The organism is Pseudomonas asturiensis (assembly GCF_900143095.1).
In the GTDB taxonomy this organism is placed as follows: domain Bacteria; phylum Pseudomonadota; class Gammaproteobacteria; order Pseudomonadales; family Pseudomonadaceae; genus Aquipseudomonas; species Aquipseudomonas asturiensis.
Genome location: NZ_FRDA01000001.1, coordinates 319,357 through 375,307 on the forward strand (window position 1 = coordinate 319,357; position 55,951 = coordinate 375,307).

The 55,951-nt window shown below is 58.9% G+C and carries 53 protein-coding genes and 2 tRNA genes; 24 read left to right on the forward strand and 31 right to left on the reverse strand.

Annotation, left to right across the window (positions count from 1 at the left end; all coding sequences use genetic code 11):
- Together BUB69_RS28140 and BUB69_RS01620 are read left to right on the forward strand one after the other, a co-directional pair.
- The coding region (locus BUB69_RS28140) for a DUF1330 domain-containing protein (RefSeq protein ID WP_141121814.1) at nucleotides 1-230 on the forward strand (230 nt) is incomplete at its 5' end.
- A gap of 85 nt (nucleotides 231-315) precedes the next feature.
- Nucleotides 316-819 (forward strand): GNAT family N-acetyltransferase, encoded by a 504-nt coding sequence (locus BUB69_RS01620; protein ID WP_073161975.1) that lies wholly within the window; start codon nucleotides 316-318, stop codon nucleotides 817-819.
- Nucleotides 820-1,034: 215 nt separating this feature from the next.
- On the opposite strand, the gene BUB69_RS01625 is transcribed toward BUB69_RS01620, so the two are convergent.
- From BUB69_RS01625 to BUB69_RS01650, 6 genes are all read right to left on the reverse strand, one after another.
- On the reverse strand, nucleotides 1,035-1,598 hold the full coding sequence (locus tag BUB69_RS01625) for an NUDIX hydrolase (protein WP_073161976.1): 564 nt from the start codon (nucleotides 1,596-1,598) through the stop codon (nucleotides 1,035-1,037).
- A 1-nt stretch (nucleotide 1,599) separates the two neighbouring features.
- Nucleotides 1,600-2,352 (reverse strand): GntR family transcriptional regulator, encoded by a 753-nt coding sequence (locus BUB69_RS01630; RefSeq protein WP_073161977.1) that lies wholly within the window; start codon nucleotides 2,350-2,352, stop codon nucleotides 1,600-1,602.
- A gap of 174 nt (nucleotides 2,353-2,526) precedes the next feature.
- The gene (locus BUB69_RS01635) at nucleotides 2,527-3,012 is read right to left on the reverse strand and encodes a flavin reductase family protein (RefSeq protein WP_073161978.1); all 486 of its coding nucleotides are present in this window, start codon (nucleotides 3,010-3,012) and stop codon (nucleotides 2,527-2,529) included.
- A gap of 13 nt (nucleotides 3,013-3,025) precedes the next feature.
- Nucleotides 3,026-4,507 (reverse strand): aldehyde dehydrogenase, encoded by a 1,482-nt coding sequence (locus tag BUB69_RS01640; protein WP_073161979.1) that lies wholly within the window; start codon nucleotides 4,505-4,507, stop codon nucleotides 3,026-3,028.
- Nucleotides 4,504-5,337, reverse strand: coding sequence for an alpha/beta fold hydrolase (locus tag BUB69_RS01645; RefSeq protein WP_073161980.1), 834 nt, complete (start codon nucleotides 5,335-5,337; stop codon nucleotides 4,504-4,506). Before BUB69_RS01645 ends, BUB69_RS01640 begins: the two co-directional genes overlap by 4 nt.
- Before the next feature lie 33 nt (nucleotides 5,338-5,370).
- Nucleotides 5,371-5,961, reverse strand: a complete 591-nt coding sequence (locus BUB69_RS01650; RefSeq protein WP_024689367.1) for an amino acid synthesis family protein — start codon at nucleotides 5,959-5,961, stop codon at nucleotides 5,371-5,373.
- Nucleotides 5,962-6,198: 237 nt separating this feature from the next.
- Between BUB69_RS01650 and BUB69_RS01655 the strand changes: the two genes are divergently transcribed.
- The 3 genes from BUB69_RS01655 (at nucleotide 6,199) to BUB69_RS01665 (ending at nucleotide 9,954) form a co-directional block, all read left to right on the forward strand.
- Nucleotides 6,199-7,338 carry a glutathione-independent formaldehyde dehydrogenase gene (locus BUB69_RS01655; RefSeq protein ID WP_073161981.1) on the forward strand — a complete coding sequence of 380 codons (1,140 nt, stop codon included), beginning with the start codon at nucleotides 6,199-6,201 and terminating at the stop codon, nucleotides 7,336-7,338.
- 73 nt (nucleotides 7,339-7,411) lie between these two features.
- Nucleotides 7,412-8,278, forward strand: coding sequence for an SDR family oxidoreductase (locus BUB69_RS01660; RefSeq protein WP_073161982.1), 867 nt, complete (start codon nucleotides 7,412-7,414; stop codon nucleotides 8,276-8,278).
- 245 nt (nucleotides 8,279-8,523) lie between these two features.
- Nucleotides 8,524-9,954 (forward strand): NAD-dependent succinate-semialdehyde dehydrogenase, encoded by a 1,431-nt coding sequence (locus BUB69_RS01665; protein ID WP_073161983.1) that lies wholly within the window; start codon nucleotides 8,524-8,526, stop codon nucleotides 9,952-9,954.
- 67 nt (nucleotides 9,955-10,021) lie between these two features.
- Here the strand turns inward: BUB69_RS01665 and pbpG are convergent, their stop codons facing one another.
- Nucleotides 10,022-10,963 carry a D-alanyl-D-alanine endopeptidase gene (gene pbpG / locus BUB69_RS01670; protein WP_024689363.1) on the reverse strand — a complete coding sequence of 314 codons (942 nt, stop codon included), beginning with the start codon at nucleotides 10,961-10,963 and terminating at the stop codon, nucleotides 10,022-10,024.
- A gap of 252 nt (nucleotides 10,964-11,215) precedes the next feature.
- Between pbpG and BUB69_RS01675 the strand changes: the two genes are divergently transcribed.
- Complete coding sequence (locus BUB69_RS01675; protein WP_073161984.1) at nucleotides 11,216-11,776, forward strand: DUF5336 domain-containing protein; 561 nt, start codon at nucleotides 11,216-11,218, stop codon at nucleotides 11,774-11,776.
- A gap of 146 nt (nucleotides 11,777-11,922) precedes the next feature.
- On the opposite strand, the gene BUB69_RS01680 is transcribed toward BUB69_RS01675, so the two are convergent.
- Nucleotides 11,923-12,105 carry a hypothetical protein gene (locus BUB69_RS01680; protein WP_073161985.1) on the reverse strand — a complete coding sequence of 61 codons (183 nt, stop codon included), beginning with the start codon at nucleotides 12,103-12,105 and terminating at the stop codon, nucleotides 11,923-11,925.
- Nucleotides 12,106-12,276: 171 nt separating this feature from the next.
- Complete coding sequence (locus BUB69_RS01685) at nucleotides 12,277-12,648, reverse strand: hypothetical protein (RefSeq protein ID WP_024689360.1); 372 nt, start codon at nucleotides 12,646-12,648, stop codon at nucleotides 12,277-12,279.
- A gap of 223 nt (nucleotides 12,649-12,871) precedes the next feature.
- On the opposite strand from BUB69_RS01685, the gene BUB69_RS01690 reads away from it, so the two are divergent.
- The gene (locus BUB69_RS01690; RefSeq protein ID WP_073161986.1) at nucleotides 12,872-13,684 is read left to right on the forward strand and encodes a shikimate 5-dehydrogenase; all 813 of its coding nucleotides are present in this window, start codon (nucleotides 12,872-12,874) and stop codon (nucleotides 13,682-13,684) included.
- 13 nt (nucleotides 13,685-13,697) lie between these two features.
- On the opposite strand, the gene BUB69_RS01695 is transcribed toward BUB69_RS01690, so the two are convergent.
- Nucleotides 13,698-14,366, reverse strand: a complete 669-nt coding sequence (locus tag BUB69_RS01695; protein WP_073161987.1) for a YceH family protein — start codon at nucleotides 14,364-14,366, stop codon at nucleotides 13,698-13,700.
- 144 nt (nucleotides 14,367-14,510) lie between these two features.
- On the opposite strand from BUB69_RS01695, the gene BUB69_RS01700 reads away from it, so the two are divergent.
- Complete coding sequence (locus tag BUB69_RS01700; protein WP_073161988.1) at nucleotides 14,511-15,020, forward strand: DUF1993 domain-containing protein; 510 nt, start codon at nucleotides 14,511-14,513, stop codon at nucleotides 15,018-15,020.
- Between the two features lie 153 nt (nucleotides 15,021-15,173).
- Complete coding sequence (locus BUB69_RS01705) at nucleotides 15,174-16,328, forward strand: MFS transporter (protein ID WP_073161989.1); 1,155 nt, start codon at nucleotides 15,174-15,176, stop codon at nucleotides 16,326-16,328.
- Here the strand turns inward: BUB69_RS01705 and nhaR are convergent.
- Complete coding sequence (gene nhaR / locus BUB69_RS01710; protein ID WP_073161990.1) at nucleotides 16,325-17,227, reverse strand: transcriptional activator NhaR; 903 nt, start codon at nucleotides 17,225-17,227, stop codon at nucleotides 16,325-16,327. The two genes, BUB69_RS01705 and nhaR, sit on opposite strands and share 4 nt — an antisense overlap.
- 132 nt (nucleotides 17,228-17,359) lie before the next feature.
- Here nhaR and BUB69_RS01715 point away from each other — a divergent pair, with 132 nt between their 5' ends.
- Complete coding sequence (locus BUB69_RS01715) at nucleotides 17,360-17,602, forward strand: hypothetical protein (protein ID WP_073161991.1); 243 nt, start codon at nucleotides 17,360-17,362, stop codon at nucleotides 17,600-17,602.
- 38 nt (nucleotides 17,603-17,640) lie between these two features.
- Nucleotides 17,641-18,399, forward strand: coding sequence for a TerC family protein (locus BUB69_RS01720; protein WP_073161992.1), 759 nt, complete (start codon nucleotides 17,641-17,643; stop codon nucleotides 18,397-18,399).
- A 97-nt stretch (nucleotides 18,400-18,496) separates the two neighbouring features.
- On the opposite strand, the gene BUB69_RS01725 is transcribed toward BUB69_RS01720, so the two are convergent.
- Nucleotides 18,497-18,676 (reverse strand): hypothetical protein, encoded by a 180-nt coding sequence (locus BUB69_RS01725; RefSeq protein WP_073161993.1) that lies wholly within the window; start codon nucleotides 18,674-18,676, stop codon nucleotides 18,497-18,499.
- A gap of 289 nt (nucleotides 18,677-18,965) precedes the next feature.
- On the opposite strand from BUB69_RS01725, the gene BUB69_RS01730 reads away from it, so the two are divergent.
- Nucleotides 18,966-19,592, forward strand: coding sequence for a peptidase C39 family protein (locus tag BUB69_RS01730; RefSeq protein WP_240033427.1), 627 nt, complete (start codon nucleotides 18,966-18,968; stop codon nucleotides 19,590-19,592).
- A 55-nt stretch (nucleotides 19,593-19,647) separates the two neighbouring features.
- Here the strand turns inward: BUB69_RS01730 and BUB69_RS01735 are convergent, their stop codons facing one another.
- Nucleotides 19,648-20,931, reverse strand: a complete 1,284-nt coding sequence (locus BUB69_RS01735; RefSeq protein ID WP_073161995.1) for an NAD(P)/FAD-dependent oxidoreductase — start codon at nucleotides 20,929-20,931, stop codon at nucleotides 19,648-19,650.
- A 183-nt stretch (nucleotides 20,932-21,114) separates the two neighbouring features.
- Here BUB69_RS01735 and BUB69_RS01740 point away from each other — a divergent pair.
- A tRNA-Val gene (locus tag BUB69_RS01740) sits at nucleotides 21,115-21,191 on the forward strand.
- Between the two features lie 169 nt (nucleotides 21,192-21,360).
- A tRNA-Val gene (locus BUB69_RS01745) sits at nucleotides 21,361-21,437 on the forward strand.
- Between the two features lie 127 nt (nucleotides 21,438-21,564).
- Here the strand turns inward: BUB69_RS01745 and BUB69_RS01750 are convergent.
- Together BUB69_RS01750 and BUB69_RS01755 are read right to left on the reverse strand one after the other, a co-directional pair.
- Nucleotides 21,565-21,927, reverse strand: coding sequence for an NUDIX hydrolase (locus BUB69_RS01750; protein WP_073161996.1), 363 nt, complete (start codon nucleotides 21,925-21,927; stop codon nucleotides 21,565-21,567).
- Between the two features lie 516 nt (nucleotides 21,928-22,443).
- The gene (locus tag BUB69_RS01755) at nucleotides 22,444-23,508 is read right to left on the reverse strand and encodes an NAD(P)-dependent alcohol dehydrogenase (protein WP_073162240.1); all 1,065 of its coding nucleotides are present in this window, start codon (nucleotides 23,506-23,508) and stop codon (nucleotides 22,444-22,446) included.
- A gap of 268 nt (nucleotides 23,509-23,776) precedes the next feature.
- Here BUB69_RS01755 and BUB69_RS01760 point away from each other — a divergent pair, with 268 nt between their 5' ends.
- On the forward strand, nucleotides 23,777-26,650 hold the full coding sequence (locus BUB69_RS01760) for a sensor domain-containing phosphodiesterase (protein WP_073162241.1): 2,874 nt from the start codon (nucleotides 23,777-23,779) through the stop codon (nucleotides 26,648-26,650).
- A gap of 177 nt (nucleotides 26,651-26,827) precedes the next feature.
- Nucleotides 26,828-27,373: a hypothetical protein gene (locus BUB69_RS01765; RefSeq protein WP_073161997.1), complete on the forward strand. Its 546-nt coding sequence runs from the start codon at nucleotides 26,828-26,830 to the stop codon at nucleotides 27,371-27,373.
- A gap of 150 nt (nucleotides 27,374-27,523) precedes the next feature.
- Here the strand turns inward: BUB69_RS01765 and BUB69_RS01770 are convergent, their stop codons facing one another.
- The 8 genes from BUB69_RS01770 to BUB69_RS01805 all read right to left on the reverse strand — a co-directional run bounded on the left by BUB69_RS01770 (nucleotide 27,524) and on the right by BUB69_RS01805 (nucleotide 36,936).
- Complete coding sequence (locus BUB69_RS01770; RefSeq protein WP_073161998.1) at nucleotides 27,524-28,462, reverse strand: carbohydrate kinase family protein; 939 nt, start codon at nucleotides 28,460-28,462, stop codon at nucleotides 27,524-27,526.
- Between the two features lie 25 nt (nucleotides 28,463-28,487).
- Nucleotides 28,488-29,969, reverse strand: coding sequence for a xylulokinase (gene xylB / locus BUB69_RS01775; RefSeq protein ID WP_073161999.1), 1,482 nt, complete (start codon nucleotides 29,967-29,969; stop codon nucleotides 28,488-28,490).
- A gap of 9 nt (nucleotides 29,970-29,978) precedes the next feature.
- The gene (locus BUB69_RS01780) at nucleotides 29,979-31,460 is read right to left on the reverse strand and encodes a mannitol dehydrogenase family protein (protein ID WP_073162000.1); all 1,482 of its coding nucleotides are present in this window, start codon (nucleotides 31,458-31,460) and stop codon (nucleotides 29,979-29,981) included.
- Nucleotides 31,461-31,478: 18 nt separating this feature from the next.
- A complete protein-coding gene (locus tag BUB69_RS01785) occupies nucleotides 31,479-32,585 on the reverse strand; it encodes an ABC transporter ATP-binding protein (protein ID WP_073162001.1) in 1,107 nt (368 codons plus the stop codon).
- 31 nt (nucleotides 32,586-32,616) lie between these two features.
- On the reverse strand, nucleotides 32,617-33,450 hold the full coding sequence (locus BUB69_RS01790) for a carbohydrate ABC transporter permease (protein ID WP_004884895.1): 834 nt from the start codon (nucleotides 33,448-33,450) through the stop codon (nucleotides 32,617-32,619).
- Nucleotides 33,451-33,460: 10 nt separating this feature from the next.
- Entirely contained in the window at nucleotides 33,461-34,393 is a 933-nt protein-coding gene (locus BUB69_RS01795; protein WP_024684820.1) for a carbohydrate ABC transporter permease, read from the reverse strand.
- A gap of 75 nt (nucleotides 34,394-34,468) precedes the next feature.
- Nucleotides 34,469-35,791 carry an ABC transporter substrate-binding protein gene (locus BUB69_RS01800; protein WP_073162002.1) on the reverse strand — a complete coding sequence of 441 codons (1,323 nt, stop codon included), beginning with the start codon at nucleotides 35,789-35,791 and terminating at the stop codon, nucleotides 34,469-34,471.
- 239 nt (nucleotides 35,792-36,030) lie between these two features.
- Nucleotides 36,031-36,936, reverse strand: coding sequence for an AraC family transcriptional regulator (locus tag BUB69_RS01805; RefSeq protein WP_073162242.1), 906 nt, complete (start codon nucleotides 36,934-36,936; stop codon nucleotides 36,031-36,033).
- 127 nt (nucleotides 36,937-37,063) lie between these two features.
- Here BUB69_RS01805 and cobF point away from each other — a divergent pair, with 127 nt between their 5' ends.
- Nucleotides 37,064-37,822 carry a precorrin-6A synthase (deacetylating) gene (cobF, locus tag BUB69_RS01810; protein WP_073162003.1) on the forward strand — a complete coding sequence of 253 codons (759 nt, stop codon included), beginning with the start codon at nucleotides 37,064-37,066 and terminating at the stop codon, nucleotides 37,820-37,822.
- 6 nt (nucleotides 37,823-37,828) lie between these two features.
- Here cobF and BUB69_RS01815 read toward each other — a convergent pair whose 3' ends face one another.
- Nucleotides 37,829-39,106, reverse strand: coding sequence for a glycosyltransferase (locus BUB69_RS01815; protein ID WP_175561640.1), 1,278 nt, complete (start codon nucleotides 39,104-39,106; stop codon nucleotides 37,829-37,831).
- A gap of 31 nt (nucleotides 39,107-39,137) precedes the next feature.
- On the reverse strand, nucleotides 39,138-39,509 hold the full coding sequence (locus BUB69_RS01820; protein WP_073162004.1) for a response regulator: 372 nt from the start codon (nucleotides 39,507-39,509) through the stop codon (nucleotides 39,138-39,140).
- Nucleotides 39,510-39,840: 331 nt separating this feature from the next.
- Here BUB69_RS01820 and BUB69_RS01825 point away from each other — a divergent pair, with 331 nt between their 5' ends.
- The 5 genes from BUB69_RS01825 to BUB69_RS01845 all read left to right on the forward strand — a co-directional run bounded on the left by BUB69_RS01825 (nucleotide 39,841) and on the right by BUB69_RS01845 (nucleotide 46,496).
- Nucleotides 39,841-43,347, forward strand: a complete 3,507-nt coding sequence (locus tag BUB69_RS01825; RefSeq protein WP_073162005.1) for a response regulator — start codon at nucleotides 39,841-39,843, stop codon at nucleotides 43,345-43,347.
- Between the two features lie 49 nt (nucleotides 43,348-43,396).
- Nucleotides 43,397-44,218, forward strand: a complete 822-nt coding sequence (locus BUB69_RS01830) for a CheR family methyltransferase (RefSeq protein ID WP_073162006.1) — start codon at nucleotides 43,397-43,399, stop codon at nucleotides 44,216-44,218.
- Nucleotides 44,215-44,829 (forward strand): chemotaxis protein CheB, encoded by a 615-nt coding sequence (locus tag BUB69_RS01835; protein WP_073162007.1) that lies wholly within the window; start codon nucleotides 44,215-44,217, stop codon nucleotides 44,827-44,829. Before BUB69_RS01830 ends, BUB69_RS01835 begins: the two co-directional genes overlap by 4 nt.
- Nucleotides 44,823-46,004 (forward strand): hybrid sensor histidine kinase/response regulator, encoded by a 1,182-nt coding sequence (locus BUB69_RS01840; RefSeq protein WP_073162008.1) that lies wholly within the window; start codon nucleotides 44,823-44,825, stop codon nucleotides 46,002-46,004. The genes BUB69_RS01835 and BUB69_RS01840 overlap by 7 nt, the downstream gene beginning before the upstream one ends.
- A 114-nt stretch (nucleotides 46,005-46,118) precedes the next feature.
- A complete protein-coding gene (locus tag BUB69_RS01845; RefSeq protein WP_073162009.1) occupies nucleotides 46,119-46,496 on the forward strand; it encodes a response regulator in 378 nt (125 codons plus the stop codon).
- A 73-nt stretch (nucleotides 46,497-46,569) separates the two neighbouring features.
- Here BUB69_RS01845 and BUB69_RS01850 read toward each other — a convergent pair whose 3' ends face one another.
- On the reverse strand, nucleotides 46,570-48,600 hold the full coding sequence (locus BUB69_RS01850) for a response regulator (protein WP_073162010.1): 2,031 nt from the start codon (nucleotides 48,598-48,600) through the stop codon (nucleotides 46,570-46,572).
- On the reverse strand, nucleotides 48,597-50,081 hold the full coding sequence (locus BUB69_RS01855; RefSeq protein ID WP_073162011.1) for an ATPase domain-containing protein: 1,485 nt from the start codon (nucleotides 50,079-50,081) through the stop codon (nucleotides 48,597-48,599). The genes BUB69_RS01850 and BUB69_RS01855 overlap by 4 nt, the downstream gene beginning before the upstream one ends.
- A gap of 219 nt (nucleotides 50,082-50,300) precedes the next feature.
- Here BUB69_RS01855 and BUB69_RS01860 point away from each other — a divergent pair, with 219 nt between their 5' ends.
- Nucleotides 50,301-51,113, forward strand: a complete 813-nt coding sequence (locus BUB69_RS01860; RefSeq protein ID WP_073162012.1) for a crotonase/enoyl-CoA hydratase family protein — start codon at nucleotides 50,301-50,303, stop codon at nucleotides 51,111-51,113.
- Between the two features lie 39 nt (nucleotides 51,114-51,152).
- On the forward strand, nucleotides 51,153-52,001 hold the full coding sequence (nudC, locus tag BUB69_RS01865; RefSeq protein ID WP_073162013.1) for an NAD(+) diphosphatase: 849 nt from the start codon (nucleotides 51,153-51,155) through the stop codon (nucleotides 51,999-52,001).
- Here nudC and BUB69_RS01870 read toward each other — a convergent pair.
- The 4 genes from BUB69_RS01870 to BUB69_RS01885 form a co-directional block, all read right to left on the reverse strand.
- Entirely contained in the window at nucleotides 51,957-52,736 is a 780-nt protein-coding gene (locus BUB69_RS01870) for a TSUP family transporter (RefSeq protein WP_073162014.1), read from the reverse strand. The two genes, nudC and BUB69_RS01870, sit on opposite strands and share 45 nt — an antisense overlap.
- Nucleotides 52,737-52,809: 73 nt before the next feature.
- Nucleotides 52,810-53,958, reverse strand: coding sequence for a Gfo/Idh/MocA family protein (locus BUB69_RS01875; protein ID WP_073162015.1), 1,149 nt, complete (start codon nucleotides 53,956-53,958; stop codon nucleotides 52,810-52,812).
- A gap of 109 nt (nucleotides 53,959-54,067) precedes the next feature.
- A complete protein-coding gene (locus BUB69_RS01880) occupies nucleotides 54,068-54,835 on the reverse strand; it encodes an SDR family oxidoreductase (protein WP_073162016.1) in 768 nt (255 codons plus the stop codon).
- A 23-nt stretch (nucleotides 54,836-54,858) separates the two neighbouring features.
- The gene (locus BUB69_RS01885) at nucleotides 54,859-55,926 is read right to left on the reverse strand and encodes a phosphotransferase family protein (protein WP_073162017.1); all 1,068 of its coding nucleotides are present in this window, start codon (nucleotides 55,924-55,926) and stop codon (nucleotides 54,859-54,861) included.
- Nucleotides 55,927-55,951: the final 25 nt, after the last annotated feature.

Consider the following 55,951-nt stretch of genomic DNA (forward strand, 5'->3'; position numbering starts at 1 on the left):
TTCCGGGCGACCTGTCAGCGACTGAACTGACGCCATCGCCGGCAAGCCGCCTCCCACGGGATCGTGTTAGCCGGGAACTCCTGCGCGGTCTGCAGCGTACGGAGGTGATCGAGTTCGAGTCTGATGAACAGGCGATTGCTTGCTATCGGTCGCCTGAGTATCAGGACGCCATCCGCCATCGTCAGGGCGCGTCCAGGGCTTATATCGTGATCGTTGAAGGCATGGCGTAGCGGGCCGCTACGGAGGGCAGGACTGGTCACAGGCAGATCATGGCCTTTACACTGCGCAGCCACCTGTATTAACGGACTAAACACAGTGCATGCCCCCATTTCAAATATCCTCATCCAGTGTCTGGCCGAAACGCACCTCGACAGCCTCGCTGCGCTTTATAACGACCCCGCTGTTTGCCGTCAGGTGTTGCAGATGCCGCACCAGTCGGTTGAGGTCTGGCGCAAACGCCTGTCGGCGAGCAACGAGCGCCAGCTCAAGCTGGTTGCGGTGCATGGCAGCGAGGTGATCGGCCATATCGGCCTGGAGCAGTCCTCACGTATTCGCCAGACCCACGTTGGTGGCATCGGCATGGTCGTAACGCCTGCCTGGCATCGCAAGGGGGTAGGGTCGAAGATGCTGGCCGCTGTGCTTGATGTCGCCGACAACTGGATGAATCTGCGTCGAGTCGAGCTGACGGTTTATGCCGACAACGAGGCTGCCATTGGTCTGTATCAAAAGTTCGGTTTCGAAACTGAGGGTCGGCTGCGTCAATACGCGATACGTGACGGCATGATGGTCGATGCACTGACAATGTCGCGGTTGCGATGATGTACGCGAAGGTTAGTGACCGAATACATCTCGTGGGAGGCGGCTTGCCGGCGATTCGATCTTCCGGGCAATCTGTCAGCGACTGAACTGACGCCATCGCCGCCAAGCCGCCTCGCACGGCATAGGGTTAGCCGGGAAATCCTGCGCAGTCTGCGATCAGTTCACGCCTGATGTGTCTGACCTGTTCGGGTAGGCTCACGTCCCAGCCGTCACGCCTACCGAATGAAATGCACCTTCCCGGTGTCGTCGTTACCGATGTAGATGCCATACACCCCGGCCTGACGCTCTTCGATATAGCGTTCCAGGATCTGACGGATGGCGGGGTAATAGATGCGGTCCCAGGGAATGTCTTCAGGGGCGAAGAATTTATATTCCAGGGTCTCCGGGCCGAACTGGCCGGTAATCTCCAGCGCAATGGCGCGGAAGACGATATAGACCTCGCTGATCTGCGGCACGCTGAAGATGGAGTAGGGCGAGAGGATTTCGGCGCGTACGCCACTTTCTTCCCACACTTCGCGCAGCGCCGCCTGTTCGGTGGTCTCGCCGCTTTCCATGAAGCCGGCGGGCAAGGTCCAGGTGCCGGGACGGGGCGGGATGGCGCGCTGGCACAGCAGGTACTTGCCTTCCTGCTCGATGATGCAGCCGGCGATGATTTTTGGATTGACGTAATGGATGTACTGGCAACTGCCACACATCAGCCGCGCGTGGGTGTCGCCGACAGGGATGCGCTGATCGAGATCAGCACTGCCGCATTGGGGACAGAAGCGCGGCAGGGCCATTTCATCGACCTATGCGGGGTTCTTTCAGGGCAACGGGCGCCACGATCTCGCGGACCCCGGCGTCGTCATCCTGTTTGGATTTGAGGTATTCAAGCGCCACGCGGGCGGCATTACGTACGTGATCGACCGATGCCTGATGCGCAGCCAGCGGATCGCCGCTCTTGATGGCTTCGACGATCAGTTCCATTTCCTTGTTGCTGGCGCCGCGACGGTTTTCCTGCGAAACCGAGGTTGCACGCAGGTAGCTGATGCGTGCCTGCAACTGACGAAGCTGAGTGGCAGCGACATGGTTGCCCGAGCCTTCCAGCAGCACGTCGTAGAAACCCTGCACCGAATCGATGACCTGTTGCAGCTCGCCTTCCTTGAGCGATTGACTGTTCACCTGCAGTGCTTTTTCCAGCGCTTTGATGTCTTTGGGTTTGGCGCGCAGGGTGAACAACTGAACGATCAGACCTTCGAGTACGCAGCGCAGCTCGTAGATGTCGCAGGCGTCTTCCAGCGTGATGATGGCCACTCGCGGGCCTTTGGCGTCGGCGAATTCCACCAGGCCTTCGGATTCCAGGTGACGCAATGCTTCACGCACCGACGTTCGGCTCACACCCAGGCGATCACACAGGTCCCGCTCGACCAGACGATCTCCCGGCAGCAGCTGGAAGTTCATGATCGCACTGCGCAGTTTGTCCAGCACGATCTCCCGCAGGGTAACGGGGTTGCGGTTGACCTTGAAGTTATCGTCGAGTGGCAGGCGTTTCATCGGGTGTGCTCAGAGTAAGGCTGTCAGATAAAAACACGACCGGTGCATCATGGCCGCGTTCATGTCGGCAGCCCGCGGTTCGAGCGGGCTGCTGCATGGTCCGGAGGTGTAAACCGGATCGCGGCCGAGTTTATCACGCTGTTGCCCGCATCCACCAAAACCGGCCTGACAGCGTCAGACCAGTGCAGGCAGGGCACCCATCTTGCCTCTGTGATAGAGCATCGGCGTCACAGGCGTTGCCGGCAGGATCAGGTTTTTCACCGCACCTACGATAATGGCGTGGTCGCCGCCGTCGTATTCGCGCCACAGCTCACATTCGATGATCGCCGTGGCGTTGTTGAGCAGCGGGTTGCCCAGCTCGCTCAGGTGCCATTCGATGCCCTTGGTCTTTTCCTTGCCTTTGCTGGCGAACGCATAGGCCTCGGTTTGTTGATCGGCCGAGAGCAGGTGAATGGCGAATTTCTTGCCGTCGCGCAGCACCGGATAGGTATCCGAGGCATAGTTGGGGCAGAACAGCACCAGCGCCGGATCAATGGACAATGCGCTGAATGCGCTGGCGGTAATGCCCACCAGATTGCCCTCCGGGTCCAGCGCGGTGACGATGGTGACGCCTGAAGGGAACGACGCCATGACTTCTTTATAAATACCGGGTTCGATCATCGCAGCGGCCTCGTTAACGCATGACAAATGGATCAGGCATGGGGGCCTGCGAAAGGTTGATCCACACCGTTTTCAGTTCGGTGTAGGCCAGTACGGAGTCTATCCCGCTCTCGCGGCCATAGCCGCTGTTTTTGAAGCCACCGATAGGCGCCATGGCCGATACGGCTCGATACGTGTTGACCCAGATGATACCCGAACGGATATCCCGCGCCAGGCGATGGGCCCGGCCCAGGTCGCGGGTCCAGATGCCAGCGGCCAGACCAAACTGTGAATCGTTGGCAATCGCCAGCGCTTCGGCCTCGTCCTTGAAGCGAATCACTGACGCCACAGGGCCGAACACTTCTTCCTGCATGATTTTCATCGAATTGCGGTCGCATTCGAACAGGGTTGGCTCGAAGAACCAGCCTTCGCCGGCCCGTTCCGGTCGCTTGCCACCCAGGCGCAAACGAGCGCCTTCAGCCAGCGCGTCGGCGACCAGCCCTTCAACCACCGCGAGCTGTTGCGCCGTGGCCATCGGGCCCATTTCAGTGGTTTCGTCCTGGGGATTACCGATGCGAATACGGCTGGCCCGCTCGACCAGTCGCTCGACAAATTCATCGTAGATCTCGTCCTGCACCAGCAGCCGTGAGCCGGACACACAGCTTTGCCCCGACGCTGCATAAATGCCTGCGACGGCGCCATTGATCGCGCTGTCCAGGTCGGCGTCGGCAAAGATGATGTTGGGCGATTTGCCGCCCAGCTCCAGCGAGAGTTTGGCGAAGTTTTCGGCGCTGCTGCGCACGACGTGGCGTGCAGTGGCAGCACCGCCGGTGAAGGCGATCTTGCGCACCAGCGGATGGCGGGTCAGCGCCGCACCCGTGGTGGGGCCGTAGCCGGTAATCACGTTGACCACGCCCGGTGGAATGCCTGCTTCCAGTGCCAGACGTGCCAGCTCAAGCACCGTGGCCGAAGCATGTTCGGACGGCTTGAGTACAATGGTGTTGCCCGCTGCCAGCGCCGGAGCCAGCTTGATGGCGGTCAGGTAGAGCGGACTGTTCCAGGGAATGATCCCCGCGACTACGCCCATCGCCTCGTGCACGGTGTAGGCGAACAGGTCTGGCTTGTCGAGGGGCAGGGTGCCGCCTTCGAGCTTGTCAGCCAGCCCTGCGGTGTAATGGAAAAACTCCGGCAGGTAGCTGACCTGACCGCGTGTTTCGCGAATCAGCTTGCCGTTGTCACGGCTTTCCAGCTGCGCCAGTTGCTCCTTGTTTTCGGCGATCAGATCGCCCAGCCTGCGCAGCAACTTCCCGCGCGCCGTGGCCGTCAATCCTCTCCAGGCCGGGCTTTCGAAGGCTTTTTGAGCGGCTTGCACGGCGCGCTCCACGTCCGCTTCGTCAGCGTCGGGCAGTTGCGCCCAGGGTTGGGCAAGCGCCGGGTTAAGACTGTCGAAGGTCTTGCCTGAAAGTGCATCGACCCAGAGGCCGTCGATGCACATCTGAAAACGGGTGAGGCTCATGCAACGATCCCCTTTATCGAGTTGTGAACACGCGCCGACTTGTCGAGAAAGTCCAGCAACACCTGATTGACCAGGCGCGGCGACTCCACCGGCATCATGTGACGTTGGTCCGGCAGTATCGCGACTTCCGCGCCTTTGATCCGCATCGCCAGTTCCCGTGCCATTTCAGGCGTTGAGCCCGGGTCCAGCTCGCCGGTGGCAATCAGTGTCGGTGCGCGAATATCGCCCAGATCGTCGGCGCGGTACATATCCTGTGTGGCGAAGAGCTTGTAAGTGGTCAGGTAGCCCTGCGGATCGTTGCTTGCCAGGTTCTGGCGAATGGCCGCGATCTGCGCCGGATTGGCCGCTTGATACTCGCGACTGAACCAGCGTGATAACGCTTCACCCGCATTGGCATCCGGGCCATGCTCGGCGGCCTGACTGGTGCGCGCTATGACACCAGCACGCTGTTCAGGACTGCGATTGAACACGCTGTTGAGGATGATCATGCCCGACAGGTGCTCTGGAAAATGCAGTGCGAAGGCACGAGCCACCAGACCGCCCATCGAGAAGCCGATGATCGTGGCCTGCGGCAGGCCCAGATGCTCCAGCAATTCGCGCAGTTGTTCGGCATAACCAGGCAGGCCGGTATCCGGATCCGGGCGCGGACTGGCGCCATGCCCGAGCATGTCGTAAGCAATGACACGGTAATGCGGGGCCAGGCCGACAATCTGGCCGCCCCACATTTCCTTGTTCAGGCCCACCCCGTGAATCAACACCACGGGGTGGCCTTGGCCGGTGGCCAGATAACTGGTACCCGCCGGGGTGCATTCAGCGGTGAGCTGACTCATGGATCGCTCCTGCGCGGACATGGATGAAGGGGATTACTGCGCCTTTTCAGCGGCCAGTTCTTCCAGGTCGATGTAGCGGTTGCCGATGCGCGGGTGCAGGCGTCCACCGTTGGCGGCACCCAGCACCACGACGATTTCGTCGGCACGTGGTGAGTCTTCGATGTGCATTTCAAGGGTGATGTAGTGCGAACGCAGGCCTTCATCGTCCTTGTGCATCATCGGAATCTGAATCGAGGTGCCCGGTCCGCCGCGCTTGTTGGTGAAGCTCAGGTAGCTCTTGGCGTTGACCGCCTCACGGTAGTGATTGCCAAAGCGCAAAGTGTGAATCACCGCCGACGCATGCTCGATCTCGCCGTCTGCACCGACGACAGCAGCTTTGCCGTAAGCCTGGATCTTGTCGGCACCACCTATGGCATCGGTCAGGCGTTTGACCATCAGCTCGCCCAGATCAGAGCAATTGGCGCGGATTTGTGGCTTCAAGTCTTCGACGAAACCATTGCCCAACCAAGGGTTCTTGATCACGACCGCCAGTCCGACCATGGTCACCGGCGTGTCGGTTGCCTTGCCGCCTTCGATGAAGGTTTCTTCGGTGTAATTGACGATCTTGCGGATTTCAAAGCTCATGAAGGACTCCCGGAACGAGCACTATTGTATTTCGTATGATGGTATACCATAAGATTGCTCGTGCAAGCGTTTTTCTTCATGTGAATGCACGTCGCGCCAATGGATGATGGGTAAGTGCCATGTCTGACCACTCGTCAGGTGTCGGGACCATCGCTTTGAACACGTGGGCTCTGGGTGTGACAGATATTCGGTGAGCCATGAAGCGCTCAACGTTTTTTCACTTCAGGAGAGCCATGAATGAAAGCCATCGTCTACAACGGCCCGCGCGACGTCAGCGTCAAGAACGTACCGGACGCCAGGATCGAGAAGCCGACCGATGCTCTTGTCAGAGTGACGACTACCAATATCTGCGGTTCCGATCTGCACATGTATGAGGGCCGCACCTCGTTTGAAACCGGGCGCATATTCGGCCATGAGAATATGGGCGAGGTCGTCGCCGTCGGCTCGGGCGTCGACCGCATCAAGGTCGGCGACCGGGTCTGCCTGCCGTTCAACATCGGCTGCGGGTTTTGCGAGAACTGCGAGAAAGGGCTGACCGGCTATTGCCTGACGGTCAATCCGGGCAGCGCAGGGGGCGCCTACGGGTTTGCCGACATGGGCACTTACGAGGGCGGACAGGCTGAACTGCTGCGCGTGCCTTATGCCGACTTCAACTGCCTGCTGCTGCCGGAAGATGCCGTCGAGAAAGAAGACGATTACGTCATGCTGTCCGACATTTTTCCCACGGGTTGGCACGCCACCGAGCTGGCAGGGCTGCTGCCCGGTGAAAGTGTCGCGATCTACGGCGCAGGTCCTGTGGGATTGATGGCTGCCCACTCGGCCATGATCAAGGGCGCGTCGCAAGTGTTCGTGGTCGACAGTCACCCGGATCGCCTGGCACTGGCCGCGAAAATGGGCGCTACGCCGATCAATTCGGCCGAGCAGGAGGCCGTCGAGCAGATCCTCAATCTGACTCATGGCAAAGGCACAGATCGCGGCTGCGAGTGTGTGGGCTATCAATGCTGCGATCGTCACGGCCGCGAAGCCAATCACCTGACCATGAATAATCTGGTGGCTTCGACGAAGCCTGCGGGTGGAATCGGTGTCGTTGGCGTGTTCGTGCCACAGGATCCAGGCGCACATAACGAGCTGGCGAAGGAGGGCAAGATGGCCTTTGACTTCGGCTCATTCTGGTTCAAGGGTCAGCAGATCCGCACGGGCCAGGCCAACGTCAAGGCGTACAACCGCCGCCTGGCCGAGCTGATCCATCACGGCCGAGCCACGCCGTCGCAGATCATTTCCCATCGCCTGAAACTGAGCGAAGGTCCGGACGCTTACAAGCATTTCGATGATCGCGATAACGGCTGGACCAAAGTCGTGCTCAAGCCCGCTGCCTGATCGTCGCGACCCCGTTATTCGCCTCACGTCGTCCGGCGACGCGAGGCGTCATCTTCTTCCAGGAGATTCATACATGAAAGATTTCGAAAGCTACCCAAAGCCACCCTTTCCCAGGCAGCCTCAGGACGTACCTGGCCTACAGGGCAAGATGGACCCCTATCCGGATTGCGGCGAAAAAAGCTACACCGGATCCGGCCGCCTGAATGACAAGATCGCATTGATCACCGGGGGCGATAGCGGGATCGGCCGGGCCGTCGCCATTGCCTTTGCCCGAGAGGGCGCCCAGGTAGCGATTTCCTATCTGAACGAACACGAAGATGCCAAAGAAACCGCGCGCTGGGTAGAAGAGGCTGGCAGGAAATGCCTGCTGCTGCCCGGTGATCTGGCGCAGAAGCAGCAATGCGAGGATATCGTCAGCAAGACGGTTGCTGAGTTCGGCCGTATCGACGTGCTGGTCAACAATGCGGCCTTCCAGATGAGTCATGAAACGCTGGAAGAAATCAGCGACGAAGAATGGCTGATGACCTTCGATGTCAACATCACGGCGATGTTTCGTATCTGCAAGGCTGCGGTGCCTCATATGGGACGCGGCGGCTCGATCATCAACACCAGTTCGGTGAACTCGGACATGCCCAAGGCGACGCTGTTGCCTTATGCCACGACCAAAGGCGCGATTGCCAACTTCACTGCCGGTCTGGCGCAAATGCTGGGCGAGAAGGGCATCCGGGTAAACAGCGTAGCGCCGGGACCGATCTGGACGCCGTTGATCGTCTCGACCATGCCGGAAGAAGAGGCCGCGAACTTCGGGAGCCAGACGCCCCTCGGCCGTCCCGGCCAGCCCGTGGAAGTCTCGCCGATCTATGTGTTGCTGGCATCGGATGAAGCGAGCTATATCTCGGGAACACGCTATGGGGTGACAGGCGGCAAGCCGATTCTGTAACGCCCACACGACTGCCCGCGAAGGGAGGTGTCGAGACCGACGCCGCCTGAATCGCGGGCTTTTATTATGAAGTTTTTCAATTTTTCACACTTTATTGCCATCAGGTCGGGCAGGCTGGGAACGAATGCAACTGATGGTGGCTTCGCGAAGTCACTTGACCATTAGGGGTATACGCCCCTAAATTTGTTTCGGTTTTTCAGAGCGGGTGTCCCACGCTCCCGCGCAACGACCTATGGAGAGTTGCCATGTACCCTGATGTACAGCTTTATGTAGACGGCCAATGGCGCGCAAGCCGCGATGGCCGCACGATTCCGGTCATCAATCCGGCGACCGGTGATTCAATCGGTACTGTGGCTCACGCAGGCATCGCTGACCTGGATGAGGCGCTGGCCGCCGCCGAGAAGGGCTTTGCCGCCTGGCGCACTACCTCGGCCTACGACCGTTACAAAATCATGCAGAAAGCGGCGAATCTGTTGCGTGAGCGTGCCGATGGCATTGCCCGCATCATGACCCAGGAGCAAGGCAAGCCCTTGGCCGAAGCGCGCATGGAGGCGATGTCCGCGGCTGACATCATTGACTGGCTGGCCGAGGAAGGTCGTCGCAGCTACGGCCGCATCGTGCCGTCGCGTGGTGTGAACATCGAGCAGAAAGTGGTCAAGGAGCCGGTCGGTCCGGTCGCCGCCTTTACACCGTGGAACTTCCCCATCAACCAGGTGGTGCGCAAGCTGTCGTCGGCGCTGGCTGCCGGTTGCTCGATCATCGTCAAGGCGCCGGAAGAAACCCCGGGCTCGCCCGCTGAGCTGATCCGTGCCTTCGCTGACGCGGGTGTTCCAGCCGGTGTGATCGGTCTGGTGTATGGCGATCCTGCAGAAATCTCCGGCTACCTGATTCCTCATCCAGTGATCCGCAAAGTGACGTTCACCGGCTCCACGCCGGTTGGCAAGCAGCTCGCGGCGTTGGCGGGTCAACACATGAAGCGCGCGACCATGGAGTTGGGCGGCCACGCGCCTGCGCTGGTGTTTGATGACGCTGATATCGACCTTGCCGCGCGGGTTCTGGCTACCGCCAAGTTCCGTAACGCCGGTCAGGTCTGTGTCTCGCCAACGCGCATTCTGGTGCAGCGCAAGGTACTGGAAGCGTTCACCGAGAAGTTCGTCGGCCTGACGCGTGAAATCAAGGTCGGTAACGGTCTGGAATCTGGCACGACCATGGGCCCGGTTGCCAACGATCGTCGCATCCCGGCGCTGGTCGACCTGATCGACGATGCCGTGAAGTCGGGCGCAACTGTGTCGGCCGGTGGCAAGGCTGTCGAGGGGGCGGGTTACTTCTTTGAACCGACTGTGCTGAGTGGCTTGAAGCCCACCATGCGCATCATGAACGAAGAACCGTTCGGCCCGGTCGCGTTGCTGGTGCCGTTCGATACAGTGGAAGAGGCGATTGCCGAGTCCAATCGTGTGCCATTCGGTCTGGCGTCCTATGCGTTCACGACATCGATGAAGACCGCTCAGGCGCTCAGCACCTATATAGAAGCCGGGATGCTGTCGATCAACCATCAGGGCATCGGTCTGCCGGAAATTCCGTTCGGCGGGATCAAGGATTCCGGCTATGGCTCGGAAGGCGGCACCGAGGCCATCGAGGCGTACCTGAATACCAAGCTGGTCACTCAGTACAACTGAGCCTTTGCACAGAAATGAAAACGGCCGCGATGTCTGCACATTGCGGCCGTTTTTTATCTCGCGCTGATCAATCCCGAGCCTGAATACCGGTCTGCTTCATGACCAGATTCTTCTCTTTCTTGTACTGCAACGCGACTTCCGGCGCCGGGCCACTCTGACCGGTTTCCATCCACTTGCGCAGGCGGCTGGCGTCGGCAAAATGCGTGTACTTGCCGAAGGCATCAAGGATCACGACCGAAACCGGACGGTTGGCCATGGTGGTCAACAGCACCAGGCAGTGTCCGGCCTGATTGGTGAAGCCTGTCTTGGTCAGCTTGATGTCCCAGTTTTCCTTACGCACCAGATGGTCGGTGTTGTTGAACACCAGGCTGTAGGTCGGTTTGCGGAAGGTGACGGTCTTCGTTTCGGTGGTGCTCAATTCGCTCAGCATCGGGTACTTGCGGGCGGCCATGACCAGCTTGGTCAGGTCGCGGGCTGTCGAGACGTTGTAGACCGACAGCCCGGTCGGCTCGACATACGCTGTGTGTTTCATGCCCAGCGCCTTGGCCTTGGCGTTCATCGCCAGAATGAATGCCGGATAGCCGCCCGGATAACTGTGCGCAAGGCTCGCAGCCGCGCGGTTTTCGGACGACATCAGGGTAATCAGCAACATGTCCCGACGATTCATCTCGCTGCCCAGCTTCACGCGGGAGAACACGCCTTTCATCTCCGGCGTCTGGGAGATGTTGACGGGGATGACTTCATCCATCGACTGCTTGGCGTCCAGGACCACCATCGCTGTCATCAATTTGGTAACCGAGGCAATCGGCACGATCACGTCCGGGTTGCTGGAATACAGGACTTTGTCAGTCTGCAGGTCGATGACCATGGCGCTGCCGGAGGCCAGGTGCAGGTTGGAAGGGTCGCGATTCAGCGCGGCGGTTTCGTTTGCCAGGGTGGAAGTGGAAAATGCCGAACCCGTAAGTACACATAATAGGCTCAGAACAGACAGACGAATTTTCAAGAGCAAGGCTCACTCGATAAAGGTGTGTTAACGAAAGGGACAAGGGAAAACCCGGCATTTTATGAGCAGGCTTTGCAGTATGTCGATGGGCGTTGTAGGGCGTTTCGTCAATAAAATCGGAAAATCGCATGTTGTTAAGTTGCTGTTAAGTAGGAAAACAGCATAAAACCGACGGCACTCTGAATAGTCGTGGTGTACAACGCTCACACCGATTAGCATTCCCTGCCATAGAAAGGTATGGATTTCAGGAGTTACGCAATGCTCAAGGGGTTTATCGGCAAGGATTACGTCGTTCTGGTCATCGCGGCTTCACTGGTCGCCGTGTTGCTGGTGCTGGCCGGTTTTTTCTCGCGGCCTTCGGATTGGGCAGGCTGGATGCAGGCCATCGCGCTGATTGTGGGCATGATGGTCGCCATTGCTGTGCCCGCCATCCAGCGCAGGCAGGAAGCGGTGCTGGCTCGCAAGCAACTGCGTGATCGCGAGACAGGTTATGCCCGCCGCATGCAGTACTTGTGCGGTGAACTGAGCGAATTGCACGGGCGCATCAATCTTAACCTCGCGCACCTGCGCGCCAGTGATCGTCACAGCCTGAAGTTCACGTTGCAGGATTACCTTCATCGCCTGTTCGAATCCCACAAGCAGGACCTGAACGATGACCGCGTGGTACTGGCCTACGAATTGCGGCAGGTGGCCAATGACCTGATCGACGAACTGGACAGCGGTCGCAATGATCGCGTGGTGTTCATGGCGCTGGAAAAGCGTTTGCAGAAGCTGACGCACCGCTGCCAGGTCAATGCGGCCATGGCCGAGCGTACGTGATCGGGGTTGCTCTGTAGATTGACTCCACAGCGCAGCGCGTCACGCACAGCCCCTTGTGTACTGGCCTGCCAAATAAAAAAACCGCATCAAACGATGCGGTCAAGGGAGAGTGCGGAGCAACGCACGAAGTTCTTTCATCAAAGGGCTCAGCTATCCAGGACGCGACTTTTCAGCTCCTCGGAAAAAGCCTGGGCCACGGGCAGTGATGCGAAGGGGCCGCTGACCGGTTCACCGTCCTGAATCAGGTACCAGCACGCCAACAGGCCGCGCTCTCTGAGCGGAGCCGGGACTGCACTGCCTACCACCGACATGATTTGAACGTTGTTCATAGCAACCTCCTTCTTTCCATGGCGCTACTTTACGAGTTGATCGCTGCGGGCAGAAATCGACGCTCTCAATAGTCGTCATTGACGGGAACGAGGGTCCGGCACGTTGCGGCAATACGCCCGGGTGTGAACAAGAAATGAAAAACCCGCCGATAAAGGCGGGTTTTTGTGCTGTTACCAGCGACCATGCGGGCCGTAGCCCTGGTAGTAACCTGGAGGCGGCCCGTCATAACGACGATAGTAACGTGGTGGCGGAGCCGGATAGCGCTCTACGACCTCATACGCGGGCTGCTGATAATAAACCACTGGCGGCGGAGGCGGCGGCGCGTAGTAAACCTGCTGCACCGGTGGCTGATAGTAAACCGGCTGACGCTCGACATAGACCGTTCTGTCACGGCTGGACGATACCGCTGCTCCCACCACAGCCGCGCCTACCAAAGCACCTACCACGGCTGGGCCACCCCAGCCACGATGATCGGCGTTCGCCTGGCCTGCCAAGGCCAACGCACCTATAAACAAGGCAATCTTGGGGATTTGACGAATCATGAGTGTTCCTCGCTTTCAACCCGTTGTCGCGGGCCTGCATTACTCTCAAGCACTGCCACGGGATAACTCTAAGACATCGAATTTGTAAAAAACTGCGAAATCGTTGAGTAAATTTTATGTAAGGTGCTTTCGATCCAGAGTGCCAGGCAACGATATCGTGGCCGGCAAGGCGCAGTGTACGCCTGGCACACCGCTTTAATCCAATACCGTTCGGGAGAAAACGATGGCCATTACTGCCAACAGGGACACGTTACTGTGCATGTCCATGGCGGCACGCCCAGGAAACTTCGGCGTACGCTTCCATAACCATCTTTATGAACAGTTGGGCCTCAATTACTACTACAAGACCTTCGCTCCCAATGACCTCGCGGCTGCGGTGGCGGGTATCCGGGCGCTGGGCATTCGCGGCAGCGCGGTGTCGATGCCTTTCAAGGAAGACTGCATCGCACTGGTCGACGAACTGGATGCTTCAGCGGCGGCCATTCAGTCAATCAATACCATCGTCAACACCGACGGGCATCTCAAGGCGTTCAATACCGATTACATCGCGGTCGCTCAGCTCATGCAAAGCCATGCCGTCCCCCACACCGCGTTTGCCTTGCGTGGCAGCGGTGGCATGGCCAAGGCCGTGGCCTTCGCGCTGCGCGACGCAGGGTTCACCGACGGTCTGATCGTGGCCCGTAATGAGCAGGCCGGAAAGCGTCTGGCTGAAGCCTGTGGTTTTCGCTGGCAAGCCGAGCTGGGCAATGAGCGTCCGGCGTTGCTGGTCAACGTTACGCCGTTGGGCATGACCGGCGCACAGGCTGATGAGCTGGCGTTCGACGAGCAGGCCATCGAAGCGGCCCAAACGATTTTCGATGTGGTGGCCACACCTGCCGAAACACCGCTGATCCAGGCCGCCCGCCGTCTGGGCAAAAAGGTCATCAGCGGTGATGAAGTCGCGGCCATTCAGGCGCTTGAGCAGTTCGTGCTGTACACCGGCGTTCGCCCGACCGATGAGCAATATCAGAAGGCGGCGGCCTTCGCCCGAGGCTGAGCCGCCTGCGCTGTCACTGCTGTTCGAGCTTTGCCAGCCGCTCTTCGAGCGCGGCGACACGTGCCTCAAGCTCGTCAATGCGCTCGTTCGACGCTGTGCCGGCGGCGCTGCGGTCCGGCGCAGTCTGGCGATGGGCGAGTAGCGCTTGCAGGTCGTCAGGGTCGCCCAGCGTGTGCATGTAGCGGTCCTCGCGCTGACCCGCCTGACGCGGCACCAGCATGGCCAGGTTTCTGGCGATCAGCCGTTCCAGTTGGTGGACAACCTGCTCGGCATCTTCGAAGTCGTGCATCCGGTTGCTGCGCGTCATCAGCTCATTCACCGTCTGCGGGCCGCGCAACAGCAGCAGGCCGGTCAGGATGACCTGGGCGGGTACAAGCTCCAGCGCCTTGTCGACCTTGTGTTCCCAGCGGTCGGCGCGGCTGCCCATCACCAGCCGTGTCAACCCGCGGCCCTCCAGCGCTCGCAGGCTCTGGCCCACCTGACCCTGAGTCAGGTTCATGACCGGGTCACGGCTGGTTTTCTGGTTGCAGGCCAGCACCAGCGCGTTGAGGGTCAGCGGGTAGGTCTCGGGGTTGGTCGCCTGCTTTTCGATCAGACAGCCCAGAATGCGCACTTCGGTACTGCTGAGCTGCAAGGTTTCTGCCGTGTCTGGCGCTTCGGTCGAGGAGGGTTCGGTGGACATGGACGCTTCCCTGAGTAATGGCGGTGGATCAGCCTATGAGGTGTTGCAGTTTTTTGCCAGCGCATACGCACGGTCTTTCAAAAGACTCGGGGTCTTTCGTGTTCGGCAGGTCTATAATTGCGCCTTTCTCACTCAGGATATGTCATGTCTATCTCCCTGTACGCCGCTTCGATTCCTGTCTTCCAGCAAATGCTCAACGCGCTGAGCGACGTTCTGACCAAGGCTGAAACCCACGCGACCGAGAAGAAGATCCAGCCTCCGGCATTGCTTCAGGCGCGTCTGTTCCCGGACATGTTGCCATTCACCCGTCAGGTACAGATCGCTGTGGATTTCGCCAAGGGTGCTTCGGCGCGACTGGCCGGTGTCGAGATTCCGGTCTATGAAGACACGGAAACCAGCTTTGCCGAGCTTCAGGCGCTGTTGGCCAAGACGCTTGAATTCATCGGCAGCATCAAGCCTGAGCAGGTCGATGGCAACGAAGGTATCGAAATCGTGCTGCGCCCAGGCACCGAAAAAGAGCGCCGCTTGAACGGCCAGGCTTATCTGCTGAGCTACGCCTTGCCGCAGTTCTTCTTCCACGTGACCACGGCTTACGACCTGCTGCGCCACAATGGCGTCGAGATCGGCAAGCGCGATTTCATGGGCAAGTTCTAAGGTTGTCGCGTTAAGTCGGATACGCCCTCTCGTCAGGTGTCGTTGCCAGCACAGGCAACGACGCCAGACTCGCGTCACAGTCGATACTGATGTTTACTCGTTCATCGCAGGCGCACCCCTTGGGTGAGCCTGTGTCGTTGTTGTGGAGTGTTGATGTTATTGCCCATTCTGCTGTTGTCAGCCGCCGGGTTTACCGTGCTGACCACAGAGTTCGTCATCGTCGGCCTTTTGCCTGCCATGGCTCGTGATCTGCAGGTCACCGTGCCTCAGGCGGGTTTGCTGGTGACCCTGTTCGCGTTCACCGTGGCTGCGTTTGGCCCATTCCTGACGGCGTATTGTTCGCGCTTCAATCGCAAGCGTTTGTTCGTGGGCATTCTGATTCTGTTCGGGCTCTCCAATGCGCTGGCAGCGCTGGCCCCAAACATCGCGGTCATGGGGCTTGCCCGGCTGATCCCGGCATTGGGGCTGCCGGTATTCTGGGCGTTGGCCAGCGAAACGGCGGTGGACATTGTCGGTCCGAAGTTCGCGGGGCGGGCGATTGCTCGAATCGGTTTCGGAATTGTGTGCGCCACCGTGTTCGGCATCCCGGTTGGTACGTTGATTTCCGATGCATTCGGCTGGCGGACGGCATTTGCAGCCCTGTCGGTGCTGGCTTTTGCCAAGGCGCTGCTGCTGACGGTGTACCTGCCCAAAACCATCATCACAAAAGATCCGGTTTCCATGCTCAGTCAGTTCGGCATCCTGCGCAGCCCATTGATGCAGGGTCACGTGCTGCTGTCGGTACTGGTGTTCAGTGGCATGTTCACGGCCTATACCTACCTGGCAGACATGCTGGAGCGTCTGGCCGGTTTCGACGGCACGCTGGTCGGCTGGTGCCTCATGGGTTTTGGTGCCGTCGGGCTGCTCGGCAACTCGCTGGGCGGGCGCATGGTGGACCGACATCCACTGATCGCCAGTCTGGTGTTCTGTGCATTCATGGTGGTGGGCATGGTAGCGGTGGTGCCGAGCATACACTCCTACTTCGCCCTGGCACTTGCACTGGCGGTGTGGGGCGTGACCCAGGCTGCGTTGTTTCTGGTCAGCCATGTACGCCTGATCAAGGCTGCGCCTGAGGCACCGGCGTTCGCCGCATCACTGAATATCGCTGGTGCCAATCTGGGGATCGGCATCGGCGCAGTCATTGGCGGGCGGGTGATCGATCACCTGGGGCTTGGCAAGCTTGGCTTTGCCGCAGCCGGGATCATTTTTCTGGCGATCGTACTGGCCGGGCTGTTGATGAAGAGCAGGCCCGCACCGATACCCGCCTAAACGCCGTCGGTGAACAACTGGTTACGCGCACCCTCGGCGATGGCGACCACGGCGGGGTGCCGGACCTTGCGCTCTACAGTGATTGCGTAGAACGATTCTGTCACCGCATCGGTCCGGCCGATGACGTCTACGCCATACTGACTCTGTACCTCGTCCGCGATCACGCTGGGCGCCACGAACACGCCGCTGCCTGATTTCCCGAAAGCCTTCATCAGCGCGCTGTCATCGAATTCGCCGACGATGCGCGGCTGGAGTTTCAGCTCGGCGAACCACCGCATCAGCCGACCCCGCACGACCGTTTCCTGGCCGGGTATCAACAGCGGTGCGCCATGCATGCAGTGCGGGAAATCATTCCCGATACGCTCAGCCACTTCCCGGGTCGCAAAAAAGCTTACGCCGCATTCTCCCAGCTTCTGGCTATGGCCCTTGATGTCCAGGTGAGGCGGCATCGGGCTGTCGGAAATCACCATGTCCAGACGTTGAATAGCCAGGTCGGCCAGCAGCCGTTCGAGTTTGTCCTCACGGCAGGTGATGCGGATCGATTCATCAAGATCCATCGTCGGCGCAATCAGGTGGTAGACGATGGATTTGGGCACGACATCTGCCACGCCAATCCGAAACAGCAGTTGTTGTTCGTCAGGGTGTGAGCTCAGCAGGGTCTCAAGTTCGTTGCCCAACTGAAACATCTGCTCGGCATAGGGCAGCGCCATACGGCCGGCCTCGGTCATTTCCAGCTGGCGACCCACGCGCTGGAAAAGATCCACGCCCAACGCTGTTTCCAGCAGGCTTATCTGACCGCTGACGGTCTGTGGCGTGAGGTTCAACTGCTCGCATGCCCGCACGATGCTGCCGGTCTTGGCCACGATCCAGAAGTAGTGCAGTTGACGGTAATTGAGCATGTCGATTCCCGATTCGTTAAAACCGAAGTATATCGCTTATAAAATCGAATTTTCCTGATGTTTCCGTTTCCCTAGAATGCTGTTCCAACGCCGGACCGAAAGCACTGTCCGGCCTTGACTGTCGAGGGACACATGAAAAAATCATTTTACGCTGTACTATTGGGCGGTTCGCTGCTGGTAATGGCAGGGTGCGATCAGATCGAGTCTTCGTCAAAGCAAGTGCTGGACAAGGCCGCGGATTCAGCCAGGCAGGCGATCGACGAAACACATCAGGCGGCAACCAAGGCGCTGGACGAGGCCAAGCGGGAACTTTCGGTGCTGGAACCGGCATCAGGCTCCGCTGAATCAGAAAGCAAACCCGGTAAAGAAATCTAACGTTCGTTCAACTATTGGCTCAGGCAGGGCAGTGATCTATGGAATACCTATTGGAACTCGTGACCAGTCCAGCCGCCTGGATTGCACTGGCGACACTGGTCGTGATGGAAGTGGTACTGGGTATCGATAACCTGATCTTTATCTCGATCATCACCAACAAGCTGCCGGAACACCAGCGTGAGAAGGCCAGGAAGCTGGGCATCGGCATGGCGTTGGTCATGCGCCTGGGCCTGCTCAGCACCGTGGCGTACATCGTGCAGTTGACCGAGCCGGTGTTTGAAATGTTTGGTCAGGCCTTCTCGTGGAAGGACATGATCCTGATCGCCGGTGGTTTGTTCCTGGTCTGGAAAGCGACAACGGAAATCCATCACAGCATGGACGTGAAGACCGAGGAAGAGAAAACCTTGAGCGCCACCGTTGCGTTGACCATGGGTAGCGCGATCGTTCAGATCCTGATGCTGGACCTGGTGTTCTCCATCGACAGCATCATCACTGCTGTGGGCATGACCGAGCACTTGCCGATCATGATCATCGCTGTCGTGAGTGCCGTAGTGGTAATGCTGGTTGCCGCCAACCCGCTGGCGAAGTTCATCAACGACAACCCGACAGTGGTCATGTTGGCGCTGGGCTTCCTGATCATGATCGGTATGACGCTGATCGCCGAAGGCTTCGGTGCCCATGTTCCGAAGGGCTACATTTACGCCGCCATGACGTTCTCGGCAGCGATTGAAGGCCTGAACATGCTGGTGCGCAAGGCCAAGCGCAAGAAGGCCGCCCGTCAGGCTTCCACGGTCTGATAGCGCTGTAAAAAACAACGGCCGGCCCGAGCAATCGGGTCGGCCGTTTTACGTTTACAGGCTCAGCCAGCGCGACTTGATCAGGCGTGAAGTTTTCTCAATGAGCCGCAGCCGGGTGAACCTTTACGGGGCTGTTCAAAGGGGGGCGACCCACAGGCGTGGCTGCATCGCTGCGCGGGTGATGGCGGCGGGAAATACGCAGCACTCCCCACAGCATGGCGCACGCCACAGCAAGCCACGAAGCGATCAGCATCACGATTGTCAATTCCAGGCTCATAACTGCCTCCGTCATTCCTGCTTTGTGTTGCATTCCTGATAACTGACAGTCTAGTACTGGGCATGTTTCGATTAATTGACCAATGGCGTTCTGGTATGACCGATTCGATCTATCGGCTTCGCCTGACTGCGCCCAAAGGCTATACCGGACTCGCCGAGGGCTCTATGATCCGCATTCAGGTCGAGTGATGATTGCTCGATGTCAGTTGAAGTGAGTGAACATGTCGCCGGTATCCAGTCTTGTAAACGCAGTTCGTTCAAAGGGTTTGCTACTGCTCGCTGTGCTCGTCATGAGCCTGTCGGGATGCGCTTCGATGGTGACTCCGCAGATAAAAAGCCTGCCGGATCGCGTCGAGCTCAACTCGGTACCTTTCTTTCGCGGCAACATCTATCAGAGCGGTCCTGTGGCGCTGGCGACCATGCTGACCCATCAACAGGTGCAAACCACGCCGGGTTTGCTGGATAAACCGTTACAACTGCCTGGCGCTGAAGATCGTCTTGATCAGAACATGCCCAGAGTCGCCCGCGAGTACGGTTTTGTGGTGTACCCGCTGGACAGCACGCTGGAGTCGCTGCTGACTCAGGTCTCGGCTGGCTACCCTGTGATGCTGCGCTTCTCGCAAGGCTCTGCCTTCTGGAAGGAGCCGCGTTATGGCGTGCTGGTCGGCTACAACAGGGTCAAGGAGACCGTATTGCTGCAGGCGGGCATGGATCGGCGTTATGTCATGAGCTTCAGCAGCTTTGTCGCCGCATGGAAGCATGCAGGAGGCTGGGCGGTATTGATTCAGTCGCCTCGACAGTTGCCGGCCCAGGTCGACTCGCAGCGCTGGCTCAAGGCAGCCGCTGATTTGTCTCAGGCCGGGCAGGAGCAGGCGGCAGGTGAGGCGACCCGAACGCTGAACCGTGGCGTTAAATGAAATAGACACTGATAACGAAAACGGCGCCCTATGAGGCGCCGTTTTCATGAGGGGGTCAAAACCCCAGTTTGTCTCGCAGGCTGTAATACCACGCGCCCAGTGCCGTCATCGGCGTTCGCAACAGCTGTCCACCCGGGAAAGGGTAGTGCGGCAGGTCGGCGAAGGCGTCGAACCGCTCGGCCTGACCTCTCAGCGCTTCGGCCAGCACTTTGCCCGCCAGGTGGGTATAGGTCACGCCGTGTCCGCTGCAGCCCTGCGAGTAATAAATGTTGTCTCCCAGTCGTCCGACCTGAGGCAGGCGAGACAGTGTCAGCAGGAAGTTGCCGGTCCACGCGTAATCGATCTTCACGTCCTTGAGCTGGGGGAACGCCTTGAGCATCTTCGGCCGGATAATGGCTTCGATGTTGGCCGGGTCACGCGCGCCATACACCACGCCACCCCCGAAGATCAGGCGGTTGTCGGCGCTGAGGCGGTAGTAGTCCAGCAGGTAATTGCAGTCTTCGACACAGTAATCCTGCGGCAGCAAGGTTCTGGCGAGTGTTTCACTCAGCGGCTCGGTGGTAATCACCTGAGTGCCGCAAGGCATGGACTTGGCAGCCAGTTCCGGCACCAGATTGCCGAGGTAGGCATTGCCCGCCACGATAATGAATTTTGCGCGAACCTTGCCTTGAGCGGTATGCACCACCGGGCTTGCGCCTCGCTCGATGCGGATTGCAGCTGACTGCTCGTAGATAGTCCCGCCGAGCGTTTCGACGGCAGCCGCTTCACCGAGGGCCAGATTGAGCGGATGAATGTGGCCGCCGCTCATATCCAGCATACCGCCGATATACTGTTCACAGGCCACGACTTCATTGATGCGTCGCTGGTCCATCAGCTCCAGCTGAGTATGCCCGTAGCGTTCCCACAGGCGTTTTTGCGCTTCAAGGTGAGCCATTTGCTTGCCTGTGAGTGCTGCAAACACGCCGCCGTCTTTCAAGTCGCACTGGATGCCGTAGCGCGAGACGCGGTCGCGGATGATCGCTGCGCCTTCGAATGCCATGTGTCCCAGCAACTGAGCCTGTTTCGGGCCAACCGTTCGCTCGATGACATCAATATCGCGGCTGTAGCTGTTGACGATCTGCCCGCCGTTGCGGCCCGAGGCGCCGAATCCAACCTTGGCGGCTTCCAGAACGGTGACCTTGAAGCCATTTTCCAGCAGAAACAGAGCGCTCGACAGTCCTGTGTACCCGGCACCGATGATGCACACATCAGTCTCCACCTCACCTTGCAGCGCAGGACGTTCGGGCACTGAATGGGCTGACGCAGCGTAGTAGGACTGTGGATAGGGCGTGTTGGCCATCCTGAGACTCCGTTTAATATTCTTGACGAGTGCGTCGATCCTACCCGAGATAATGTTGCTCTGCCAGCGCCGGGGAAAAAGACTTTTTGTTCGGGGCTGTGCAAAAAACATGTTAATTCATAGGGTTAGCGATAAAAACAGATTGACATGAATGTCAAAGCCGGTAGGATGCACACCCACAGCAGGCACGTAGCTCAGTTGGTTAGAGCACCACCTTGACATGGTGGGGGTCGTTGGTTCGAGTCCAATCGCGCCTACCAGACAAAATCCGCTCTGCTGGGCGGTAGAAAAAAGGCGACCCGAAAGGGCCGCCTTTTTTCGTTTCAGGGGCCGAATCCTGAGCAGTCAAATAATTCGCATATTCAGAGGGTTACTGCCAAAAAAGCGATTGACACGTATCTGAATATCCGTAGAATGCCGACCCACAGCAGGCACGTAGCTCAGTTGGTTAGAGCACCACCTTGACATGGTGGGGGTCGTTGGTTCGAGTCCAATCGCGCCTACCAAACAAAATCCGCTCTGCTGGGCGGTATGAAAAGGGTGATCCGAAAGGATCATCCTTTTTTCGTTTGCCTTTGAAAAACGCTCAGCCCCGCAGGCGTACGCAAAGCGCACGCTTGCGGTGAGCGGCGTTCAGCTTTTTCTGGCGAAGGACTTGACGATACTGCGGGTCGCAGTGCTGGTCTTGAGGTCTGTCACATTCTTTGGCGCGAGCCATTTGCAGGCCGCTATTTCGTTTTGCGGCGAGGGTTCGCTGGCGTCGGGCACCAGCGTCATGAACACATAGTGCGTCACCCGATCCTTTTCATATTCGGCAAGGTAGCGCAGCTCCAGGTTCTTCAGGCCTGTCTCTTCACACAGCTCACGAATCGCCGCCTGAACGGGCGTTTCCCCGGCTTCGATCTTGCCGCCTGGCAGTGCCCATTTGGATTTTGGTTTGCGCACGTAGAGGATCTGGCCGTCTCGCTCGCAGATGATTGTGGCCCGTTGCTTCATATTCCGTTCACCTGATAAGCGTCCTTCACCCTGAGTATCTGCAAGGACTTCGTGAACTTGAGACCGGTGTGTAGTGGTGAGTAGTCACCAAAATGTAATAAAAAGTTCATAAGTTCGCTAAAGCACATTCAGTGCCAGATAGAAAACATCGAACCTTGCTATCTACGATGGAGGGGGATGTCCCGCACCGCCATGCGCTCCAATGACTTCTGTTAGGTCCTTTCGTCGTTGCCAGCGAGCATTTTCGGCCGTCGCTCAGGGATGTGAGAAAGGTCATTGCTTTCTCCTCTCCTGCGAGCATGACGCCTCCAGCGGCGCCGACGGGTTTAGCCCATTCGCTGTATTTCAACCGGACGACGATTTCGCGCCCCAAAAAAGTGCGTGTCAATGGCGTGGCGACGGCGAGGGAAGGGCTATTTGACGAACGGTTTTCGTACAGTCGCCTGCGCTTCTTTTATGAGCATGCGGATTTCGGGCAGGCTTTATCCGAGTCTGCCCGATGCGGGAGCGCGACGGTCAGGCCGCAGAGCTTTCTTGCTTGAGGGTTGCCATGTCGATCACGAAACGGTACTTCACGTCACCTTTGAGCATGCGCTCGTAGGCTTCATTGATGTCCTGCATGGCGATCATTTCGATGTCCGAGACAATCCCGTGCCTGGCGCAGAAATCGAGCATCTCCTGAGTCTCGGCGATCCCGCCGATCAAGGAGCCCGCCAGGCTGCGACGCTTGAAAATCAGGTTGAATACGGTAGGCGAAGGATGAGGTTCGGCGGGCGCACCCACCAGCGTCATGGTGCCGTCGCGTTTGAGCAGCGCCAGAAACGCATCCAGGTCGTGAGGGGCGGCAACGGTATTGAGGATGAAATCCAGGCTGTTGGCGTACGCGGCCATCTCATCAGGATTCCTGGACACCACGACTTCGTCGGCACCCAGGCGCAGGCCGTCTTCGCGCTTGTTCGGTGAGGTGGTGAACAGCACCACGTGAGCGCCCATCGCATGAGCGATCTTCACACCCATGTGGCCCAGGCCGCCCAGGCCGACAATGCCCACTTTCTTGCCGGGGCCGACTTTCCAGTGGTTCAGGGGGGAATAGGTGGTGATGCCTGCACAAAGGAGCGGTGCAACGGCTGCCAGATTGTCGCTGTGGGAAATGCGCAGCACGAATTTTTCTTTGACGACAATGGTGTCCGAGTAGCCGCCGAAGGTGTTTTCGCCGCCAAAAACCGGCCCGTTGTAGGTGCCCGTGAAACCTTGTTCGCAATACTGCTCTTCGCCTTCAGAGCATGATGCGCACTGTTGGCAACTGTCGACCATGCAGCCGACGCCCGCCAGGTCGCCCACCTTGAACTGCGTGACGCCCGAACCGACGGCGGTCACCCGGCCGACGATCTCGTGGCCTGGAACTGACGGGTAAATCGTGTTGTGCCACTCGTTGCGCGCGGTGTGCAGGTCGGAATGGCAGACCCCACAAAAAAGAATGTCGATCTGTACGTCCTCGGCACCGGGTGTGCGGCGCTCGAAGCTGTAGGGTTTGAGAGCATCTTTGGACGTCTGCGCTGCGTAGCTGAGGGTCTTGATCATTGCAATCACCTGGAGGTCGTCAGTGGCGAATGAAGCGCAGGCCAGCATAGACGTGAACCTGGAGAACTGCCTGCGTTGCGAATAGTGTCTGACAGGTCATCACCCTGGTTAGTGCCTGAGCCACCCGTTGTCGCCTCAATGCCACGTGGCGCAAGGAACGCAGGTACAATCCTTGCATCGCAATCTGCACAGTGATGCCATGGCGCGCTTGCCTCCTGTGATCAGCGGCGTCAACTCTAATTGCCATGTGTTTCCGGATTTCGTTTTCATGACAGTAGCCCCCTCGGTTTCCTGCCTGCGTCAGCCGATCAGCCTCGCCGAATCGGGCGACGTTTCGGTCAACAGACTCGACCGGTTTTCCAATCATGCTGCCATTGAAGCACTGCTGGGCGCGGCGTTTGCCCAAATGCCGCAGACTGCGTGGGCGGTGTACATCGCAGGCGAACAAAAGCGCCTGTTGGCGCAGGGGGCAGGTCAGTTCGAGTGGCCTGACTCTATCGATATCGACCTGTTCGAAGCGTTCTGTACCGCTCGGCAAGTGTTTCGATGGGTAACGGGTCATGGCGAAGAGGTGCTCGGCTGGCTGCTGGCCCCCATGAGCGAGACGAGCAACCCGCATCTTGCAGACCTGTCTGTCAGGCTCGGCATGTTGTTGCAGAGCGCGGCTTTGATCAGGGCGCAGATCACCCAGCGTGCGCTGTACGAGATCAGTTTGCTCGCCAGCTCCACCCGTGACAGGGGCGCGTTCCTGGAAGGGACTCATCAACAGCTCGCCACACTGATCGATGCTGAAAACTTCTACCTGGCGCTTTATGACAGCCAGAGCGGCAAGATCACATACCCGTATTACATTGACCGGTTCGACGACGAGGCCATGCAGCCGGAGACTTTCGAGTATCTGGATCAGTCCGACATTTCCATGACCGGTTATGTGCTGCTGCACGGGCAACCCTTGTGTATCGACGCCGCCGGGATCGAGCAGGCGCGTACGCAGGGACGTTTCACCTGCAAGGGACGTCGCCCGGAGTTCTGGATGGGCGCGCCGTTGAAGAATGCGTCTGACGAAGTGTTTGGCATGGTTGCCATGCAGGTCTACGACATTTCCAGGGTTTACAGCAATCAGGACCGGGCATTGTTTTCAGCCGTTTCACGGCATGTGGCGATGGCCATGGACAGGCTGCTGCATCGCGCCGACCTTGAACAGACCGTGTTGTTGCGCACTCAACAATTGTCGGCCGTCAACCATGCGTTGCGTCAGGAAGTGGTGGAACGTGAGCGCGCCGAGCATCTGCAGAGCGCGCTGTTTCAGATCGCCGAGTTGTCGAGTCGTCAGGGGGACATGAACGAGCTGTTTCAGAGCCTGCATACCATCGTTGACGAGTTGCTGGTGGCGCTCAATTTTTACATTGCGCTTTATGACGACTCCACCGGGGAAGTCACCTTTCCTTATTACGTGGATGAACGCCTGACCAGGCCGCCTGCGTCACGCCGTGGCCAGCGAGGGTTTACCGAGTATGTGATTCGACAGCGCCGCCCTTGCCTGATCGACGAGGAAGATGCCCGCAGGCTTGAGGCAGAACGGGAAATCGAGGTGCAGAACCAGTCCAACCGCTCGACGTCCTGGCTGGGAATACCTTTGTTTGAAGACGAAAAGGTAAGGGGCGTTCTGGTCGTACAGAGCTATTCGAAGAACGTCAGCTACACCTTGCGTGATCAGGAGTTGCTGACGTTTGTATCGCGCCACATCGACACGGCACTGTCACGTAGAAGCGCCGCGGAGGCCATTCACATGGCCAATGTGCAGCTCGAAGCGCGGGTTCGTGATCGCACCCGAGAGCTGGATCTGGTCAATGCGCGGCTCCAGCATGAGAACGCCCACGACTCGTTGACAGGGTTGCCCAATCGCAGCCACTTGCAGCAGCAACTGGATGCCGCGTGGCGAAGTTTCTGCGAGCGGGCACGGCCGCTGATTGTCATGTTCATCGATCTGGACCGGTTCAAGATCGTCAACGACAGCCTGGGGCATCACTGCGGGGATCTGCTGTTGATTCAGGCGGCGCGCCGGTTGCGCGGCTGCCTGCGCGATGGCGACCTGTTGGCTCGCCTGGGGGGAGACGAATTTGCGGTACTGGCCATGGGCGCTCCACTGGAAGTGGGAACGGGTATCGCGCAACGCATCCTGACGGCCTTCGAATCGCCATTTGTGGTCGATGACCAGACTGTCTTCACCTCGTGCAGCATCGGCATCGTGGCCGCCGACCGACGCTTTCATCAGGAGCCCGCCGACTTGCTGCGTGATGCCGATACTGCGATGTACCGGGTCAAAAACGGCGGGCGTGACAGTTTTGTCGTGTTCAACAAGGCGCTGCGTCGTGAAGTGTCCGACCAGATCGAACAGGAAGTAGCGTTGCGCAAGGCACTCAAGCGCAGCGACCAGTTGATCCCTTACTTCCAGCCCATCAAATGCCTGAACACCGGCCGGCTGCTTGCGCTGGAGGCGTTGATTCGCTGGAAACTGCCCGATGGGCAGGTGGTTGTGCCCGCAAGCTTCCTGCCGGCGCTGGAAGGTTTGCGCCTGATCGGCCGTCTGGATCTGTACATGCTCAGGGCGGTCATCGCCGTTCTTGCCGACCCTGACAACGCTCACTTGCCGCCGGTGCATGTCAATTGCTCCAGCTACAGCATCACCCGACCGACTTTCGCCTGCGAAGTGCTGGCGATGCTGGCCGAGCGTGATGTATCGCCGACCAGACTGTGCCTGGAACTCACCGAAGGTGCGCTTGTGGCGGACCCCGACCAGGCGCGTCTGTCCATGAAGCAGCTGGCTGATCAAGGCATGACGGTGGTTCTGGATGATTTCGGCTCCGGGTTCTCTTCCCTCAGCTATGTGCATCAGTACCACTTCAGCGGACTGAAGATCGACAAGTCGTTTATTTTCGAGCTGACGACCAGCGCGCGCAGCCGTGCCATTGTCAGGGCCATCCTGCGCATGGCCGAGTCATTGGGCCTGAGTGTGGTGGCCGAAGGCGTTGAAAATCACGAAACCCTGCTGGCCCTGCGGGAAATGGGTGCGGGGCAGGCCCAAGGGTATTATTTCGCACAGGCCATGCCGCTCGAGGATTTGCGGATCGATGCGGCATGAACCCCTCACGCGTGCGGCAATAGCTTGCCGCGACGGGCAATTGACGGTGTGCTGCGATCAATCTTGCAGGCTTTAAGTTGATACTTGTCTATTAAAATCAAAGGCTTATGAAGTTTATGTCTGGCTGGCATCCGAATTGCTTTGTTCCAGGAGCATCATGTCATCGGGAGGTGAAAGATGATTATTGGCACAGGTGCGCTTGAACAGCTGGTTTCCCGTGCTGTCGGGCGCAAAAGCGTAGACGAGGTGTCTCAGGACACGTTCGGCGCGGTCAGTGCCGCGGGTCTTGTCAATGGGGCCTTGCCGGTCACGTCACAGACCAGCGTCGCGGCTTCGAAAGATGACACACAGAGCAACAATGGCTACAACGAGTCGTTCGCACGAATGATGGTCAATCTCAAGAGTGCCGCTGATACGTCGCTTTCCGAGAAGACCGCCGACCGTGATAACGGGGTTACCGCTTCAGCGGCCAACGCCAGCGCATCGGATACATCGGTGGGCGGGTCGGTCCAGAAGTTCATGGATTCGCTGAAGCAGACCGCTGAAGAAAAGGTGCGTGAAAAGCTCACCGGAATCAATCAGCAGCAGTACACGGCCATGAGCCCTGAGGACCAACTGGCAATCGACCAGAAAGTTCAGGATGCGCTTAAGGACAAGCAGAATGATGTGGCGGATGACATCAATACGCGCATCCGGGGCATCAAGGCAGGATTGCTGGCCTGATACCCCGAAAGTCTGCAGTGACGCCTTCGCCGGCAGGCTTGCTTCCACGCGGTCCTTGGAAGCAGGCCTGCTGGCGATTTTTTTGCCTGCGAAAAGAGGGTTCGGGTTCGCATTGCAGGCCACAGGTGGCGCGAAACCGTTGCCGTCCAGTCAGGCCAGTTGATTGCGGTACGGCAGGTCCGGGCCGACTCGCGTGCAGGTCAGCGCCGCTGCCGCGACGGCAAACGCCAGCATCTCGTTCAACTGCTCCCTGGAAAGACGTGAGAGTGCCTGCGGCGTGTCCAGTTTTCGCTCGCTGAGAAACGTCAGCAGTGCGGCCTGAAACGTATCGCCAGCGCCCACCGTATCGGCGGTCGTCACGCTTTTTGCAGGCACTGACCACGTCCCGTGTTCACGCGTAAAGATGCTTGCGCCTTGCGTGCCGCGAGTGACGATCACCAGGTGCGTATGGCCGTTTAGCCACCCCTCGGCAATCTGCTGCGGGTCGCTGTCGGGATACAGCAGGTGCAAGTCTTCATCACTGACCTTGATCAAGTGCGCGTGCTCGGCGAATGCCGCGATCTGCGTACGCCAGCGCTGGATGTCCGGAGCAGGATTGAGACGCACGTTGGGGTCCAGCGAGATCAGACGCTTGCCGCTTTCCTGCGCAACAAGGGCCAGCAGCGTATCGGCGATCGGCTGCACCACCAGCGAGAATGAGCCCACGTGAATGCCGCGAACCCTGTCATCGAGTGTTGGCAGGTGCTCATGGCGTAACTGGCGGTCGGCGCAGCCATCACCGCGAAAACTGTAGGTAGGGGAGCCGTCGGCGCCGACCGCGACCATGGCCAGCGTGGTCGGCGCGTCGAAATCGATCAGGTGTTCGGTATCGACGGCTTCATGTTCCAGAACGGCCCGTAACCGACAGCCCAGGTAATCGGTCGACACACCCGCGAAAAACGAGGCGTCGGCACCCAGACGACGCAGGCCGATGGCAACGTTGAAGGGCGATCCGCCAGCAATGGCATCAAACCCCAACCGGTTGAGGGCGCCGCCTGTGTCAGCGCGGGTGAAAATATCGAACAGTGCTTCGCCGCAAACCAGAAACATAAGTGCTCCGTAAAAAGGGTCAGGGTCAAACTGCCCGCAGGTGGTCTTGATAGCGTTCATAGACCTGTTGGTAGGCGTCCACGTTCTGCGTGATCGGGCGTGTTTCGCTATCGGGGTCCAGGCTCACGCTGCGCTCGCACAGGTCCTGAAGGCTGTCAGGTTGCCCGTTGCTGCTGGACCAGCACCAGGCAGCCTGAATCGCTGCGCCCAGCGCTGCGGCTTCGGCATGGCGGGTGCAGATAACCGGCGTGTTCATGATGTCGGCCACGATCTGTCGCCAGATGGCGCTTTTTGATCCTCCGCCGATCAGACGAATACGCTCGCTTTTGATGCCGCTGGCGCGCAGCAAGTCCAGCCCGTAGCGCAGGCCGAACGTCGTCCCTTCGACAGCTGCTCGACAAAGGTTGGCCTGGTTCAGATTGGTGCTGTCCAGACCGAGAATGCTGCCGGTGGCCTCGGGCAGGGCGGGTACACGTTCGCCATTCAGGAATGGCAGCATCAATACACCCTCGGCCCCGATCGGGGCGCTGGCGAGCGCCTCGTTGAAGGTGGCGATGTCCAGCGCAAACAGCGCTCGGATGGCTGAGGTGACGTTGGTCAGGTTCATGGTGCAGATCAGCGGCAACCAGCCGCCGGACGACGAGCAAAATGCCGCCACGGAACCATGCTCACTGACCGCCGGCTGATCGGAATAGGCGTAGACAGTGCCGGATGAACCCAGGCTCATGGTGATCAGGCCAGGCTGGATATTGCCCGTACCAATGGCCCCCATCATGTTGTCGCCGCCACCACTGGACACCAGCGCCTGCGGGTTCAGGCCGAGCAGGCGGGCAATTTCGGGGCGCAGCGTGCCGACGGATGTATCCGCTTCCAGCAATTGCGGCAGTGCCTTTTCAAGGCGGCCGCTGGGGTCAATGTGCGCCAGCAGGGGCAGATCCCACGTGCGAGTGCGAATGTTGAAATAACCGGTGCCCGAGGCGTCGCCGAATTCTGTACAGCAACGCCCGGTCAGCCAGTAATTCAGATAGTCATGGGGCAGCAGGACCTTGTCGATGCGCTGGAACAACTGTGGGTGCTGTTCCAGCGTCCACAGCAGTTTCGAGACGGTATAGCCCGGTGCGATGACCACGCCCAGACGCTCCAGCGAGCCTTGTTCACCGCCCAGATACTCCAGCAGACGCTGGTTTTCGGGCGCGGTTTCAGTGTCGCACCACAGCTTGGCAGGACGCAGCACCTGGCCATGCTCATCGAGCAGCACCAGACCGTGTTGCTGGCCGGAAATACCGATGCCCTGGACCTGTTGACCCGAGACCCCGGCCCGCGCCAAGGCCTCACCGACGGCCTGCTGCAGAGCGTCAAGCCATTGCTGGACGTCCTGTTCGCGACGGCCGTTGTGGTCGCTGATCAGGCTATGGGGTGCCGAGCCTTCGCCCAGCACCTGCCCGTTTTGCGCGTCGAGCACCAGCGCCTTGGTGCCTTGTGTGCCGCAATCGATGCCAAGAAACATGACCGTCCCTCAGTGGCGTTGAGCCAAAAGTTTTTCCAGCGTTGCACTGACGCCCCGTTCCCGCAGGTCACTCAGGTTCTGTTCGAACGCGGCAACGAATGCGGCCGATTGCGGGATGATCAGGCCGAAGATTTCTTCGACCTGCAAGAGGCGTTCGGTAATCAACGCATCGTCGGCGACCAGTCCCTTGCAGAACTCGGCGCGCGGGTCCGGAATCCTGTAGACCGTGCCGTTCTCGTCCACTCCCTTCAGGTACAGGGCCCAGGCGGCGACTACCAGTGATGCCCGCTGCAGATTGCCCTGATCGAGAATCAGCCGGTTGATGGTCGGAATCGTGAATTTCGGGAATTTCGAGGAGCCGTCCGAGCAGACCCGCTCCAGCTGATCGGCAATCGCCTGATTGGAGAAACGCTCGATCAGCGTGTCCTTGTAGCTCTCCAGATCGATGCCGGGGACTGATGCGAGTTGCGGCGTGACGTCGAGGTCCATGTAGGCGCGGATATAACGCACGAACAGCGGGTCGTTCATGGTCTCATGTACGAAGCGATAGCCTTTCAGAAAGCCCAGGTAGGTCAGCGCCAGATGGCTGCCGTTGAGCAGCTTTATCTTCATTTCCTCGTAAGGCGTCACGTCATCGGTAAACTGCACGCCGACCTTTTCCCAGGCTGGCCTGCCATTGACGAACTTGTCTTCCAGCACCCACTGCACGAACGGTTCGCAGACCACCGGCCAGGCGTCGTCGATGTGTTTTTCGTCGGCCAGCTTCAAGCGGTGTGCAGCGCTGGTCATCGGTGTGATGCGGTCGACCATGGCGTTGGGGAAACTCACATGCTCGGCAATCCAGTCGTGCAGATCGGCATCGCGCTGGGCGGCAAAGGCTAGCAGCGCCTTGCGGGTCACTGCGCCGTTGTGTGGCAGGTTATCGCAGGACATCAGTGTGAATGCCGGCGTGCCTTCGGCGCGGCGTCGGTCCAGCGCGGCACAGAGAAAACCGAACACGGTTTTCGGGTTGCTCGGGTTTGCAAGGTCATGCTGGATCTGCGGCAGGTGCGTCATGAACTGCCCGTTGCTGTCGTCGATGCAGTAGCCACCTTCAGTGATGGTCAGTGACACGATACGAATGTCCGGGCTGGCAAGCTTGTCGATCAGCGCCTGCGGGTTGTCCTCGGCCAGCAGCATGCCACTGATCGAGGCGATGATGCGGGTTTTGGTATCCGGCGTGTCGCCCAGCTCGTAGAGCGTGTACAGGTAATCCTGCTGGGCGAGGGCGTCATGTACGGCGCGGTCTTCGGGGCGCAGCCCGACGCCGCAGATGCTCCAGTCCAGGCCCTCGCCGGTGTTCATCAGCGCGTCGGTGTAGAACGCTTGATGGGCGCGATGGAAACCGCCAACGCCGATATGCGCAATGCCTTGGCGGGTGTCGGCCGTCGCATAAGCGGGCACATCGATATCGGCGCCCAGGCGCGACAGGTTCTGCTTGTTCAATTTCATGACAAAACTCTCCAGGACTCAGGCGGCAGCGGTCTGCAAGGCCTTGGCGATGACCAGGCCTTCAGCGTCGAACAGGTGGCAATGGGTGCTGTCCAGGTGCAGGCTCAGCGTCTCTCCATACTGACTGGCCAGATCGCCGCGAATACGCATGGTCAGCGCCTCACCCGAGCGCGTGCGCACATGGCAAAAGGTGTCGCTGCCCAGGCGTTCACTGACATCGGCAATGACGTGCAACTGGCAGTCGCTGCTCTGAGCGATGTCCAGGTGTTCGGGACGGATGCCCAGCGTGACCGGTGCCCCGACCGCAAGGCCCGCACGACTGACCGGCAACGTGATCCGGGTCCCGGCGTCCAGTTCCACGTCGCAGCTGTTACTGTCGATGCGACTGATCTTGCCTTTGAGAAAGCCCATCTTCGGCGTGCCGAGGAAGCCTGCCACGAACAGGTTGGCCGGGTGGTGATACAGGTCCAGCGGCGAGCCGACCTGTTCGACCTTGCCGCCGTTGAGCACCACCACCTTGTCGGCCAGGGTCATGGCTTCCACTTGGTCGTGGGTCACGTAAATCATGGTCGCCTGCAGCTCTTTGTGCAGTCGCGACAGCTCCAGACGAGTCTGCACGCGCAGGGCTGCGTCGAGGTTGGACAGCGGCTCGTCGAACAGGAAAATTTTCGGGTTGCGCACGATGGCGCGGCCAATGGCGACGCGCTGACGCTGGCCACCGGAAAGCTGCTTGGGCTTGCGCTCCAGCAGTGGGCCCAGCTCCAGAATGCGCGCCGCTTCATCCACTTTTTTCTTGATGTCGGCCTTGTTGCCGCCTGCCAGGTCCAGCGCGAACGAGAGGTTCTTGCCGACTGTCATGTGCGGGTAAAGCGCGTAGGTCTGAAACACCATCGCCAGGTCGCGCTTGGCCGGCGTGACCTGGGTGATGTCGCGGCCATCGAGTTCGATGGTGCCGGACGTCACTTCTTCAAGCCCTGCGATCAGCCGCAGGAGGGTGGACTTGCCACAGCCCGACGGGCCGACGAAAACCACGAATTCACGGTCTTTCACGTCAAGATCGATGCCCTTGATGATCTGGTGACCGTCGAAGCCTTTTTGCAAATTTCTGATGCTGAGGTTAGCCATGATGGACTCCTTTTTATTCTGTGGGCCGGGGCTATTTGACGGCGCCGAACGAGAGACCGCGAACCAGTTGTTTCTGGCTGATCCAGCCGAAAATCAGGATGGGCGCGCACGCAAGGGTCGAAACGGCTGACAGCTTGGCCCAGAACAGGCCTTCGGGGCTTGAGTAGGAGGCGATCAGCGCGGTGAGCGGTGCGGCAGCGGACGAGGTGAGGTTCAGGGACCAGAACGCTTCGTTCCAGCACAGGATCAGCGACAGCAGCGCGGTGGACGCCAGGCCGCCTTTGCAGATGGGCATCAGCACGCGAAAGATTTCCTGGCGCGTGCTGGCGCCGTCGAGTCGCGAAGCCTCGAGGATTTCGCCGGGAATGTCCTTGAAGTAGGTATAAATCATCCAGACCACAATCGGCAGGTTGATCAGCGTATAGATGATGATCAGCGCCAGGCGCGAATCCAGCAGGCCGAAGGTCTTGGCCAGCAGGTAGATCGGCATCAGCACTCCCACCGGCGGCAGCATCTTGGTCGAGAGCATCCACAGCAGGGTGCCGCGCGTGCGTTTGGTCTCGAAGAACGCCATCGAGTAGGCCGCAGGAATGGCCACCAGCATGCTCAGGATCGTTGCGCTGAAGGAGATAAGCACCGAGTTCCAGGCGAAGTGGAAGTAATCACTGCGCTCCTGAATGTGCAGGTAGTTTTCCAGCGTCGGCGTGAAGAACAGCTGCGGCGGCGTGGCGAACGCGTCGATCTCGGTCTTGAAGCTGGTCAACACCATCCAGAAGATCGGGAAAAAGATCAGCGCGGCAATGAGCCAGGACAGGGTCCCGAGCAGCAGGCTTTGCAGGCGGCGTGATTGTTTGAGCGTCATCATGGCAAGGTCCTCATGACTTGTCGGTGAGGTTTTTGCCGATCATCCGGATCAGGACGATCGCTGCGATGTTGGCGATGACCACGGCGATCAGCCCGCCCGCAGACGCCATGCCGACGTCGAACTGCAGCAGCGCCTGGATGTAGATCAGGTAGGCCAGGTTGGTCGAGGCAAAGCCCGGACCGCCGTTGGTGGTGGTGAAGATTTCGGCGAACACCGACAGCAGGAAGATGGTTTCGATCATCACCACAACCGCAATCGGGCGTGCCAGGTGCGGCAGGGTCAGGTGCCAGAAGATTGCGATCGGACCTGCGCCATCCAGACGTGCTGCTTCCTTCTGTTCCTGATCCAGTGACTGCATGGCGGTCATCAGAATCAGGATGGCGAACGGCAACCACTGCCATGACACGATGATAATGATCGACAGCATCGGGTAGTGCGCAAACCAGTCGATAGGCTCGGCCCCGAAGAACTTCCAGACCGCCGCCAACACGCCGGAGACCGGATGGAAAATCAGGTTCTTCCAGATCAGCGCACTGACCGTAGGCATGATGAAAAAGGGCGAGATCAGCAGTACCCGCACAATTCCGCGGCCGAAGAATTCACTGGCTTCCAGTAGCGCCGAGATCAGTACCCCGAGAATCACGCTAATGGCCAGCACGCTGCCCACCAACAGCAGGGTGTTGCCTGCGCCGGGCAGAAAACCGCTGTCGGTCACGAAGTATTCGAAGTTCTCAAGGCCGACGAATTCGTTGTCGCCGGGGGAGAGCAGGTTATAGCGGATCAGCGAGAAATAAATGGTCATGCCCAGCGGCACAATCATCCAGACCAGCAGCAGGGCAACGGATGGGCTGACCAGAAACCAGCCCGGTTTGAAACGACGGCTTTTGATCGGGGGCAGTTCGCCGGACGAATCCGTACGATCAGAAATGGCTGAGGTTTTCATGGGGGCTCCCACCGGATATCACAGTGTCTGAGGGCAAGAGCGGGAAACACGCGTTTCCCGCCCCGCAGCACGCGGTTACTTCTTCGGGTAACCCGCGCGCTTCATGTCCCGCTCGGTGGCGGTCTGAGCGGTTTTCAACGCGTTGTCCACTGTGCTCTGGCCGATGAGGGCGGCCGAAAACTGCTGGCCCACGCTGGTGCCGATGGCCTGGAACTCAGGAATCGTGACCAGCTGGATGCCCACATACGGGACAGGTTTGAGTGTGGGCGACTTGGGCGTGACGGCCTTGAGTGATTCCAGGGTGATGTTGGCGAACGGCGCTGCCGTCTTGTATTCATCGCTGTAAGTCGACGCGCGGGTGCCTGGCGGCACGTTGGACACGCCATCTTTCTGCGCAACCAGCGCGGCATACTCTTTGGACGTGGCCCATTGCGTGAACTCGGCGGCGTCCTTGGCATTTTTGGCGCTGTTCGGGATCGCCAGCGCCCATGAGTAGAGCCAGGCCGAGCCTTTGTCGGTGACTTCATGCGGGGCATAGGTGAAGCCGACGTTGTCGGCCACCTTGCTCTGAGTCTTGTCGGTCACGAAAGAACCGGCAACGCTGGCGTCCACCCAGATTGCGCACTTGCCGCTGTTGAACAGGGCAAGGTTTTCGTTGAAGCCATTACTGGATGCGCCCGGCGGGCCAGACTGTTTCATGGTGTTGACGTAGAAGCTGAGAGCGTTCTTCCACTCGGGCTGGTCGAACTGCGGTTTCCATTGCTCGTCGAACCAGCGCGCGCCAAACGAGTTGGCGACCGTGGTGATCAACGCCATGTTCTCGCCCCAGCCTGCCTTGCCGCGCAGGCAGATGCCGTACTGTTCCTTGGACTTGTCAGTGAGCTTGCCGGCGAATTCGGCAATCTGTGTCCAGGTCGGGCGCTCTGGCATGGTCAGGCCCGCGTTCTTGAACAGGTCCTTGCGGTAGTAGGTGATCGAACTCTCTGCGTAGAACGGCAGCGCGAACAGCTTGCCGTCCACCGACAGGCCATCACGGACCGAAGGGAATACGTCATCGAGCTCGTAGCTGGCAGGCAGGTCTTTCATTTCCTGCAACCAGCCCTTGGCGCCCCACAGGGAGGCTTCGTACATGCCGATGGTCAGCACGTCGAACTGGCCGCCTTTGGTGGCGATGTCGGTAGTCAGGCGTTGGCGCAGGACGTTTTCTTCGAGCACCACCCAGTTGAGTTTGATGTCGGGGTGTTTTTCTTCGAAGGTCTTGGAGAGGCGTTGCATGCGGATCATGTCGCTGTTGTTGACTGTGGCGATAGTCACAGTGCCAGCAGTGGCGGTGCCACTGACCATGAAGCAGGTGCTGAGGACGGAACTTGCAAGCAGAGCTTTGGCGAAGGTCTTCATTGATCACTCCTCTTCCACGCCCGGAAGGCTGCAGAAGGACGGTTATTGTTTTTGTCTCTTCCGGAGGTAGGAAGATGTGGTCCGATTACACCGGCGTTCGACGCGAAAGACAAATCCTGCACCACACTCCGACTGATACTTTTTTGCAGTGGGCTTGCGGGCGTGGCTGTTACGCAAACGCCTTGTGACAGGCGTTGGCGAACTTCCAGCGTAGACGATGCGTGCGCAGGCGGGGCGAATCAGTACAGGTTTTGTTCGGTCAGACGCTGGACGGCCAGGCGGCGGTAGTGCGAAGGGGTCATGCCTTTGAGCTGCTGAAAGCGTCGGTTGAAGTTGGAAATGTTATTGAAACCGGACTCGAAACACACATCGGTCACCGGCTTGTCACCATCGGCCAGCAGTTCGCAGGATTTGCTGATGCGCAGGCGGTTGACGAACTCAACAAAGCAGCGCCCGGTGGCCTGTTTGAACACTCTGGAGAAGTAAGTGGGCTTCATGCCCAGATAGTCGGCCACTTCTTCAAGTGGTAACTCTCGACTGTAGTTGGCGAAGATGTAATCCACCGCTCTGTTGGTCCGGTCGACACTGTGTTCGTCTGCGGTCTGGGTGACGGCCGTGCCGGACAGCAACTGGTAGTCGTCGCTGGCAGCGAGCAATTCCAGAAGAATGAAAAAGTGGCCCAGACGTGTGATGCCGCTGGAATCGGCGATGCGCTGCATCAGCTTCATTGCCTGGCGGATCGTACGTTTGCAGCGAAATTCGATGCCGTACTGTGCCCGCTCCAGCAACGGCGCCAGGGTGCGCAGTTCGGCGAACACCTGATTGCCGCTTTCGAGCAGTTCGTCGGTGAAATTCACCAGCATGTCGCGTTTGGGCACGACTTCGTTTTCATCGATCTGGCTGATCCAGTTGTGCGGCAGGTTGGGGCCGGTGAGGAACAGGCTCGCCGGGTGGAAGTTACCAATGTAGTCGCCCACAAAGACCTTGCCGGAACTGGCGACGATCAGATGCAGTTCGTATTCCTTGTGAAAGTGCCAGCGTACCAGCGGACAGGGAAAACCGTGCTCGCGATAGATAATGGACAGGCCGTTGTGGTCGTCCATCAACTCGTAGGAAGGGTCCGCAATTCTTGTTGTTTTACTCATGGCGTAGCCGTTTGCAGTGGTTGCCAGGACGTTAATGTGCCTCATTTTCTGAATCATTGCCCGACCGAGACGGAAAAAACCCTTAGGATCAGCGACTGATCATGGCGACAGCCGGGAGTGATTGACGATGAAACAGATTCTCCTCATCGGGATGGGCGCCGGTGATCCCGAGCAGATCACGATCCAGGCCATCAATGCGCTGAACCGGGCGAGTGTGGTGTTCATCCTCGACAAAGGCTACATCGATGATGACCTGCTGCAGCTTCGCAACGCGGTCTGTCAGCGCTATATCCGCCACGATGAGTATCGGCTGGTGCAGGTGCAGGATCCTCGTCGCGAGGATGATCCGGCCCGCTACGAGCGCGGTGTCGAGCACTGGCACGAGCAGCGCGCGGTGTTGTTTGAACGCCTGATGAGCGAGGAACTGGGAGTGGACGACGTCGGCGCATTTCTGGTCTGGGGTGATCCCTCACTTTACGACAGCACAATGCGCATCCTTGACAGGGTTTTGGCACGGGGCAGGGAAGTCTTTGCTTATCAGGTGATTCCCGGCATCACCAGCGTGCAGGCACTGGTGGCCAGGCACCGCATCCCACTGAACCGGATCGGTGAGCCAGTGCTGATCACCACCGGACGCCGCATGGCGGCAAGCCCGGCTGAAGGCCCGGACAACGCCGTGGTGATGCTGGACGCCCACTGCACGTTCGAGCGCTTTGTCGGCAAGGGGCTGGACATCTACTGGGGTGCTTATCTGGGCACCCCGGACGAGATAATGGTGTCAGGCAGGCTCGATGACGTGTACGAACACATCAAACAACTGCGCGCCGAGGCGCGGGAGCGCAAGGGCTGGGTGATGGACACCTATTTGTTGCGCAGGCCGTGCTAGCGACGCTCACAGCGTACGATTCTTCGCCTCGATCCACTGCGCCATGTATTTGGTGCTCTTGTGATGGTGATGTCGAAGCATCGCGCCGGTGAAGTTGGCCAGCCGATGGCCGGTCAGATTCTGGCGTAACGTGTCGATGCGCTCCATCAGGCTGGCGCAGTGTTGCGGGTGCAGGTACCGGTCGTTCAACAGCGCCCAGCCTGCCGTTTGGGCGTCGGCCCACAGCGTTCGGTCCCGATAGAGGCGAACTGCGGCCTCGGCGATCCCGGCGGTGTCGCGGGCAATAAGGCCTGGCCAGGGCAACCCGCCGCTCATCGCTTCTGCGCCCACTGGCGTGGTGACCGAAGGGGTTCCGCACAGCATGGCATCAATAAGCTTGCCCTTGATGCCCGCGCCAAAACGCAAGGGCGCCAGGCAGACACGGGCCTGAGACATGACCTGCAAGGCGTCTTCGGCCCAGTTCATGACATGAAACCCCTGCGCCGCGTTGTGCAAGGCGGTGGCTTTGGGCGGCGTGTAGGCGCCGTAGATGTGCAACTGCGCGTCGGGCAGTCGTCGGCGAATCAGCGGCCAGAGCGCGGTCTTCATCCACAACACCGCGTCCCAGTTGGGCGCATGGCGAAAATTACCGATGCTGAGGAAGTGCGCGCGTTCGTCGAACGGCAGTGCCTGTTCGGCGGGGGCGCCCATCATCAAGGGGCACCAATGCAGCAGTGATGAAGGCAGACCGAACACGCCGGTCAGCAGCTCGATCTCCACATCCGAGGTCATCAGGCTCAGGTCGCACCGGTACAGCGATGCCATTTCGCGCTGCGCAAGATCGCTGGCCGCCATGCGATTGAACAGCACTTCGGGCGAATGATCAGGAATGCTGTGCAGATCGCCGGGCTGGCCCTCATCCTCCAACTGCTCTTTGAGCAGTTGATGGCGCGCCTGGCGCAGGCTCTGCAGATCCGAGGTTTCCAGGATGCGCAGGGCATCGGGGCATTGCTGCTCGACACGCCAGCCGAACTGTTCTTCGATCATGAATTGATCGAACAGCACAACATCGGGCTGCAGCTCGCTCACGAAGGTGTCGAAGCTGCTGTTATTAAGCTCGATGCGTACTTCGTGGATGCCCAGCCCGATCAGGTCGGCCCGGTGTTCGCCTTCGGTTGCAGGGCTGGCGAACGTGATCTGCCAGCCATGCTCCAGAAAGCAACGGATCAGTTGCATCACATGTCCGCTGGCTGCCGAAGAGCGAGGCTCTGGCCAGACGTAGCCGATAATCAGCAGCCGGGTCATGGGTGGTCTGGGGTCAGTGCCGGTCGGGATATCAGTGTGGGTCAAGAATGCTCTTCACTTTGTCGCGCAGGTCGTCGATGGAGAAGGGCTTGCCAATCGAATGCATGCCTTGAGGCACATCGATGTTTTCCGAATAACCGCTGGCGAACAGCACGGGGATTTCTGGATAAAGGCCTCGTACAATTTTTGCCAGTTCCGAACCCTTCATGTCAGGCAGGCCCTGATCCGTCATCAACAGGTTGACCTTGTTTTCGGGGTGCTCGGTTTTCAGAACGGCGAGGGCACTCTCCGCATCTTCGGCTTCGAGGACCTTGTATTCCAGCTCTTCGAGCACGTCGACGATTAGCATGCGCACGATGGCGTCGTCCTCGACCACAAGAATGGTGCTGGTTGCGTCCGGCATGGTTTGACTCCTTAAAGCCTGAAAATAATGTTGATACAAAAAGCGCAGCTCTCTTGCGCCTTACCGGTCTGTGTGAGGTCCGGGACGTCGCACAGGCGGCTTCTTTTACAGTCCTTGTATCAGTAAATAAAATCCACTCGGAAGTTCAATCTATTGCCTTTCTTCGCCGGTCAGCATAGCAAGCCTTGGGCAAAGAGCCATGCTGGCAGATATGTCGGAGCTTATCGCCGATTTATGTGTGAAATTTCAATCCTATATGTGAGAAATGAGAGTCTTTTTTAGCGCTTTACGGCAAACTCTACGGTTTTGATCCAATCGTCAGGGATTTTTCATGAATCGGACGTCTGTCGTCGATGAACAACGCTTTCGCAAACTGCTGGGGCGTAACGTCGGTCTGCCTCTGGGTGTCGGCGTATTAAGTGCGGTTTTCTTCATTCTTTTGATCAGCTATCTGTTGTCGGCCATTCAATGGGTTGAGCACACGGATCGGGTCATCAACAACACCAATCGCTCAATGAAGCTGTCCATCGACATGGAAACCGGTATGCGCGGCTTCCTGTTGACCGGCGATCAGCATTTTCTCGACCCTTATGAGGTTGCCAAGCCTCTGCTGACGGCAGAACTGCAGGGCCTCAAAATGCTGGTGGAAGACAATCCGACCCAGCTGGACCGATTCAGGCGGTTGCTGACCCTCCAGGAAGAGTGGAACGCCTTTGCCTTGGAAATGATTACGCTGCGCCGAGAGAATGGCGACTATCAGACCCCTGTGCTGGCCGGGCGAGGCAAGCGCATCACCGACCAGATCCGTACCGAATACGATCAGGCTGTCGAGATGGAACAGCAGTTGCGCCTGACGCGCAACGCCGAGGTCACACGTAGCACCATCGTGTCTGTCACCCTGTACCTGATTTTTGTGATCATTGTCAGTGGCATTCTGGCCTGGATCGGGCGTCGCGATCTTATGGCGCTGTCTGACACCTACAGCGAAAACCTCAGGCAGCAGGAAATCAACGCCGAGCGCCTGCAGAAAGTCGCCTGGCTGCGCAACGGTCAGAGCGAACTGGCCGAGCAGGTTCTGGGGCAACTGACCCTGAACATGCTGGGTCGCAATATTCTGCAGTTTCTTGCCCGCTATCTGGGGGCGTCGGTGGCAGCGGTCTATGTGCGCCAGGAGCATGGCGGCCTGACCCGTGTGGCGTCCTACGGTTTTTCCCGCGAGCAGGAAGAGCGTGACCAGACCATTCACAGCGACGAAGGCATTGTCGGTCAGGCTGCGCGACAGGACCGTGTGATCAGCCTGCAGGATGTGCCTGTCGATTATTTCAAGGTCAGCTCCGGTCTGGGCGATGGCTCGCCACGCAGCGTGATCGTTGTGCCGACCAGCAACGACGATCAGGTCAACGGCGTGATCGAACTGGGTTTCCTGCACGCGTTGACCGAGCAGGACGTTGAATTCCTCGAACTGATTTCCGACAACGTCGGCACCTCTATCGAGGCCGCGCGCTATCGTCAACGTCTGCAGGAAGTGCTGGCCGAAACCCAGCAGCTCAATGAAGAGTTGCAGGTGCAGCAGGAAGAGCTGCGTACGGCCAACGAAGAGCTTGAAGAGCAGTCGCGGATTCTCAAGGAGTCACAGGCGCATCTGGAGACTCAGCAGGCCGAACTGGAACAGACCAACGAGCAGTTGGCTGAGCAGAGTCAGGCGCTGGAAGATCAGCGTGACGCACTGGATCGCAACAACGAAGAGCTGAATCGGGCTCAGGTCGAATTGCAGGCCCGTGCCGACGAACTGCAGCGCTCCAGCAAGTACAAGTCAGAGTTTCTGGCCAACATGTCCCATGAGCTGCGCACGCCGCTCAACAGCTCGCTGATCCTGGCCAAACTGCTGGCCGAAAACCCGACCGAGAACCTGACGGCCGAACAGGTCAAGTTTGCCGAGTCGATTTATTCGGCCGGCAATGACCTGCTGAACCTGATCAACGACATTCTGGACATCTCCAAGGTCGAAGCCGGCAAGCTGGAAGTGCGCCCGGAAAACAGCAGTGTGTCGCGTCTGGTGGATGGCTTGCGGAACATGTTTCAGCCCTTGGCCACCGAAAAGCGTCTTGAATTCACGGTCGAAATGCAGGCCGGTGCGCCGACGATGCTGTTCACTGACCGCCAGCGACTCGAGCAGATTCTCAAAAATCTGCTGTCCAACGCCATCAAGTTCACCGAGGCAGGCACGGTCAGCATGATCGTTTCGCGTCAGCCGGGCGCCGGCATTGCGTTTACCGTTCGTGACTCAGGCATCGGGATTGCCGAAGAACATCAACAGAGCATCTTCGAGGCGTTCCGTCAGGCCGATGGCACCACCAACCGTCGTTATGGCGGCACCGGGCTGGGGCTGTCGATTTCCCGTGACCTTGCCGCGCTGCTGGGCGGTTCGATCAGCGTGACTAGTGCACCGGGGCAGGGCAGCATCTTTACCCTGATATTGCCGGAGCAGTACGCCGAGCAGGCTGACGGCTACCAGGCTGCAAGCATTGCGGCCGTCGTGTCGGCACCTGTGCCTGCGTTGCCAGTCGTTGCCCGTCCGGTGATCGAGCCAGTGGCCGAGCGGGATGAGTCGATTCCGGTGTTCGACGATGATCGTGACAAGGCGCCGTTCGACAAACGCTGCATTCTGGTCATTGAAGATGAGGTCCGGTTCGCGCAGATCCTGTTCGATCTGGCGCATGAGCTGGGCTACTACTGTCTGGTGGCGCATGCGGCCGACGATGGTTTCAATCTGGCTGCACGCTTCACCCCGGATGCCATCCTGCTGGACATGCGTCTACCGGACCACTCGGGGCTGACGGTGCTGCAGCGCCTCAAGGAACTGGCACCCACCCGGCACATCCCGGTGCATGTGATTTCCGTCGAAGATCGCCAGGAAGCCGCGTTGCACATGGGCGCGATCGGCTATGCCGTCAAACCCACGACACGCGAAGAACTCAAGGACGTGTTTGCCAAGCTGGAAGCCAAGCTGACCCAGAAGGTCAAGCGAATCCTGCTGGTGGAAGACGATGCCTTGCAGCGTGACAGCATTGCGCGCCTGATCGGTGACGATGACATCGAGATCACCGCAGTGGGCTTCGCGCAGGAGGCGCTGGACCTGCTGCGCGACAACATCTATGACTGCATGATCATCGACCTCAAGCTGCCGGATATGCTGGGCGGCGAACTGCTCAAGCGTATGGCGACCGAGGAAATCTGTTCGTTCCCGCCGGTCATCGTCTACACCGGGCGCAACATGACCCGCGATGAAGAAGCCGAGCTGATGAAGTATTCGCGCTCAATCATCATCAAGGGTGCGCGTTCGCCGGAGCGTCTGCTCGATGAGGTGACGCTGTTTCTGCACAAGGTCGAATCCCAGCTCTCCAATGAGCGGCAGAACATGCTCAAGACCGCCCGCAGCCGCGACAAGGTGTTCGAGGCGCGCAAGATTCTGGTGGTCGATGACGATGTACGTAACATCTTTGCCCTGACCAGTGCGCTGGAGCACAAAGGCGCTGTGGTCGAAATCGCGCGCAACGGCTTTGAGGCGATAGCCAAACTCAACGAAGTCGAAGACATTGACCTGGTGCTGATGGACGTGATGATGCCGGAGATGGATGGCTATGAAGCGACCATCGAGATTCGCAAGGATCCTCGCTGGCGCAAGCTGCCAATCATTGCTGTCACGGCCAAGGCCATGAAAGATGATCAGGAGCGCTGCCTGCAGGCAGGCTCCAACGACTACCTGGCCAAGCCTATCGATCTGGACCGCTTGTTCTCGTTGATTCGCGTGTGGCTGCCGAAAATGGAACGTATCTGAATGAAGACGGCCCAACCCAGCGTCCTCGACAACTCATTCAGGTCCATCCATGCATCTTGATCGTAACGCCGAGATCGAGTTGAGGCTGCTCATCGAGGCTATCTACCTCAAGTACAGCTACGACTTTCGGGATTATTCCGGCGCTTCGGTCAAGCGCCGCGTGGCCCATGCCCTGCGCCAGTTCGATTGCAGCACGATTTCTGCGCTTCAAGAGCGTGTGCTGCACGACCCGGCTGCATTCATGCAGCTGCTGCAGATACTCACCATTCCGGTCAGCGAGATGTTCCGTGATCCGCCGCACTTCCTGGCGATTCGTCAGGAGGTCGTGCCGTTACTGCGCACCTATCCTTCCATCAAGGTATGGATTGCGGGCTGCAGCACGGGCGAGGAGGTGTATTCCATGGCCATTTTGCTGCGTGAGGAGGGGTTGCTGGAGCGCACGATCATCTATGCCACGGACATCAACCCCAGCTCCCTGGAGAAAGCCAAGCAGGGCATCTTCTCGATGGAGAACCTGCGCGCTTATACGGAAAATTATCGCAAGTCCGGCGGGCTGCGTGATTTTACCGAGTACTACACCTCCGCCTACGATTACGCGATCTTCGACAAGACGCTGCGTGAAAACGTGACCTTTGCCGATCACAGTCTGGCCACGGATAGTGTATTCTCCGAGACGCAATTGATTTCCTGTCGTAACGTATTGATTTACTTCAATAAAAAGCTACAGGATCGCGCCTTTGGGTTGTTTCACGAATCGCTCTGCCATCGTGGCTTTCTGGCATTGGGCAGCAAGGAGACGCTGGATTTTTCTGCGTACAGCGGCGCATTCGAAACCCTGGTCAAGCCTGAGCGGATCTACCGTAAATCATGATGACGACGTTCGTCGGTGGGACGACCCGAGAGGTGTTGCCGGTCGTGGATGCGATTGTGGTAGGTGCGTCTGCTGGCGGGGTCGAGGCGTTGCTGAAGATTTTCAGCGGATTGCGGCCTGGGTTCTGTCTGCCGATTCTGGTGGTGCTGCATTTGCCCGACGATCGAAACAGTCAACTGGCGCAGGTGTTCCAGAGTCGCCTGGCGATTCCGGTCAAAGAGGCCGACGACAAGGAAAGCGTCAAACCCGGAACGCTGTATTTTGCGTCGTCGGGTTATCACCTGTCGGTGGAGACTGACCGCACGCTGTCGTTGAGTCAGGAAGACCGGGTGTTTTACTCAAGGCCCAGCATCGACATTTTGTTCGACTCGGCTTCTGATGCCTACGGTGAGCGCCTTGCGGGCGTACTCCTGACCGGTGCCAACAATGACGGAGCGCAAGGTTTGCTGCAGATCAAAAAGTATGGCGGTTTAACGGTAATTCAGGACCCGCAGCAGGCCCAGGCGCGTACCATGCCCGAGGCCGGCCTGGCGCTGCATTCGCCGGATTACCTTCTGTCTTTGAACGAAATTGGCCAATTGCTGGTGGAGCTGGAACGAATCGCATGCTAAATGAAATCCAGGCAAAACTGCTGATCGTCGACGATCTGCCGGAAAACCTGCTGGCTCTCGAGGCGCTGATCAAGCGCGAGGACCGCTCGGTGTTCAAGGCGCTTTCGGCTGACGAGGCGTTGTCGCTTTTGTTGCAGCATGAATTTGCGTTGGCCATTCTCGATGTGCAGATGCCCGGCATGAACGGCTTCGAGCTGGCAGAGCTGATGCGCAGTACCGAAAAGACCAAGAACATTCCCATCGTGTTCGTCAGCGCGGCGGGCCGCGAACTCAATTATGCGTTCAAGGGCTACGAAAGCGGCGCAGTAGACTTCCTGCACAAACCGCTGGACATCCATGCGGTCAAGAGCAAGGTCAATGTGTTCGTTGACCTGTATCGCCAGCGCAAGGCCATGAAGATGCAGGTCGAAGAGCTCGAGCGCAGCCGTCACGAGCAAGAGACGTTGCTCAAGCGCCTGCAGTCCACCCAGGGCGAGCTTGAGCACGCGATACGCATGCGTGATGACTTCATGTCGATCGTTTCCCATGAGGTACGCACGCCGCTCAACGGCCTGATCCTGGAAACCCAGTTGCGCAAACTGCATCTGGCCAAAGCAAATATGGCAGCGTTCACGCTCGACAAACTGCGCGCCATGGTCGACCGCGACGAGCGCCAGATTCAAAGCCTGATCCGGCTCATCGAAGACATGCTGGACGTGTCGCGCATTCGCACGGGCAAACTGTCGATTCGCCCCAGTCCCTTTGACCTGTGCGAGCTGGTGACCCAATTGCTGGAGAATTTCTCGGCCCAGATCGCCGCTGCCAACTCCACCATTACATTGGTTGCCGACCAGCCCGTGATCGGTGTATGGGATGAGTTCAGGATCGAACAGGTTGTGGCCAACCTGCTGACGAATGCGCTGCGCTACGGTGCCCGTAAGCCTATCGAGGTGCGCGTTTATTGCGAGGGTGGCCAGGCGAACGTAGAGGTTCGGGACCAGGGTATCGGTATCACTGCCGAAAACCAGAAGCGCATCTTTCAACAGTTCGAGCGCGTCTCGGCAAGCCATGCGGTTGCCGGACTGGGCCTGGGGTTGTTCATCTCCGAGCAGATCGTCATGGCCCACGGCGGCCGGATCGAAGTGGAAAGCGAAGAGGGCGTTGGCTCCGTGTTTCGAGTCTGCCTGCCGCAGTGATCAGTGGCACACTGCAAAAGCTGATGGCATTACGGAATTATCGTATTTCTGTCGCAACCTCCGCTGTGCGCTGTGGTCGTATTGGCAGCTATCTATAAGATCAAAGGCAGTTCAATGAGCGCTGACGCAGAAAACGTTGTACTTATCGTCGAAGACGAACCCCTGATTCTGATGCTGCTGGCCGATTATCTGTCGGGTGTGGGCTATCGCGTCCTGCAGGCAGAAAACGGTGAGCAGGCCTTCGAAATCCTTGCGACCAAGCCGCATCTTGATCTGATGATCACTGACTATCGCCTGCCTGGAGGTATTTCGGGTGTGCAGATTGCCGAGCCAGCAGTCATGCTGCGACCAGAGCTGAAAGTGATTTTTATCAGCGGTTATCCCGCAGAAATCGTCGATTCGGGCAGCCCGATTGCCGCCAAGGCGCCGATTCTGGCCAAGCCATTCACCATGGAAACCCTGCAATCGCAGATCCAGGAATTGCTCTCCTGATCTCGGTGCAGCACGTGGCAGGGCACGCGATGTGCAGAATGCGGGCGGGACGCACCGAGGCCTGAGCGTTGTCTCAGGCCTCGATCATTTCCCGCACTTTCGACGTCAGGTGATCGAACGCAAAGGGTTTGGTGATCATCTGCATGCCGGTGTCCAGGAAGCCTGCACGTGCCGCAGCATGCTCGGCGTAGCCAGTGATGAACAGCACTTTGAGGTCGGGGCGCAGTTGTCGGGCAATCTCCGCCAACTGGCGCCCGTTCATGCCGGGCAGCCCGACGTCACTGATCAGTAGATCAATGCGCTGACCCGATTCCAGTACAGGCACCGCTGTCAGCGCGTCGCCTGCCTCAATGAACCTGTAACCCAGTTCGCTAAGCACCTCGCTGACCAATGCCCTGACGGCCGGATCGTCTTCGACGATCAGCACTGTTTCCCCGGCTTTGGCGTAAATCGCGTTGCTCTGGAAATTCTGTTCATCCTCGTCCTGATTGCCTTGGAAGCGTGGCAGGAAAAGTTGCACGGTGGTGCCCCGACCGACTTCACTTTTTATCGATACATGGCCATGTGACTGCTTGCTGAACCCATAAATCATCGACAGCCCCAGCCCTGTGCCCTGGCCGATAGGCTTGGTGGTGAAGAACGGGTCAAAAGCTCGGCTCATGACCGAGTCAGGCATGCCACACCCGTTGTCGCTGATGCTGAGAACGACATAGTCACCCGGCAGCAGGTTTTCGTGGGCGTTGGTAAATACGGTGTCCAGTTGCTGGTTATACGTCTCGACGGTCAGCAGGCCACCGTCAGGCATTGCATCCCGCGCATTGAGCACCAGATTGAGCAACGCGTTTTCCAGCTGGTTGGGATCGGCTTCGGCGGTCCACAGGTCATCCGACAGGCGCATGTCCAGCTGGATGCTCTCATTGACACTGCGCTGAATCAGTTCGCCCATGGCGTTGATCAGGTGGTTCATTTCCACCGGTTTGGAATCCAGCGACTGACGCCGCGAAAAAGCCAGCAGGCGGTGGGTGAGGGCGGCTGCGCGGTTGGCTGAGGTCACGCCCAGATCAATCAGGTTATCCAGGCCCTCGGTGCGTCCTCTGGCAAGGCGTCTTCTGATCAGCTCCAGGCTGCCGATGATGCCGGTCAGCATGTTGTTGAAGTCGTGGGCGATGCCCCCGGTCAGCTGCCCCACCGCTTCCATTTTCTGGGACTGCCGCAGCACTTCTTCCTTGTGTTGCAGCTGCGAAGTGCGTTCTTCGACTTGCTGTTCCAGTGTCTCGTTGAGGCGTCGCAGTTGGGATTCGGCCTGTTTGCGCTCGGTAATGTCAGATGTCACCCCGACCAGGGAGCTGACCTGACCCTGATTGTTGCGAATGGCTCGGGCACGCACGTCCACCCAATTGAGCGATCCATCCGGCCACACATTACGGTATTCGATGATGAAGTCGACGCCCGTGTCCAGGCTGCGCTGCAGCGCTGACTGCATGCGTGGCTGGTCATCGGGATAGACCACACGCAGCCAGTCGTCATAGCTGAACGGCTCATGTTCTTCGCGGCCATAATGACCTCGGGTGATCGCCGAGCACGTGATCTGCAGGCGTTCCGCTTGCAACTCCCATGACCCGAGGCGTCCGGCCTTGAGTGCATTCTGCAGGCGTTTTTCGCTTTCAAGCAGGTCCTCAAGGTGCAGCCGGGCTTGGTACTGTCGTCGTCGCCCGCGTACGGCGGTCGCCACCAGACTGACCAGAGTAATGGGGTGGAAGGGTCTTTCAAGAAACGTGACATTGCCCAGCAGGCTGCCCAGGCGCGCCGATGGATTCTGTTCGGGGCCGCCGTGATGCGTCAGCAATACGATGGGCAGGTCCGACCAGGCTGGCTGCTGGCTCAGTAAATCCAGAAGCGGGCTGATATCGACGGTGCGCAGTGCCTCATCGGCAATCACCGCAACCCCGGCACCCGTCTGCAGCTCGCCAACGAGCTCGTTCAGGTCGCGTGCAACTGTGGCCGGATAACCGGCTTCCTTGAGGATCATCAGGGCAATCTGGCCGTCACGCCCTCGCGGAGCCAGGATGATCGCCCGTTCTGAAAGTTGCCCTGGAGTGCTCACAATTCATCGTCCGTCAGCAGCGGTTTGCTTTCGCCCAGATAGGTTGGAACCCCTCGCAGAACGCCTTGAAAGGCTTCCAGCGGGGCGCCGATTTTCAAGCCTTTACTGCTGATGCGATACTCGCGAATCGTGGATTCGTGGGTGCCGGTGCGCTTTTTGATGATCGAAATGGCTCTGCGTACCTGGCCAAGCGCTTCGAAATAGCGCAACAGAATCACACTGTCTGCCAAGTAGGTGATGTCGACGGGGGAGCGCATGTCGCCGACCAGTCCATGCTGGGCGACGGTCATGAAAGTCGATGCGCCTTGACGATTGAGGTAGAGCAAAAGCTCGTGCATGTGCAGCACCAGTGCGTTCTCTTCCGGCATTGATGCCTGATAGCCGTTGATGCTGTCGATGACCACCGTCTTGATCTGCTTTTTATCCACGGCACGTCTGACGCGATGAGAGAACTCGCCGGGGGACAATTCTGCAGCGTCGATCTGCTCGATCACCATATTGCCGGTTTCCTGCAGCGAGCGCAGATCGATGCCGATTTTGAGCATTCGCTCAAACAACAGGCCCAACTCTTCATCGAAGATAAACAGACCGACACGCTCGCCTCGCGCGACTGCCTGCGCCGCGAAAACCATCGAGATGAGGGATTTACCCGTGCCAGCCGGACCAAGAATCAGCGTGCTGGAACCGCCTTCGATGCCACCGCCCAACAGGTCGTCAAGTTCCTGAATGCCGCTACTGGACTGTTTGCGTGAGTAGCTGGACCGATGCTCCGCAGCCACCAGGCGCGGGAACACATGGATCCCGTCTTCGGCGATGGTGAAGTCGTGAAAGCCGCCACGGTATTTCTGGCCACGGTATTTGACGATCCTCAGGCGCCGGCGTTCGGCCCCGTAGGCCGGGGTCAGCGACTCGAGGCGGATCACGCCATGGGCAACACTGTGTACCGTCTTGTCCAGCGCTTCGGTGGTCAGGTCGTCCAGCAGCACCACCGTGGCGTCATAGCGTGCAAAGTAATGCTTGATCGACAGAATCTGCCGACGATAACGCAACGAGCTTTGCGCCAGCAGGCGAATTTCCGAGAGGGAGTCGATGACCACTCGAGTGGGTTTGACGCGCTCGACCACTTCAAAAATCTGCCGTGTGGCTTCGCCCAGTTCCAGATCAGAGGAGTAAAGCAGGCTCTGATGGTGGTTGGTATCCAGGAAGTTCTCAGGCGGCGTCAGCTCGAAAATCCTGATGTGCTCATCCAGCTCCCAGCCATGGGAGCGAGCGCCGTCGCGTAACTCGCGCTCAGTCTCGGAGAGCGTGATGTACAAGCACACTTCGCCAGCGTCTGCCCCAGCCAACAGAAACTGCAGTGCTACGGTTGTCTTGCCGGTTCCGGGTTCTCCTTCGAGAAGGAAAACGTGACTGCGTGAAAGACCACCCGAAAGGATGTCGTCCAGACCTTCAATGCCGGTTGCCGCTTTTGACGTATTCAAGTATCGCCCTCTGATGACTGACGGAGCAGTAGTAGTGTCACCCAATACTGGACATCATGGCACTACGACGGTTCACACTAATTTGCCGGGCAAGGGGTGCTGGAAACCTCGAAAAAGCATGGATGAGGATCCGGCAAATGTCCTATCAGCCGCCTACGACTGCCATGCCTGGCTTGTTATAGTCGGTTGATTCCATAAAAGCCTTTCAAGGATTTTGCCATGCCTGATTACCAAACCTTGCTGGTCGAGCTGAACGACAACATCGCCCACGTGCAGATTAATCGTGCAGACAAGGTCAACGCCATGAGCGAAGCGTTCTGGACCGAAATCATCGAGATCTTCCAGTGGATCGATCGTGAAGACGAGGTGCGGGTCGTGGTGCTCAGCGGTGCCGGTAAACACTTCTCATCCGGCATCGACCTGAAAATGCTGGCATCGGTCGCCGGTCAGCTAGGCAAGGACGCAGGGCGCAATGCCAGGGTGCTCAGGCGCACGATTCTCGACATGCAGGCCTCATTCACAGCCGTAGACAAGTGCCGAAAGCCGGTTCTGGCTGCCATTCAGGGTTACTGCCTGGGCGGCGCCATTGATCTGGTGTCGGCCTGCGACATGCGCTATGCCGCCGCCGACGTGCAGTTCGCGATTCGTGAAATCGACATGGGCATGGCGGCTGACGTCGGGACCTTGCAACGCCTGCCAAAGATCATCCCCGATGGCATCATGCGTGAGCTGGCTTACACCGGCCGCATGGTCGGTGCAGAGGAAGCCTTGCGGATCGGATTGGTCAACCGGGTATTCGACGACACGCCTGCGTTGCTGGAAGGCGTCATGGCGGTTGCTCGTCAAATCGCCGAAAAATCGCCCATCGCCATCGAGGGCACCAAACAGATGATCGGTTACATGCGTGACCACAGCGTGGACGATGGCCTTGAGCACGTTGCTATCTGGAACGCTGCCATGTTGCAATCAGCGGACCTGAAGCTGGCAATGGTTGCGCAGATGAGCAAGCAGAAGCCGGTCTTTGACAATTGAAGCGCTAGCACGCTTGCGTTCAAACAGAGGAGTTTTTCCATGACGCGCCCGGAGCGTTGGACGACCGCAGTGCTGGATATCGAGGCCAGTGGCGGTTGGGCTGTGGTCCATGGCGACCAGGGGTTTCTGCTTGACGGCAACGGTGTATTGTTCCCCAGAGCCTGGCTCAAAGGACTGGATCTGCCGGTGCAGAGCGAGCACGGCATCGGGCACTTTGACGGCGAGGCGGTTTACCTGCTGGTGCTGGAGCGGTCAGTACCGGTTGAGGGCTGTTCCTGGCAGGGCTTGCGGCAATTCATGCTGGAAGGCGACTTTGCGGTATTTCAAAAGCTCGGCTATGCCGCACAGATCAGCACATGGGCCAGAGAACACCGTTTTTGCGGCGCCTGTGGCCGTCCGACCGTACAGGTGCGTGGCGAGCGTGCCATGTACTGCGAACACGACAACCTGCGTTTCTACCCACGCATCTCCCCGAGCATGATTGTATTGATCACGCGAGGCGATGAGATCCTGCTGGCCCGGTCGCCGCGCTTCGTGACAGGCGTCTACAGCACCCTGGCAGGGTTCGCCGAGCCCGGCGAGTCGGCCGAGGATTGCGTGCGCCGTGAGGTGATGGAGGAAGTGCAGATCCGCATCAAGAATCTCAAGTACATGGGCAGCCAGTGCTGGCCGTTTCCGCACTCGATGATGCTGGGTTTTCATGCCGAGTACGAGAGCGGTGAGATCGTGCCGCAGGCCGATGAAATCGAGGATGCGCGCTGGTTCAGGATCGACGATCTGCCACCATTGCCGGCCAGCCGCTCGATTGCGCGCTATCTCATCGAAGCGTATCTGGCCGAGCGATCAGGCTCCCCCGAACCAGTGCTGCCAGGCCAGACGCACGGTTAGGCCCAGCACCACGGTGATGAACACAGGGCGGATAAACTTCGCGCCGCCCTTGATCGCTGTGCCCGCACCGAAGTACGCGCCAAACATGACCGCCAGACCCATGCACAGGCCGATCACATAGTCCACCTGGCCGGAGAACATGAACACCGACAGCGCCACGGCGTTACTGACGAAGTTCATGCTGCGCGCCACACCGCTGGCCTTCACCAGGTCGACCGGGTAGATCAGCAGCGTGCTGACCGTCCAGAACGCCCCAGTGCCCGGTCCGGCGACACCGTCGTAAAACCCCAGACCCAGGCCTTGTGGCAGTTGCCATTTCTTCTTGATCGGCGCATCGCTGTCCAGCGGCGCCTTGGGCGTACCGCCGAACAGCAGGTACAGGCCGCAGCCGAACACAATCACGGGCAGCATCTGGTTCAACCATTCGGCGGGCAGGTAATGCGCAATGATCGCACCGATAGCCGCGCCGGCAGCGGTGCCGATAATGGCGTGAACCCACTGTTTTGGATCGAACAGCTTACGCCGATAGAACGTAAAGCTTGCAGTCGCCGAACCAAAGGTTGAACTGAGCTTGTTGGTGCCCAGCACCAGATGGGGTGGCAGGCCTGCTGTCATCAATGCAGGTGTGGTGAGCAGCCCGCCGCCGCCTGCGATGGCGTCGATGAATCCGGCAATGAAGGCTACCACCGCCAGAATGGCCAGGGTGGTCAGGTCGACGCTGAGTTCGAAGGGCATGGAGGGCGGCTTATGGCAGAGGGGCAGAATGGCGGCGCATTCTAACCCTTTGCCGAATGTTGCAGGAAGCCTGTCAAATATCGGCGAGCGCTATCCAGCGTTGCTGCTCGGCGGCCAGACGGATTGCCGCGGCCAGGCGTTCGATCTGCCAGGCCTCTTCGAAATCCGGGCCGCGACTGCCTTGCCCGCACATCGACAGGATCAGCGCCTGAACCTCCAGTGCCTTGAGTTCGTTGTAGCCCAGTTGATGGCCGGGAGCCGGGCAAAATGCCGCGTAGCCAGGCAGTGATGGTCCGGCCAACAGGCGCTGAAAACCGTCTCGTCCAGGATCACCTGCGCGATAAAGGCGCAGTTCGTTGAGGCGTTCCTGATCGAAGGCCAGCGTGCCTCGGGTGCCGCTGATTTCGAAGCTGAGATGGTTCTTGTAACCGTGCTTGAGCCAACTGCTGCTGAACGTGCCGCGTGCGCCGTTGGCGAAACGCAGCAGGGCATGGGTCTGGTCGTCGACGGCAATGTCGCGCAGTTCCGTGCTGCCAGCGCTGGCAGGGCGTTGGCGATGGACAGTGCTGACATCGGCGCACACCGCTTCAACGTCACCCAGCAGGTAACGCGCCATGGCCAGCAGGTGGCTACCCAGATCGGCCAAGGCACCGCCCGCGTGAGCGGCTTCGCAGCGCCACGACCAGGGCGACTGTGCATTGCCCATGAAGTCTTCGCTGAATTCACCCTGGAAGCTGATGATGTCGCCCAGTTCACCAGCGTCGATCATTTTTCGGGCCAGGCCAATCATCGGGTTGTGCTGATAGTTGTAACCCACCTGTGTCACGACACCAGAGGCCTTGGCGCTGCGGCGCATCTGATCGGCCTGGGCCAGGCTGACGGCCAATGGTTTTTCACAATACACCGCCTTGCCGGCGGCAATGGCAGCCATGGCCATCGGAAAATGCAGATGATTGGGCGTGGTGATCGCGACGATCTGTACCTGAGGGTCGTCGATCAGTTGCTGCCAGTCGGCATGGCTGTGATCGAAACCCCAGGCCCGTGCGCAGTGCTCGGCGCGTACGCTGTCGGCGTCGGCCAACGCGGCAAGGCGAATACGTGCAGGAAGGTCGAGGGCCGCACGGGCATTGCCAAACGCCAAGGCATGCGCGCGGCCCATGAAACCGGTACCGATCAGGCCGATACCGAATTCGGGCAACGTGGAAGAGTGGGGTTCGCGCATGACAGTCTCCAGAAAGGATTGTTGTTATGCGGAAAATATATTCCAAATAAATAACCAATGGAAAATATAATTCATTTATTCGCGGCGTGCAGCGTTTGTCCTGAAGGGCTCAGGACAGGAAGCCGCCATCCACATTCAGCGCAACGCCTGTGGTGTAGCTGGACGCCTCACTGGCCAGATACAACACGGCGCCGGCCATTTCACTGGGTGCTGCCACACGCTTGAGCGGGATCTGCGCAAGTGCCATGTTGAGAATCGCGTCGTTCTTGACCAGTGCCGAAGCAAATTTGGTGTCGGTCAGCCCCGGTAGCAGAGCGTTGCAGCGAATGCCGAACGCTGCGCACTCTTTGGCGAACACTTTGGTCATGTTGATGACCGCCGCCTTGGTCATCGAATAGATACCCTGAAACGCACCCGGTGAAACAGCATTGATCGATGCAACGTTGATAATGCTGCCGCCGCCGTTCTCGCGCATCAGCTTGCCGGCCTCGACCGACATGAAGAAGTAACCGCGAATGTTCACGTCCACGGTTTTCTGAAAGGCGCTCAGGTCGGTGTCCAGCACATTGCAGAACTGCGGGTTGGTCGCGGCGTTGTTGACCAGAATATCCAGACGGCCGAATTGTTGTCGAATCTGTTCGAAGGCGCTGCTGATCTGCTCCATCTCACCGATGTGGCAAGCGATGGCCGTGGCCTTGCCGCCCTCGGCCGTGATGGCGTCAGCCACCGCCTGACATCCGTCGATTCTGCGGCTGGACACGATCACATGGGCCCCTTGCTGGGCAAGCAGCCTGGCGATGGCCTCACCAATCCCGCGGCTGGCGCCGGAAACGAAAGCAATCTTGCCGTCGAGGTCGAAAAGCTGGGTTCTGGACATGTCTTTTCCTTGTTCTGATGTCATCAAAGGCTGGATTTGGCGATTACATTCAGGCTCATGTGCTCCAGCAGCTTGTTCATTTGAATGAACTGCGCGAAGCGTTTGTCCTGGGTCTGGCCGTGGTAGAACCGGTAATAGATCTGCTGCACGATCCCCGCCAGACGAAACAGGCCGTAGGTGTAATAGAAGTCGAAGTTCTCGATCTGGATGCCAGCGCGTTCGGCGTAGTAGTCGACGAATTGCTGACGGGTCAGCATGCCGGGCGCATGACTGGGCTGGCGACGCATCAATTGCACTGGCGCAGGGTCGTCGGCCTGAATCCAGTAGGCGAGGGTATTGCCCAGGTCCATCAGCGGATCGCCCAGGGTCGTCAGTTCCCAGTCCAGCACGCCGATGATGCGCATCGGGTTATCGGGGTCGAGGATGACGTTATCGAAGCGGTAATCGTTGTGCACGATGCTGGAAACCGGGGAGTCTGCAGGCATCTTGGCTGAAAGCCAGGCCTTGACCTGCGCCCAGGCCGGCGCGTCGGGCGTCATGGCTTTTTCGTAACGTTCAGTCCAGCCTAGAATCTGCCGCTGCACGTAGCCCTGCGGCTTGCCCAGGTCGCCCAGGCCACACGCCTGATAATCGACCCGATGCAGATCCACCAGCTTATCGATGAAGCTTTTGCACAGCGCCTGAGTATGCAGCGCATCAAGACCCAGCGCCGGCGGCAGGTCCGAGCGCAGGATGATGCCCTTGACGCGTTCCATGACGTAGAACTCGGAACCGATCACTGACTCGTCGGTGCAGTGCAGATACGCCTTGGGGCAATAGGGAAATGCATCCTTGAGCTGATTGAGGATGCGGTACTCGCGGCCCATGTCATGGGCTGAACGCGCCTTGTGCCCAAAGGGTGGCCGACGCAGCACCAGTTCCTGATCAGGGTACTGGATCAGGTAGGTGAGGTTTGACGCGCCGCCCGGAAACTGGCTGATGAGGGGCGCGCCGTGCAGGTCCGGAATGTGGGTCTTGAGGTACGGGTCGATCAGGGCGATGTCGAGTTCTTCGCCGCTACGAATGTCGGTGGACTGGTCAGTCAGCGCCATGCTTATCCCTTCTGCTTATTATGGT

Bases quoted from the DNA above. Each gene is read 5' to 3' on its own strand.
- BUB69_RS01730 (WP_240033427.1), top strand. From the start codon at position 18,966: ATGAGCCTGTCGGGATGCGCTTCGATGGTGACTCCGCAGATAAAAAGC.
- BUB69_RS01790 (WP_004884895.1), bottom strand. From the start codon at position 33,450: ATGATGACGCTCAAACAATCACGCCGCCTGCAAAGCCTGCTGCTCGGG.
- BUB69_RS01870 (WP_073162014.1), bottom strand. From the start codon at position 52,736: ATGCCCTTCGAACTCAGCGTCGACCTGACCACCCTGGCCATTCTGGCG.
- BUB69_RS01860 (WP_073162012.1), top strand. From the start codon at position 50,301: ATGCCTGATTACCAAACCTTGCTGGTCGAGCTGAACGACAACATCGCC.
- BUB69_RS01715 (WP_073161991.1), top strand. From the start codon at position 17,360: ATGAAAAAATCATTTTACGCTGTACTATTGGGCGGTTCGCTGCTGGTA.
- BUB69_RS01885 (WP_073162017.1), bottom strand. From the start codon at position 55,926: ATGGCGCTGACTGACCAGTCCACCGACATTCGTAGCGGCGAAGAACTC.
- BUB69_RS01685 (WP_024689360.1), bottom strand. From the start codon at position 12,648: ATGATTCGTCAAATCCCCAAGATTGCCTTGTTTATAGGTGCGTTGGCC.
- BUB69_RS01680 (WP_073161985.1), bottom strand. From the start codon at position 12,105: ATGAACAACGTTCAAATCATGTCGGTGGTAGGCAGTGCAGTCCCGGCT.
- BUB69_RS01835 (WP_073162007.1), top strand. From the start codon at position 44,215: ATGATGACGACGTTCGTCGGTGGGACGACCCGAGAGGTGTTGCCGGTC.
- BUB69_RS01625 (WP_073161976.1), bottom strand. From the start codon at position 1,598: ATGGCCCTGCCGCGCTTCTGTCCCCAATGCGGCAGTGCTGATCTCGAT.
- BUB69_RS01880 (WP_073162016.1), bottom strand. From the start codon at position 54,835: ATGTCCAGAACCCAGCTTTTCGACCTCGACGGCAAGATTGCTTTCGTT.
- BUB69_RS01760 (WP_073162241.1), top strand. From the start codon at position 23,777: ATGACAGTAGCCCCCTCGGTTTCCTGCCTGCGTCAGCCGATCAGCCTC.
- BUB69_RS01675 (WP_073161984.1), top strand. From the start codon at position 11,216: ATGCTCAAGGGGTTTATCGGCAAGGATTACGTCGTTCTGGTCATCGCG.
- BUB69_RS01660 (WP_073161982.1), top strand. From the start codon at position 7,412: ATGAAAGATTTCGAAAGCTACCCAAAGCCACCCTTTCCCAGGCAGCCT.
- BUB69_RS01640 (WP_073161979.1), bottom strand. From the start codon at position 4,507: ATGAGCCTCACCCGTTTTCAGATGTGCATCGACGGCCTCTGGGTCGAT.
- BUB69_RS01705 (WP_073161989.1), top strand. From the start codon at position 15,174: ATGTTATTGCCCATTCTGCTGTTGTCAGCCGCCGGGTTTACCGTGCTG.
- BUB69_RS01800 (WP_073162002.1), bottom strand. From the start codon at position 35,791: ATGAAGACCTTCGCCAAAGCTCTGCTTGCAAGTTCCGTCCTCAGCACC.
- BUB69_RS01770 (WP_073161998.1), bottom strand. From the start codon at position 28,462: ATGTTTCTGGTTTGCGGCGAAGCACTGTTCGATATTTTCACCCGCGCT.
- BUB69_RS01645 (WP_073161980.1), bottom strand. From the start codon at position 5,337: ATGAGTCAGCTCACCGCTGAATGCACCCCGGCGGGTACCAGTTATCTG.
- BUB69_RS01765 (WP_073161997.1), top strand. From the start codon at position 26,828: ATGATTATTGGCACAGGTGCGCTTGAACAGCTGGTTTCCCGTGCTGTC.
- BUB69_RS01780 (WP_073162000.1), bottom strand. From the start codon at position 31,460: ATGAAATTGAACAAGCAGAACCTGTCGCGCCTGGGCGCCGATATCGAT.
- xylB (WP_073161999.1), bottom strand. From the start codon at position 29,969: ATGTTTCTTGGCATCGATTGCGGCACACAAGGCACCAAGGCGCTGGTG.
- BUB69_RS01690 (WP_073161986.1), top strand. From the start codon at position 12,872: ATGGCCATTACTGCCAACAGGGACACGTTACTGTGCATGTCCATGGCG.
- BUB69_RS01830 (WP_073162006.1), top strand. From the start codon at position 43,397: ATGCATCTTGATCGTAACGCCGAGATCGAGTTGAGGCTGCTCATCGAG.
- BUB69_RS01820 (WP_073162004.1), bottom strand. From the start codon at position 39,509: ATGCCGGACGCAACCAGCACCATTCTTGTGGTCGAGGACGACGCCATC.
- BUB69_RS01785 (WP_073162001.1), bottom strand. From the start codon at position 32,585: ATGGCTAACCTCAGCATCAGAAATTTGCAAAAAGGCTTCGACGGTCAC.
- BUB69_RS01845 (WP_073162009.1), top strand. From the start codon at position 46,119: ATGAGCGCTGACGCAGAAAACGTTGTACTTATCGTCGAAGACGAACCC.
- cobF (WP_073162003.1), top strand. From the start codon at position 37,064: ATGAAACAGATTCTCCTCATCGGGATGGGCGCCGGTGATCCCGAGCAG.
- BUB69_RS01755 (WP_073162240.1), bottom strand. From the start codon at position 23,508: ATGATCAAGACCCTCAGCTACGCAGCGCAGACGTCCAAAGATGCTCTC.
- BUB69_RS01700 (WP_073161988.1), top strand. From the start codon at position 14,511: ATGTCTATCTCCCTGTACGCCGCTTCGATTCCTGTCTTCCAGCAAATG.
- BUB69_RS01655 (WP_073161981.1), top strand. From the start codon at position 6,199: ATGAAAGCCATCGTCTACAACGGCCCGCGCGACGTCAGCGTCAAGAAC.
- BUB69_RS01665 (WP_073161983.1), top strand. From the start codon at position 8,524: ATGTACCCTGATGTACAGCTTTATGTAGACGGCCAATGGCGCGCAAGC.
- BUB69_RS01720 (WP_073161992.1), top strand. From the start codon at position 17,641: ATGGAATACCTATTGGAACTCGTGACCAGTCCAGCCGCCTGGATTGCA.
- BUB69_RS01815 (WP_175561640.1), bottom strand. From the start codon at position 39,106: ATGACCCGGCTGCTGATTATCGGCTACGTCTGGCCAGAGCCTCGCTCT.
- BUB69_RS01840 (WP_073162008.1), top strand. From the start codon at position 44,823: ATGCTAAATGAAATCCAGGCAAAACTGCTGATCGTCGACGATCTGCCG.
- BUB69_RS01695 (WP_073161987.1), bottom strand. From the start codon at position 14,366: ATGTCCACCGAACCCTCCTCGACCGAAGCGCCAGACACGGCAGAAACC.
- nudC (WP_073162013.1), top strand. From the start codon at position 51,153: ATGACGCGCCCGGAGCGTTGGACGACCGCAGTGCTGGATATCGAGGCC.
- BUB69_RS01875 (WP_073162015.1), bottom strand. From the start codon at position 53,958: ATGCGCGAACCCCACTCTTCCACGTTGCCCGAATTCGGTATCGGCCTG.
- BUB69_RS01630 (WP_073161977.1), bottom strand. From the start codon at position 2,352: ATGAAACGCCTGCCACTCGACGATAACTTCAAGGTCAACCGCAACCCC.
- BUB69_RS01735 (WP_073161995.1), bottom strand. From the start codon at position 20,931: ATGGCCAACACGCCCTATCCACAGTCCTACTACGCTGCGTCAGCCCAT.
- BUB69_RS01750 (WP_073161996.1), bottom strand. From the start codon at position 21,927: ATGAAGCAACGGGCCACAATCATCTGCGAGCGAGACGGCCAGATCCTC.
- BUB69_RS01635 (WP_073161978.1), bottom strand. From the start codon at position 3,012: ATGATCGAACCCGGTATTTATAAAGAAGTCATGGCGTCGTTCCCTTCA.
- BUB69_RS01650 (WP_024689367.1), bottom strand. From the start codon at position 5,961: ATGAGCTTTGAAATCCGCAAGATCGTCAATTACACCGAAGAAACCTTC.
- BUB69_RS01825 (WP_073162005.1), top strand. From the start codon at position 39,841: ATGAATCGGACGTCTGTCGTCGATGAACAACGCTTTCGCAAACTGCTG.
- BUB69_RS01725 (WP_073161993.1), bottom strand. From the start codon at position 18,676: ATGAGCCTGGAATTGACAATCGTGATGCTGATCGCTTCGTGGCTTGCT.
- BUB69_RS01795 (WP_024684820.1), bottom strand. From the start codon at position 34,393: ATGAAAACCTCAGCCATTTCTGATCGTACGGATTCGTCCGGCGAACTG.
- nhaR (WP_073161990.1), bottom strand. From the start codon at position 17,227: ATGCTCAATTACCGTCAACTGCACTACTTCTGGATCGTGGCCAAGACC.
- BUB69_RS01805 (WP_073162242.1), bottom strand. From the start codon at position 36,936: ATGAGTAAAACAACAAGAATTGCGGACCCTTCCTACGAGTTGATGGAC.